This is a genomic window from Streptomyces sp. NPDC001933 (genome assembly GCF_042890955.1).
Lineage (GTDB): Bacteria > Actinomycetota > Actinomycetes > Streptomycetales > Streptomycetaceae > Streptomyces.
Window position 1 is genome coordinate 1 of sequence record NZ_JBIASS010000031.1, and the last position, 51285, is coordinate 51285.

Here is a 51285-nt window from a genome sequence, read left to right on the forward strand (position 1 = left end):
CGATCCTCGCGAAGCTGAGGGCCGGTGACAGACGCCACGCCCAAGGGACAGCTATCGCGCTCAGATGCCGTCGGGGGCGAGGTCAGGGCGCAGCCAGTGCCAGGAGGGCTGGCGCAGCAGTCCCCCGCGGGTCCGGCTCGTGTAGCGGACCTCGCCGACCAGACGTGGCAGGACCCATCGTGCTCCGGCCAAGTGCGGCACCTCGTCGAAGGGGCAGTCGTCGATCGCGGCGGCTTCGAGCAGGGCGGCGAGTGTGGTGCGTTCGGTGTCGCTCCATGCGGTGCCGACGCTGCCCACGTACCGCAGCCCGCCTTCGTGTGCCTCTCCTACGAGCAGGGCGCCGGGCAGGCCGGTGAGCCGGCCGCGGCCGGGCACCCATCCGCCCACGATCACATCGACGGTCCGGACGTGCCGGATCTTGATCCACGAGCGGGACCGGACCCCGGGCTCGTACACAGAAGCAAGCCGCTTGCAGACCAGGCCCTCCAGTCCTGCAGTCCGGGTCGCCTCCAGTGCTTGCTCGCCGTGTCCGACGACCGCCGCGGGCGTCGACCAGTGCTCCCCGTCCAGCCCCAGGCCCTGAAGGAGGGCGCGCCGCTCGGCGTACGGCAGCCCGGTCAGGCCGCGGCCGTCGAGGTGCACGGCGTCGAACAGAACCAGATGCGCCGGCACCGACTGGGCCATGCGGGCGGCCTTCGCCGCCGAGGTCAGGCCCATGCGGGACTGCAGCCGCTCGAAGTCACTGCGCCCCTCACGGTCGAGTGCGACGATCTCGCCGTCCAGAACCGCGCGCCGGCCAAGCACGGCCCCGAGCCCCGCGAGCTCCGGGTAGACGGCGCTGATGTCCGCCCCGGACCGGGACCGCAGTATCACTGTCCCGTCGCCCGGGAGGTAGACCATGGCCCGTTGCCCGTCCTGCTTCACCTCGAACGCCCACCGACCCTCCACGGCCGCGGATGGCAGGCTGCCCGGGGTGGCGAGCATCGGAGCGATCCGCAGCAGCTCCATGACCATCCCGCCCAGGCGCCCGCTCAGGACGCGCTGCGCTTCCTCGCGGCCGCGGTCTTCTTCGTGGTGGTCTTCTTCGCCGTGCGCGTCTTGACGGCCGTGGTCTTCCTGGCCGGGGCGGCCTTCTTGGCCGTGGTCTTCTTGCGCGGCTGCATCGCGTGCACGGTCGCGTCCGGGCCGCCGTGCTCGCCGCGCGATTCCCGGGCCGCCTTGACGGAGGCGTTCAAAGCGGCCATCAGGTCGACGACCTTCCCGGCCTCCTGCTCCTCGCCCCCGGCCGGCTCCGGGAGCTCGGTGCCCTCGGCCTTCGCCTCGATCAGTTCCTCCAGGGCTTCGCGGTACTCGTCCCGGAACCCGGAGATGTCGTCGAGGGCCATGGTGTCGGTGAGCTGGACGGCCCGCTCGATCTCCTTCTCGTCCAGGTCGACGTTCTTCGGCTTGAGGGACTCGGGGCTGCGGATCTCGTCGGGCCACCGCATCGCGTGCAGCACGATCGCATCCTCACGCACCCGCAGCAGCCCCAGCCGCTCACGGTTGTGCCACGCGAACTTCGCGACGGCGACCTTGTCGGAGCGTTCCAGTGCCTTGCGGAGCAACGTGTACGGCTTCGCGGCGACCTGCCCGTCGATCGCGAGGTAGTAGCTGTCGCTGATCCGGATCGGGTCGATGCTGTCGGCGTCGACGAACGCCACGATCTCGATCGCCTTCGCGGTGGGCAGCGGCATCTCGTCGAGCTCTTCATCGGTGACCGGGACCAGCTCGTCCTTCGTGAGTTCGTAGCCCTTGCCGATCTCCTCCGGCGGCACGATCTCGTCGTCGATCGAGCAGACCTTGCGGGTGCGGACCCGGCCCATGTCCTCCAGGTGGACCTGGTGGAAGCGGATGGAATGGTCCTCGGTCGCGCTGACGACCTTGATCGGGATCGTGACCAGGCCAAAGGAAATGGCTCCGGTCCACAAGGGCCGCGGCATGCGTACCTCCAGGCCCCCCTGGCGGGTAGTGGGACGGGAAGCGGACCAACGCGCCGGGAAGAAGGGCGCGCTGACCCCGCGCGGAGACAGGGGCGCGGCCGGGCCGCCTCCCGTACTCCGATCCTTGTGCGAGGCGGGCGTGATCGCATCACAGAAGACACTGACAGCGCCGCAGCCGGCCCGACCACACCGACCAGGGCGGCCTCTTCGGCCAGGTCTCCCGACTGCTCAGGGCTGCGCCCTGGGGCCTGGTGACGACGAAGTCCTCGCCGCGAGTTCCCGCCCGCGGCGATCACCAGAAGCGGCTGCCCAGGAGCGCCCGCTGATGCACGAGACAGCGTCCTGCTGCCACCGTATGGGTGGCTGTCCACGTCCGTAGGAGGCGTTCGTGTTCAGCCGCAGTCGTTGTTGTTGATCTTCAGGGAGCGGGTCTGGTCGTTGAGGTTGTAGCCGCGAAGGTCGTGGATGGAGCCGCCGCTGCGGGTCACGCAGACCCAGCGGCCGCTGTAGTTCCGCTTCTCGTAGACGCGGGCGGTGCGTTCGGAGTTGTTGCGGACCGAGCTGCCGCGGTCCCGGATCGCGGACGGAAGGTCCTTCACGCCGCCGTCGACGGCGCGTCGTACCCATGGCTGTCCGCCGAAGTTGATCTCGGGGTAGATACACACGTAGCCGGGCGGGCAGTCGATCTCTGCCCGCACCATGCCGGAGGCGGAGGCGGAGGCGGGGACGGCCAGAGAGGAGAGGGCCAGGGCGGCGACTGCCGCGGCACGCATCACATTCTTGATCACGACACCAGACATACAGGCTGCGTTGCGCAGGAAGAACGACGTGGCCCGCAGGTTCACTCCGGCAGAGGAGCCGGCCGGGCTCTGCATGCACGGACAGGGCTCAGCGGCAGCCCTGGACCAGACCAATCCCCGACCCGCCGCCACGCACCCGGTACGACTTCCCACCCACGCGGGTGACACCCGCCGGGCAGCAACGATTCTTCGCTGATCAGGGACCGGAGCATGATCGGCGTGACTCGTCATCTGCGCCGAACCGCGCTCCTCACAGCCCTCTCGGCTCTCGCAGGGCTCGCGCTGACCGCCGCCCCCGCCACCGCTACCACGGCCGCCGGCCCCCAAGCTTCCACCGGCCAGGCCCCGTCCCTTCGTGAACTCCCCAAACCGCCCGACGCGGTCAAGGCCCGCGAGCTCCTGGCGGGCCTGGTGGTGGCCGACGAGGACGACGTCCCCGGCTACTCCCGGGCGAAGTTCCCGCACTGGATCACCCAGTACGGCACCTGCGACACCCGCGAGGTCACCCTCCAGCGCGACGGCCAGGGCGTGGTCCAGGACGACCAGTGCCGCGCGGTGTCGGGCACCTGGTACTCCGAGTACGACGGGAAGGTGATCCAGTCCGCCTCGGGCATCGACATCGACCACGTCGTCCCCCTCAAGGAAGCCTGGCGGTCCGGGGCATCCGGGTGGTCGACGCCGCAGCGGAAGGCGTTCGCGAACGACTTGGTCCACTCGCAGCTGATCGCAGTCTCGGCGGGCAGTAACCGGGCGAAGGGTGACAAGGACCCCGGCAATTGGAAGCCCCCGCTGCAGTCGTACCACTGCACCTACAGTCGTGCCTGGATCAGCGTGAAGGCCGAGTACCACCTCACCGCCAACCCCACCGAGGCCACCGCCCTGGAGCAGATGCTCGACACCTGCGACGCCTGACCCCACCCGGCGGCGCCGGGCGTGAACCCTGCCCGGTAGGCCCGCCGGAGCAGCGGACGGGACACCCGTCCGTGCCTTGACTCGCCGCGGGGGAGGAGCAGGACCCCTCCGACCAGGCCTCTTCCCCCGCGGCGACCCACCCCCCAGGACCGTGCCCCGTGATCGCGGTTCGCGGGCCATGCCCGAATGACACCCGCAAGGAGACAAGACGGTGAACGTGAGGACGAGGACCGCGGCCGCGGGAGCGATCGGCATCGCCGTACTGGCACTGACAACACCCGCGGCCAGGGCCATGGGCGAGATCACGAACGAGGCAGCCGGCGTCATCTGCGGCACCGACCGGGCCTCAGGGCTCGCCGTGGCAACGGCCCGTGCCAGGGACTGCGTCACGGCACTCCAGGTCGCGAGGGCCTTCACGCGGACCTGGAACAGCGGCGGTGAAGGGGCCACGACCGTCCACGCCGCAGGATCCACCTGGAACTGTCAGGAACAGCCCGGCACGCTGAATCCGTATCAGGAATGCGTCGAGACAAGCCGCACAGGCCGGTGGATCACCCTGACATCCTGACCAGGGCACCCGCCGACGCCACGCGCCTGCCGGCTGCAGCGCCCGCCGGTACGGTGGGCGCACCGGATCAAGCGTGGCGAGCGGGGGAGCGGGCCCGTCATGGTGCGGGGCGTCGGATGTCGGCGTACACGCGCGCCCGCACCCCCGGCAGGCCGGGTTCGCTGCGTACGGGGGTGATGCCGGAGGTGGCCCACCGCTGCTCCAGCGCGGCCATCACAGTGTGGGCGGTTTCCTCGTCGGCGGCGGTGATGTCGAGGACCACGAGGCCAGGCTCGTCGATGTGCTGGGCGTCGATCTTCATACCGACTGCGACGCGGTCATCGCCCGGCCGGTTCGCCGGCGCCGCGCACACCATCCGTACGAACGACGTGAAGCCCGTCCGGCGGGGCGGCGGTTGACGGACGCCACCCGCCCACGCCCGGCGGCGGGGGAAGGACACCGCCGCGGACATCGGCCAGGACACCGCCTGAGTTCAGGGGACGTCGCCGACCCAGTCCCACCGGCCGGGCTCGCCGGGGCGGGCTTCGTACTCGGCGCGGTCGCCGGCCCCGTACGCGCCGTCGTTCGTGATCAGCATGGCCCCGATGGCCCGCTCTGCAGGTGTCCAGCGGGTGACATCGACGAGTTGGCCGTCCAGGGCGCCGCCGACAAGCTCGACATACTCACGGCCAGGCCGCTCGTAGGGGTCGGGATCGTCGTGGTCGGACCCGTACACCCGTCGCCGCGGCAGTCCAGTCATGCGATCAGGCTGGCACCGCCCGCCCCGCGACGCCCGCGGCACGAGGTTGACGGAATCACATTGCTTGCCACAGCCCAGCTCCTAAGATCACCGCGGACGGATACGTTGTGCTCATTGATCATGACTATCTGTGATGGGTGTCGTAGGTCGACGGCGTTCTACCAAGGCACGAGGAGGAACAGTCATGGCAACAGGACAGCGGGTTGATCCATTCGCCGCGTTCAACTTCACTCTGACCATCGACGGGCTGGAGGGCTCGCACGGGTTCTCGGAGTGCAGCGGGGCCAACACCGAGCAGGACGTGATCGAGTACCGCGAGGGCAACATGGACTTCTCGGTCATCAAGCTCCCGGGGCTGAAGAAGTTCGGTGACATCACGCTCAAGCGAGGCTTCACCACCAACCGAGAGCTCTGGGACTGGCGCCGGGCCGTACTGGAGGGCACTGTGGTTCGCCGCACCGGCCACATCGTGCTCAACGACGAAGCGGGCAAGCCGGCGTTGCGGTGGAAGTTCACCAATGCCTGGCCCAAGCAGTACTCGGCACCGTCGCTCAGCGGCACCGCCACGGAGGTCGCCATCGAGGAACTGGTACTGGTGGTTGAGAGTTTCGAGGTAGAACCTGTGTGACCGCTGTGGCGCCGCCGACAGCGTCGCCGTCGAGTAACACCTCACGATGCCCATGACCCGCGCACGAGGCGGCCGTCGAAGGCCACCTCGCGCGCGGGTTCATTTCTGGGACCGCTTCGGCGGACTTGGAAAGCTGACCCCCGGGGATGCGTCCCGGACATGACCGCGACGCACCCGCCCAGCTCAGACGCGATACGGACGCGCGGCTGCTCGGAAAACTGGCCACGATCCGGGACTGGATCGCCGAGACCGGCGAGAGCCCGTCCGTCCGGCAGATCGGCGAGCGGGTCGGCCTGTCCAGGTAGTAGCGCACCACCCCGTAGGAGACGTCCGCCCCGTGCTCCTCGACCAGCCGGTGAAAGATTCGGGTGACCGTGTGCCGCTGCTTGCGCGGCGCGTCCAGATCTGCCCGGAGGATCTCGTCGATCACCGCCTTGTACGGATCCAGCGTGGTGGCTCGGGGATGCAGCTTCTGGACAGCCCGAGGGCATGGCGCCCTGCAGCCCACGGCGCCCGGTGTCGGCAGGCTTTTGCCGCCTACCCTGCGATGCCGTTCGTGTCGCCAGCAACTTTGCAATAGTGCTTCTGGAGTGCGATTGCGACCTGGCTCCGCGGGTGGCTTTCGGTCGGCTCGATAAGCCTATTGTCTGGAAACTTACAATTCGCTTGATGGGTGAAGGGTCTGTCTATACGTTTGCTCGCGTTGCAGCAGCCAAGGTTGTTGCGTCGGTCGTACGTGTGCCTGGCCGCAGCACAGCGCATCGCTCGGGGGAGCCGGTTGACACCTCCAGCCCTGCCCTGCTGCGTTCCGGGCCGTCAGGAGGGGGAATCAATTGAGCATCACACGTCAACGGATCGCGGCGGTCATCGGAGCGGCAGGCATCACAGCTGCCCTCATGACCGGCACCGCACCCGCCCATGCGCAGCCCGCCGCCCAGGCACTGAATGCCGATTGCCACAAGGCCGTTCAGTCCGCTGCCGCGCGCGGTGAGCACACCGCCACCTGTACCCAGGTGACCGGGGCAACGGCCGCCAGGTCCACCGCGATGTCAGCTGCGGCCGGGCTGACATGCAGGGCCGGCTACCTCACCTATGACCGGCACAAGGCGTGCTCGATGAGCAGCCTGCGGTTCGACATCATTGAGGTGCCCAGCGGGAAGCTGTTGGGCACGATGAACATCCGGGTCACTCAGCGTACGTCGCTGGCGGCCAGGGACTCGCGTACCTGGAAGCACACCATCGGTCTCTACCCGACCAGTGCCAGCGGGGCGGCGCGGGGCGTGATCGCAAGCCTGAAGCTGAATTGCGGCAAGTCCGCGAAGACCAAGTGCACGGTGACCTCCGCTCCCGGTGCCAAGGGACTGTCGGTCAAGAAGGAAACCAGCTTCCCGTTCGCCCTGAAATCACCCGGGCCGAAGACGCTCAAGCACAAGGAAACACCCGTCGTCACCCTGAAGGCGGCCGTCGGGTCACCTGCCACCGGCAGCCTCGCGCAGGCCGCCACCGTGCGCTGCGACTCCGTCAAGGGGATCACGACCAAGGCAGGCGGGTGTGTTCACCCCGGGTACGTTCCTGTCTTCGCGATGTCCCGCACCGACAAGAACGTCAAGGAAGCGGCGCAGCATGTCTGGGACGCGCAGCGCAAGCTGAAGGGGCATCCGGGGCTGCCCGGCGTGGGCAAGCCTTTGCACCGCACCACTGACAAGGCGCTGATTAAGAAGAACCGTGGCAAGGCCTGCCCGAGCAGTCTGCCCCGCCCGACGGGCAAGAGCTGCGACGAGTACCCCTTCGCGTCGACCAAGGAAGGCGGAGCGACGGGTGTCTTCAGCCGCAGGATGATCAACGAGAAGCACAACAGCACCGCCGGTGGATCCAAGTACCTGCTCAAGGCGTACAAGGACAATAGGATCCTGAACGGCGACGCCTTCTGGGTCGCCATCTCCTGACGCCGAGGAGGCACCCGGTATGCCGGAAGAACGCGGGAGTACCCGTGTGTGGGTGTATGCCCGTCAGTTCTACATCGTCGACCCGGACCTCGGTACCGACCAGGTACCGGACATCGCGGACGCCGGCAACGGGCTGATCGCCGTCGAGGAGGACGGTGCCAGTGTCCTGACCGGATTGACCGTCGGACCGGTCGAGGTCACCGTTACCACGCACGTGTCCGAGCCACCTTTCCACGAGGGTGACTGGGACGAGGTGGTGGAGACGTCGTTCGTCTCCACCACCGGCTCGGCTCTTGTCACCTCCTGGGAGGACGGCGAAGCCGAGGACCTGCCCGACCTCGCCACCAGCGGACCGGGAAGCTACCGCGTGCGTGTCCATGCCCGAGGCCGTGACGAGGGACGTGCCAAGGACAGTCTCGGCCCGGACGACGACCCGGTCGAGGCCTACCTGCTTCAGGTGTGGCCCGCTCCCGCGGCCGGAGAACGGATCATCCGCCAGACCGACCAGGTCGGCGACGAATGGCGCCGACTCTAGGAGCTGTCCGGCCGATCATGTGACTACCGCTCGTCCGGGTCGTTGATGCGGGCATGGGGCGGGGTGATCTGAACGATGCTGAGTGGGAACGGTTGCGGCCGTTCCTGCCGGTCGGCAACGGGCGTTGTGGCAGGTGGCGGGATCACCGGCAGGTGATCGACGGGATCCTGCACCGGGTGCGGACCGGCGTCCAGTGGCGTGACCTGCCCGAACGGTTCGGCCCGTGGAGGACGGTCTATGAACGCCACCGGCTGTGGTCGGCCGACGGGACCTGGGAGCGCCTGCTCCAGCGGGTCCAGGCCGAGGCCGACGCGGCGGGTGAGATCGACTGGGACATCTCGGTCGACTCCACCGTCGTCCGTGCTCACCAGCACGCGGCCGGCGCCCGCACCGATCCACCGCCGGCACCCGCCTCAAAGGGGGCCGCGGTGGGAGAACACCAGGACGAGACGCCGTGGCAGAGCCTTCACGGCCGCCTGGTGGAGGTGGTGCTGGAGGTGAGGGCCTGGGCCGCTCGCGCGGCGGGTTCACCACCAAACTCCACCTGAGCGCGGACGGCCGCTGCCGCCCGCTGTAGTACAAGGGTCTTGGCACGTTCAGCGGAGCTGACTGGGTGACTTCACATGCGCACGGTGAAGCTGGCGGTGTTGTGGGGGTCGAGCACAGCCCGCCGCCAGGTGGCGCGAGGTAACGCTCGGGGGCAGATCCGTTGCCATGAAGTCTTCATTGCAGTTCTATGGAGGCATGCCGTTGCCCGTACGCGTGATAGCTCCCGGTCGCCTTGCGACGCTGCGGGAGCAGGCCGGGCTGTCGAAGGCAGAACTTGCGCGACGGATGGGGGTATCGACGCGCATGGTGTTTTTCTACGAGAGGGGTCGGCACACGCCGACCCCTCAGCGGTTGCAGAAGATGGCTACGGCGCTGCACTGCGATGCGGAGGAGCTCACTGGGGTTCGCCGTGGGGATGAAGGGCTCGTCGACCTGCGGTTCGGGTCTGGTCTGACGCTCGATCAGGCGGTGGAGCTGCTGCGCCGGACGGCCGTCGGACGCGATCTATGTCTGTCAGCCCCGAGGCTCTCGGCCTTGGAGCAGGGGCGTCCCGTGCTGGGCCGGAATTGGCGTGATCGCGACGTGGTGGGACGGCTTCCTGCCGCGCTGGCCAAGATCTATGGCGTGCCCGTACGCATGGTCGTGGATGCCTGGATGCGTACCCGTCCTGATGAGCCGGCGCCGGTGCGCCCGAAGGGCCGGGCTCAGGAAGGGGCGAGCGGCTCAGCCAACGCTGCCTGGGAGTCGTTGAACGAGCGGCAGCGGGTCTACCTCGGAGAGGTCTTGCGGGACGAGCGCATGACGGAGACGGAGATGTGGATGCGCCGGACGCATCATCTGCCCGTGCCCCGCCCTGCAGAGTGGCGCAAGCTTCCTCTGGCTCTTCGTGCACCAGCGGATGTCGTGGGCTACACGCGGTTGCAGGAACGGTTGCGGCGTAATGGAGTTCACGACCCTGGAGTCGGTGCGACAATGCACGCCTTGGAACGCCGCGGGCTGCTGGTGACCAGCACTGACGTGGTGCAACATCCGGCAGCTGGCGAGGTGACCAGGGTTCGGGTGGAGATGACAAGGCGGGGCAGGGCCGCCGCCCGCGCCGGACTGGGTAAGCCCGCAGAGCAGCAGTCGGACATGCCTCTGCTGTCCGAGTGGCTGTGGGGGGTCATGGCCCGGGTGGCAGGTGCAGGCCCGGACGGGCTGGACCGGGACGCACTGTCTGGCCGGGCTCCGTTCTACCTGGGCGTCGGGTACAAGAACAGGTCCGCAGGGCGGCCGAGCCGGGGATTCATCGACGAGGTGCCGGTGCTCGCGGACGGCGGGAGTCACGTCGCTGGCTACCGGTGGAAGCTGACCCCGGTGGGCTTGCGACACGCAGCTGAGTACCTGGACGAGTACCGCCGACGCTATCCGCGAGTCGATACCACAGGTATCACGACGCTCGCTGACGAATCCTCATAATCCCCCTGTTCCATACGAAGCCACGACGAATTGTCAGTGGTGACTCTTACCCTCTGGGTTCATGAAGAACGCGACAAACAACGATGCTCGGTCGGTCGACGAGCTATGGGTGAAGTCTCTGGTGGCACGCTCGGTGCTGCGTGCTGCCAACGCGATGACGGCCCCCGACAAGTCGCCCTCCAACCGTCTCGGGGTCTTGATGGAGTGTCACGGCGAGCTGCTCGCCGCGCGGGGCCCAGGCAGCTACCTGTCCTTTGCCGACTTTCGACGCCAAGTGCGTGGTGACCCTTCCCAGCTCCTGCCCGAAGGCGTCCCTGGGTGGGACGTCGACGAACTATGCGTGGTCGATACCGATGGGCACGTCACCGAGGACGCCTTCGACATCGCCGCGGAGCAGCGCCTGGTGCTCCGCATCCTGCAAAAGGGAGGCCGAGGCGCTGGCCTGCTCAGCGGGCAGGACGTGGACGACGAGGTCGCGCAAGAAACGGCCTTCGCCCAGCTGTGCAAGGCGGGCAATCAGAAAGTTTATGAGAGCGGACGTACCGATCTGATCCGTTACCCGGCGGGCCCGGTGAGCGAGCTGAGCGAGCTGCGGCTGCCTCCGCTGGTCGCGGACCTGTACAAGGACATCCCCTACGCCTCGAGGTACCGGGGCTGGTGGTTCGCGTGCCCCGTGTGCCGGTGGCCGATGCGCATCGCTCTGCGCCGCGAGGCGGGGCAGCCGGTCGGCGTGGTCGACTGCTGGCACGAGCCGCACCAGGAGATGGGCGCCACCTACCGCTTCCGGCCTGTCGAGGGGATCGTGCCGCCCGAACTACTGCCGGGACCGCCCCCGCCACCTCCAGACGACCGGGAAGCAGTGCTCTGGCCTGACCTGGAGTACGTTCCGGAGGCAAAGCCCATTGAGGGACACAAGGCTCTGGTACGGGGCGTGTGGCGGTACACCTGCATCCCCGGGCTGCCGGAGCTGGCACTGCGGGACCGGCTGGTCGAACGCGGCCTCAAGGTGGATCTCTGGCCTGCCCTGGACGCCTACGACCTGTGCGTGCACGTCGGGCGTAAGCGGACGAGGAAGAAGGAGCAACTGCGTGTCGACGTGAAGGACTACACCTCGGGCACCGCGCTTGCGCAGCTGATCCACGCGCAGGAAGGCGACAGCGGGGGAGCGGAGTGGCTGGTCGTTCCAGACCACCGCGCTACTCAGGTGCACCTGCTGTCCGGAGTGGGGAAGAGGTATGGGCTGAACGTAGCAACGGCGTCCGAGTTCGGCGCGATGGTCTGCGAGCGTTCGGGGGTGGCCTGGACGTGAGCGAGCCTGCCGTGGAACAGACGGCGCTGTGCGCCTCCCTCGCACTGGCCGCCCACTACTTCCCCGAGGCGTCTGAGGACAGCGATGCACCCGCTGCCCCCTTCCGGGAGGCGGCCTTCCTGCTGTCCGGGCAATTCCGGGCCTGGGACCGGTGGCCGGAGCTGACGAGCGAAGAACGCCGACGCATCGTCGACGTGTACCGCAACGCCCCCGGCAAGTTCGGCGACCTACGGCACTTCACCCCCGCCGCCCGGGCACTGCTCACGGATCTCGGTGACGAGGACCCTGGTGAGCCCCAGAAGCTGCTCACATTTGAACCGGCGGGCGGAGACCCGCTCACCGCCGAGGCAGCCATCCCGCGGGTCGGCGGCGACCTGCTGGCCTACGTTGACCGACAGATCGCCCGGTACCGGCGGCCCAGCGCGCGGCCGAAGCCCCCCGAGTTCGCCAGCCCCGGATTCTGGAAGACGGGGGAGATCAGCGTTCAGGGCGTCGGCCAGGTTCACGGTCAGCTGACGATCCCCACCTACCCCAGCTTCACCGAGGCATTCGGCCACGACCGCCTGCCGCACATTGCCACTGCGCCCCCGCTGGACAACCCCCGCATCCCTACCGAGGACCTGCTCGAACTGGCTGCGCAGATCGAGAGCGGTGAGCCGGAGGAGAAGCGCTACCTGCACGCGGTCCTCAAGGGTCTGTTCTCTGTCCTGCAGACGTCCGACTCCATCAGCCCACAGGAAGCGTTGCGGATGACGGCCGGCGGGCTAGAAATCTTCCACGCGCCGACGGGCACGGGCAAGAGCGTCTTGGTGCGGGTCCTGGCCGCATGGTTCGCCCAGCAGGGCCACCGGGTGGCCATCGTGCTGCCCGACATCAAGGCGTGCCTGGCCATCACCCGCAAGATCCGGTCCGACCTGCACGTCCTGCAGGGCCTCGGCGTCATCAAGCACGAGACCGGCTGCGCGCACCTGATGTCGTCATCAGGCATGCACGACCGCGCGCACAAGCTGGCCCGCCTCATTGACGAGGACCCGCAGGCACCCGGAGAGTGGGGCGAGAGCGGTGAACGGGACGTGGACCCGCTCTCCTATGGGTGCGCCCAGCGACCACTGCTGGAGTCCAACGCCGAATATCCCCCCGGCCGTGAGCCTTGCTTGTCCTTGTACCGGCAGAACTTGGGTGCGTCCGCCTGCCCCTGGATTCCCACCTGCGGCAAGTTCGCTCCCGTATACGAAGCCTGTTCGGCGCACGTGGTTGTGACAAATCACTTCGCCTTCCTCCAGGGCAACCTGCGCATCGGCGTGAACCTTGACGGGCGCCCCGTCCAGGGGGTGAGCGTTGCCGAATTCGCATTGCGCACCTGCCACGCCGTCCTCGTCGACGAGGTCGACCAGTTCCAGTCGAGGGCGGTGGACCGATGCGCCGGCGAGGTCGTCCTGCACTCGCGCAGGCACTGGACGGCAGCCCCGCAGGAGATGGACACGGACGCGAAGCGGCTGCCGATCTCGGCAGAGGCCAGCCTGCTGCCGTCGGTTGGACAGGTACGGCTGATGGCGGAGTTCCTTCTGCTCGCCGTATGCAAAAACGCGCTGCGTCTGGACGTCAGAGACGACGAGCGCGCGGGGAACCGTGTGCCGGACCGCACGGGGCTGCGCTGGCACCTTGCCCGTGGCTGTGACCGGCAGCTGATCCGTCTGCTCTGGCCGGACCTGGCCACCTCCGGGGAGGAAGACCTTCCAGCTGACCTCGCTCGGCGCCTCCAGGACCTCATGCCTGCCCGCTACCTGCAGTCACGCGCCACGGAGAGCGATCCGACGGAGGTGGGGTGGGACGAGGTGCGCCGCGCTCTGGAGGCGCTGGTGGCCCCGCGCGGCCAACAACTGCTCGACGCCGTGAAGCTCGATCTGCACCAGCTGCTGGAGTCACGGGTTAAGGACCCGTACCAGCGTGCCCAGGCGGTCAACTTGCTCGTTACTCGGGCGACCATGACTGAGCTGGATGAAGCGCTCTCCGAACTGCGTACCTGCGTGCAGCACTACCGCCCCTCCGGGCTTCGCTCCGCGCAGCGGATTGCCGAGACGCTCAGCCCGAGCGCTGTCTCGGCCGTCCTCCCACTTGGCCTCTTGGGGCGCTCGATCACGGGTTACCGGGTAACTGGTCTGGAGAAGCGGGAGAGCGATGCCGAGCTTGTTGCGCAGAGCATCGCGGGCGACCCGCACACCTTCACCGCCGAGCTAGGCGGTCTTGTCTCGCTGTGCCTGGCCGGGGTGGAGCGTCCCGTCATGGGCCTTTCCGCCACGGCGTACTTCCCCCAGGCGGTACGTGAGCACGTCCACGCGCCCGTGCGCTGGTGGATGACCGATGCTCAGGCCCGCTCGATCCGCGCTCGACGCCACCGTATCGAGTACGGCGAGGGACACCCCATGTACGGCGAGCCGATCAAGATTTCGGGCCAGCACCCCAGCCGCAAGAAGGGCGCCTTGATCGAGCTCGGCACGGAGCTGTACGACCAGTACATCCACCGGGAGCTGGAGCGACAGCGTGCCAAGGACAAGGACCGCGCACATGTATTGGTCGTGGCAAACTCGTACCAGCAGTGTGCCTGGCTGGCGCGAGGCATCGCGCAGGCTGGCACCTACCGCGAAGGACTCTGCGTGGCCGTGCGGGACGGCGACCGGCACAGCCCGGACCCCGACCTACCCCGGGAGAACATCGCCACTCGCCTCACGGCCGAGCAGTTCGAGGACTTCCCGCAATATGGCAACGTCCTGGTCGTTCCCTTGGCGCTGATCGCCCGCGGTCTAAACATTGTCGTCGGGATCCGCTCCGCCGTGCGCTCGGTCTACCTCTGTGTCCGCCCCCTGGCGCTGTTCGCCGAACCCGCGGAGATGTACGCCAGCGTCAACGCCGCCGGGCTGCACGCACTCCCAGAGGGCGGCAGCGCCAACCCAGACGACGCGTTGGAGAAGGCACGCACCGCCGCATGGCAGAAGCTCGAACTGATCTTGCGTGCGACGCCTCAGTTCACCTCCATGCCCAAGTCGCTCCAGGAGGAGGTCATTGCGGGTGTCGTCGTCGACCTGATCCAGCTGGCCGGACGGGCCCGCCGAGGCGGTACCGAGGCCGTCCTGCACCTGGTCGACTATGCCTTCCACGAGGACACCTGGAGCTCGGATCTGGAAACCGTCCTGCGCCGCATTCACGAGCAGTGGCCTCCGGTGGTGAAGCGACAGATGAACGACCTGTACGGGGAAGCCCTCAACGCCTTCCTCTCCTACGCGGGCATCGACCCGACCTTCACCCCCTGAAAAGAGGAGAGACGAGTGAACGACCAAAACCTCGAGCCGGGCAAGTACCTGCACACACTGGCCTACCGCGGCACTCCCGCTCTGGTGGGGGACGCCACGGTTCATGTGCGCTGGCTGGACGCGGAGACGGCCAAGCTGTGGGGCACCTTCACCAATCAGTGCAGGAAGCGCTTCGGCAAGGAGGAGGCCCAGGCGCCGTACACCATCGCCACGACCGTGCTCCAGGTGATCACCGGCGGGTATGTGTACTTCGAGCCCAAGGGCGCAGCGCCGTTCCTGGTGTCACGGCAGCCGATCAACAGCGATCTGCTGTGCAAAGCCTTCACCCTGACGTACGGCCTCGCCCTCGGCGAGCAGGTCGAGATGATCGACTTAAGGAAGCAGCCCGAGCTCGCAGCACGGATCGCGAGGGCTCCTGAGCGGGAATTCGCCCTGAAGGAGCACCTGGCAGGGACTAAGGAAACCCAGCCGGATTCCCCGAACTGGCTCTACAAGAGCGTGGGTTGGGGGCTGGCGGAGCGTCTCGCAGCCGTTCCCTTCCAGCTCTCCAACGGTCGAGTGATCGCACTGCGTCCCGATATCACTGGCGGCCTAGTCGCGCTGGACGACCCCTGGGAGAACGAGAGCGGCGGTCGCTACGCCGTGTGCCGCACGGCGGTGCGCCTTAAGACCCTCCCGAATATGCAACACCCTGTGCTGCTCTTGGACGCGCGCGTCTCCCGCATCTCGTCCTCGCTGATCTACAGCTCCACTGCACTTGCCGTCCAGCCCGGTGAGGGACGCCCGATCCTGGAGGTAAAGCTCAACGGGCGGGGCGGAATGAAGACGATCCCCCGGCAGACCCTGCAAGCACTCGGCCGACTGGAGATGGACTACTCGATTCTGCAGTCCATCGCCAAGCGTTCCGAGCGCGAGCAGAAACTGCGCGAGCGGGCCAGGGCCTTCAAGGAGAAGCTGCAGTTCCCCCGCGAACACCCTGGCCAGGTCTGGCCCATCCCCGCAAAGAACTACCAACATCCGATCGGAACCGGCGTCGGCATGCACCACCTACGGCTCCTGCGCGCCCACGCAGACGCCGTCTTCGGTGATGACGCAGAGCGCCTGTCCATGCGCCAGACCGCGATGACGCTGCCGCGACGCCCTACCGACCCTGAGAAAGTCTCGGCCCAGGAGTACAAGCGTCGTAAGGAGGAACGCGAGCGGACCGGCAGCAAGGAGCCACTGCGCGCGCGGGGCAGTCTCTTCCCGTCAGCGGAGTCGCTTTCTGTCTCCGTCGACGAGGCCGGCTTCAAGAAGCTCCGCATCGCATGCCTCTGGTACCGCGACGAGACTCGGCAGCGCATGCTGCAGACGTTTTGTAACGCGTTCGGACTCAGCCCCGTCGGCCTTGACACCAAGGAAGGCGTCGAGATCGACCTCTACCAGGGGCGGATCACAGCTGTCTTCCATTACGTGCCGGACTTCCTGCGGCCAGGTCGCGGGCGGGACCGGGCGGAAGCCTTGGGAGCTGTGAGCGCCTCACTCAGGTCCCGCGACGGAGTTTTGGTCGGTGCTTGGTGCGAGACTGAACTTCCGCACGCTGATGATTTCCCTGGCGTCGAGGCTCGCGACCTGGACGATCTGGACGCAAAACCGCAGACGAAGTCTGTGCTGGCTCGACTCGACGTCCCGTCGCAGTACCTGAAAGGCCGCGGGAAGGAAGGTGTCATTGAGCCCACTGGCGAGGACCACCCAGCACAGATGGCTCTGCTCGACCTGTACCGCTCGCTCGGTGTCACCGACGAACGGATCTCCAATGCCCTTCAGAGCACAAACGGATTCCCCGTCGACCGGCTGGCTCACGTCGGCGTGCACGTGCGACAGCAGAACCGCCGCTTTGGAGAGAAGGGCGAGCCCAAGACCGTCATTACGGCCACCGCGCTGGTTCCGCCACAGTCCTCGCAGGGAGCATGGTCTCTGCTCGGCTGGAGCTCTACCGCCCCGGTATGGCGGCCGTACCGTTCGGCGCAGAACGCCTTCCACACCCAGCCCTATCCCGAACCCTCCGCGGACACGACGAGCTATCGGCAGAAGTGGGACGGCGCCGCCGACATGGTGGAACGCGCCCTTGGCGACCTCGCCGACGAGCTGGACGGCACGCAGTACACAGTCACCGTGGACGCGCAGTCCGCGCGACGGATGTGGGACGGTCTGCAGAATATGCGCCTCGGCGACCAGCCGGGACAGACAGGCGGTGACGGCGTCCGGAGCCGGTACCAGCTTCCCGGGGCGCGGCTCGGCGGGGACGCACCTCTGGCCGTCATCCGTCTCAACACGGAAGATGAGGAGGTTCCCCAGCCTGTCAGCGTCACCCACCTGGGCAAGAAGGACGGCGCCGAACCCGTTGAGAAGGACACCTCGACGCTGCTCTTCGAAGTCGACACGGACTTCGGGACGCCGGCGTGGCTGCTGTGCAACGTGCCGCGTGCTTACGACGGCAGCGGTGCAGGCCGCCTGGGATCCAAGCGAACCCGATGGGAAGCGGAGAAATCCGTGCAGTCAGAGGACCGATCGAAGCGCCGCAAAGGCGAGATGCCGCAGAACTTCTACGCCATGACCGCCACCGAGATCCTCCCCATCGGGGGACCGTCCGACGAGGCACGTGAGGCACTGGCGGCCATGACCGCCCGCCTGTGCCACCAGACCCTCTTCTGGTCCGACCGCGCCCGTTACCCGGTGCCGCTGCATGCGGCACGGCAAATGGACCTCGACCACCCGCAGTACCGGCGTGAGGTGGCTAATGCGGAGCCGGGAAGCGGGGACGGAGGCGAAGAAGCAGAAACAACCGAGTAGAGGAGCCACGCAGCTGGTTTCGCAATCACGGGGCGACGGGATCAGCAGACCTGGCTCAATGGACCCATGGAGATGGGTGAGCACTGGGCCTACCGAGCGAGGCCAAAGGAGCTGGGCGGCCCGGTTCGTCGGGTCGAGGTCGTACGAGTAGGCGGTTGTGGCAGGGCTGACTGGCTCCACGTGCGGTTCCTAGACGGCGACGACGCCGGACTGCAGGAGTGGGTCGACGCGACGTCCCTCGTAGCTCGCTGGGAGGACGTCGAGGCGTTCCGTGCGGACGACGCGAGCGAGCTTGCTCTGGCCGAGGCGTCGCGTCACGCGCGGGAGAGTGCCGACTTCGAGGCTGCACGGTTGATCCTCGGGTTCGTCCGCCCGAAGAGCAAGCTGCGGCTGCGGCGCAGTGTCGCGGACGCAGGGATCCTGGAGATGGGCAGTCTCGACGGCAGCGCTCCCCTTGTCGGCATGGATCCCGCGGAGCTGCGAGGCGATCCGATGGTCTACGAGAACCGCCACGGCAGGTGTCTGGCCGGGTGGCCGATCACCGAGCGCATTGCACGCCTTGTGGCCGGCCGTCTCGCCGAGGACATCCTTCCGGAGGTGGACCGCAGGCAGCAGGCCATCGATCAGGAGCGCACGCAGTCCTCCTGGTACTCCTACAGCCGCCGGGACGACCGCAAGCTGGACGCGGAAGCGGCCGTCCTGCGGACCGTCCGGGAGTGGTGTGGTCAGGACAAGGCCGAGCGCTACGACGAGCTGGTCGCCCTGCGCGAGGAGGTCGCCCGGCTCGGGAAGCTCGTGGAGAAGTCGGTGAAGGCCCTACGTGACCGTGGGCACGGCGTCATCGCCTCCACCATTGAGCGCGACCTTGGGGTCCATATCTCCAGCCTTGGTTCAGACGTTCGTCGCTGAAGCCGCGCCACCGCTCCGGCTCCGGCTTGGGCGGTTCAGCCTCCGCCTTGGGTTCTTCCTGCTTCGGAGGCTTCTCTTTTTCCGGCCGCTGCGGGTGCCAGCCGTCGAGGAAAGGCCGTAGCTGGTCACCCGTGGGTTCCGCGTGGAGGCTGTGGCCAGTCAGGCTCCGGCCGGCCACGGTCGGGTCGAGCCGGTCAGCCTCCACCTTCCCCCACGCTGACCACTTGCGAAGCTGCTCGGCCTCGTGGGCGTCGTCCGAGGTGGAGGCGGCCTCGTCGAGCGAGGCGCAGAAGGCCCGCATCTCTCCTGCGACCCGCCACTGCGCCAGGGCGGTGCCGAACCGGTCGACCCGTACGGCGTCCATCGCCTTGATCGTCGCTACGCTGACCGCAGCTTCCCACTCTCGCCGCGTGCGCTCCTTCTTCTCCGCCTTCCGCCGGCGGTGCTCCTCTTCTTCCTGGGCCTCTCGCAGGCGGCGTTCCTCCTCCTGCCGCTCCCGCTTTTCACGCTGACGCTGTTGTTCCGCCTCCCGCGTCAGCCGGGCCTGCTCCTCTTCCTCCGCGCGGGCCTTCAGCGCTCGGAGGACGGCATCGATCTGGTTCTCCAACGGCTTCTTGGCGGTGTCGGACCATTCCTTCGTCCAGCCGTAGCTGTACCCCGATTGCGGGGCCACCCGCAGCTCCAGCTCGCCGGACGGTTCGAGCCGGTGGGCCGGGGTGACCCGCTGCCATTCGTACGTCCGCCGGCCCGGCTGCGTGGGCACGTACCGGACCTGCTTCTGCCGTTCTTTGAAGCTGATCTCGTACGTCCTGCCGTGGACCGTGAGCAGCGGCCGCACCTGCCTGCGCTTCTTCGACACCGCGATGTCGCCGTGCCGCGCCAGAACCTGCTCGGCGAGGAGCCGAAGGAGGGTAAGCACCCGTGGGAGTACCTCGTCCGAGATTTCGAAGGCGCTGTAGTCCGCGGTGACTGCCGCGATCACGTCCTCGACGTCGGTGATCACACGGCTGCGCGCCAGGCGGATCCGGTTCCACTCGGTGTCGTCCTCGCCCGTCACCCGCAGCAGACCAAGGAAGAAGTCTCCCTTTGCACGCCCGCTGTACTTCAGGTGGAAGCCGTCCGGAGCACACTGCCGAGCGGCGTCGAACGCCCGGCGATAGCGGGCCCGCGCCTCTGCATTTGGATCGGGGATCCGAAGGAATCTGCCAGCCTTCTGCACCTCCGCGATCAAGGCCGTGCCGATTTCCGCCGGTGACTGGCGTGGCGGCTTCGCAGGGCGCGCTGGCGCAGGCTTCGTCTCGGCCGGAGGTTTCGCCCCCTGGCGGGGAGGTGCCGCAGCCTCTGGCTTCGGCTCGACAACTGCTGGCCGTTGCTTGCGTGGGGTCGGTTCAGGCCGGTCCGGGTGGTGACCGTGTTCCAGATAGAAGCGGCCGTCATCGGTGATCTCCGCCTGCCACTTCCCACCGTGCTTGGGCATGGTGACCAGACCCCGGTTTTTGAGGGCATGGGTGGTGATGGCGAGTTCAGGACTGGCAGAGGTTACGGGATCCGTTCCCTCTCCGATGCGGATGAGCAAGGCCAGTTGGCGATCGTTGAGCGGCGACCATCGGTACATGGTGACCGTCGTACCGGTCCCGCCCAGCACCCACAACCAAAATGGTCATGTTCCCGCATTCTGCTGTCTGAGTGTCTCCAGGGCCGAGCTTGCCGTACGAGTCGGCTGGGCCGTGTCCCCGCCGATGCTCTCCCGGCATCCATGAGTCAGGCCCTCCAATGAGACCAGCCATTGGCTGGACTGCGCCCTACTCGGATGCTTCACGTTTCCCGAGACTGCTGCACTGGACGAGGAAGGGGCGCCATGGCAGTGGCACGGAAGCGGCGAGGAGCGGTGGCTCGAAAGCGGCGAGAGAGACGACTTCGGAGCGGAACCATCGCCGGGGTCGTGGGCGGCGTCCTTCTGGTGGCCTTCTGGAGCGTGATCTGGCCTTATCTCGTGGGTGCGCTCCTTCTGGGTGGCGTTGCCGGAGGTGGGTGGTGGCTGTGGAGGACCGATCGGTTCATCAGGGGTGGGGATCGGCTGTGGCGGCATGACGAGGCGGTAGAAGCCGGGCACCGGACGCTTGCCGAGGTCGATGTGATGACAGGGACGGAGTTCGAGGACTTCGTCGTGGAGTTGTGTCGGCGCGATGGGTGTACCGACGTTCGGAGGGTTGGTGGCTCGCACGACAACGGGGCTGACGTGTTGGGGCGTCTTCCCGATGGGCGGAGCATGGTGATCCAGTGCAAGCGGTACGCACCCAAACGCAAGATCCCCAGCCGGGAGGTCCGGGATCTGCTCGGTGCGAAGGTGCACTTCAAGGTCGATGTGGCGATCTTCGTGGCCACCACGTACTTCAGCGGGCCGGCAGAGAAGTTCGCTGCGGAGAACGGCATCCTTGCCGTTCATCGTGATCACTTCGGACTGTGGAACAACGGCGCCTCGTTGCCGTCGCGCGGTGCGGTGAACGGTCTGGGGCAGGGTGACCGTCGGCACAGAGAGCGCTGGAAGGAGACGTATGGGTAGGAGCGTCTTCCGTAGGGCGTAGCAGTCGGGGCACCAGCCGGTTACTGGCCAGGTCGTTGAAGGCCGGGTCCCATGCGTTGGTGGGCGGGCAGGAGACGGACCTCGGCGAACTGCCAGGGGGCCTTTGCCGCGGTGATGAAGGCGGCGGGGCCTTCGTGGAGGTGGGTGAGGACGCCGAGGAGAAGGGTGTGGGAGACGGCCAGGAGGGGGCCGTGACGCCCAGCGGTGTGGTGGAGGAAGGCCGCGCAGTGGCGGGCGCGGGTGTGGAGGCCGGTGAGGCTTTCGCCGCCTTCGCAGCGTAGGGAGGGTATGGCGAGGCGGCGGGCTCGCCAGGCGCGGTAGGCCGGTGGGTAGGTCTCGGCGGTGCGGCCGAGGACGATGCTGGGTGCGCGCCATTCGGCGAGGAGGCCGGAGGTGGCCACGATCGGCAGGCCCGTGAGGTGCGAGGCGAGGGTGGCGGTCTGGCGGGCACGGGGGATCGGGCTGGTGACGATTGCGGTGATGCCCTCGGGGAGGGGGAGGGAGCGGCGTACCTGGTTGCGGCCCTCCTGCGTGAGGGTGGCCTCGTGCGGGGCGTGGTAGCCGGGGCGGTGGCCTTCGTAGGCGCCGTGGCGCATGAGCCAGATGTCAGCCAAGGATCCAGCCTCCGTCGACGCGCAGGGTCTGGCCGGCGAAGAAGCCGGCATCGTCGGTGGCGAGGAAGGCGACGGCCGCGGCGACGTCGCCCGGGCGGCCCCGGCGCTGGACGCACTGGCGCGCGAGCTGTCGGGCGGTCATGGCCTCCGCGTCGTCGACGACGGTGTCCTCAACGGGGACGCGGATGGAACCGGGCGCGACGCAGTTCACGGTGATGCCGGCGGGGCCGAGTTCGCGGGCCAGGGCGCGGGTGAGTCCTTCGAGACCGGCCTTGGCGGTGATGTAGCCGGACAGGTCGTGACGGCCTGCCGTGGCGAGGACCGAGCCGATGGTGATGATCCGGCCCCAGCCGGTGGCCGTCATGGTGGGGGTGAGCTCGTGGGCGAGGAGGTAGTGGCTGGTCAGGTTGGTGGCGAGGGCGTCGTTCCAGTGGGTCGGTGTCGTCTCCGTCCACGGTCGGCGGGGGTAGGCGCCGGCGTTGCTGACCAGGATGTCGATCGGGCCGAGCTGGTCGTGGGCCTGGTGGCAGAGGGCGCGCACGGCCTCGGCGTCGCGGAGGTCGGCCGCCAGGGGGATAGCGGTGCCGCCGCTGTCGGTGATGTGGGTGACGAGCTCGGCTGCGGCCAGGTCGTCGTGGAGGTGGGCAAGGGCGACGGTGGCGCCATCGGAGGCGAGGCGGCGGGCGATGGCCGAGCCGAGGCCGCCGGTGGCTCCGGTGACCAGGGCGGTGCGGCCGTTCAGGGGGTCGGGCATGGCGACTCCAGCGGGCAGAAGTAGATGGTCGGGTCGAAGGTGGGGCTCATGGCCTCGGCGAGCCGGGCGAGGAGGACGAGCCGGTCCTCGGGGGACAGGTCGGCCAGGTTGTAGACGCCGAGAATGCGCATGGCGAGGTAGGGGCGGAGCAGGTCCGAGAGGTCCGAGCCGGGCCAAAGGCGGTCCGCGATCGGGCGTACGAGCTGGTTCCAGTACGCGGTCACTGCTGCTCGCCGGGGAGCCGAGAGGCGCGGGGTGTAGTCGATGTGGATGGTGCTGGTGGTGCGGTCGACGTCCGCTCGTCGGATCTCGGGGGTGTTGGCCGGGACCTGGGCGAAGGTGGCCGGGTGACCGGAGAAGGCCGCCGGGTTGTACGTGGGCACGAGCCAGCCGCCGAGGGCGGAGGCGTACCAGAGAAAGTTGGCGAACTCGCCGGGGATGCTGTTCATCCCGGCGGTGTCGTAGTCGAACCAGGCGAGCGGGTGGGCGAGGTTGACGTCGGTGGGGTCGCCTTGGGTGAGGGCCGCCCAGACCGGCTCGTCTGTGGCGAAGTGGGCGCGTAGCCAGCGGAGGGTGGCGGCCCAGTCCAGGTGGTGCCGACGGCCGTTGATCTTCAGGGTGTAGGTGTTGAGGCGGGAGACCGGGACGTCGATGAGACCGTCGGCGATCAGGAAGTCCTTCCCGGCGTAGTACGTGTCGAGCCGACCGCCGGACGCCGCGCGGTCCCAGTACAGCTTGCGGACGACGTGCGCCAGCTCGGCTGGCCATGCCGTCGCGAGGATGACCTCGCGGTACGCGGCCGTGAGCTCGTCCATGTAGGTGCGGAGGTCGCCGCCTGGCTCGTCCGCATTGAGGAGGTCGAGCAGGAGTCCCTGGCCGGTGCCCCCGGGGAGGCGTTCGTACGCGAGGAGGTGCCCATCCGGCACGCGCAGATGGGCGCGGAGGGCAGGGACGCGATAGTGCCGGGACAGGCGGGCGTGACCGCGGATCTCCTCGCGGGCCTCGACCGCATCGCGGGTGTACTTCAGGAGCAGCGGGCGGCCGAGGAGGTCGACGGACCAGAGCAGGTTGCGGGTGAAGCGCCGTACCGGGCCGATCCGAAGGAGGGGTCGGAAGGTCATCGCCGCACCCCGTCAAGGAGTTCCAGACCGACCTGGGCCAGCGTGGCGGGCGGGAAGGCGTCCATGTGCACGTCCGTGTCCGGGGCGATGGCGTCGCGGACGGGGCAGAGATCGCCCCGGTGCATGCGGTCGGACAGGAAGGTGGCGATGGCGTGGTGGTGCGGCAGACCGGTGCGCCACTTGCTGTGGCTGTGGCGTGCGTACAGGCCGATGACCGGTGGGCTGCCGCTGTCCCGGCCGTGGGCCATCGCGGCGAGGTGGGTGAGGCCGGTGTCGTTGCCGACGATCAGGTGGCAGTGCGGGAAGAGGTCGGCGAGGCCGTTGGCCGGCATGCCGTCGATGCGGAGGGCCTGTACGTGGCGCTGGGGTGCTTCTGCGGTGATGCGGAGGCCGTCGCCCGGGTTGCCGCCGATGAGCAGCAGCCGGGCCTGGGCCTGGTGGGCCTCGGCGATGTGCTCGGCCAGGGTGATGTAGCGCTGGGCGGTGTAGTCCTTGCGCTCCGGCCAGCTGGTGGCGGTGATGGCGGCGATGTTCAAGTCGCCCAGCCAGCCCATCGAGCGTAGTTCTTCCACGAGGTTGTTCGGCCCGGTCGCGAGGGTGGGAGCGAAGGGGGCCGTGGCGGGCAGGCGGATGCCGAGTCGGCGCTCCATCGCCAGGTAGTGGCGGGCGGGCAGGTCCGGGTGGGCGCGGCCGTCGGTCGACCAGCAGGGCGGGGCGGCCGGGTCGAGCACCAGGCTCACCGTTGCCGTCGAACCCTGTGCCTCGACCCCTGCGCGGTCTCCGATCACGGCCCGCCAGCCGCTGGGCACGGTGGTCTGGGGCTGCGTTAGCAGCCCAGTGCGGGTGATCAGCCCCGCGTACGGACCCACTGTCCGGACGGCCACGCGAACCGAGCGCAGCCGCAGCCAGTCGAGGACCGCGCGCACCCCCGACAGCGCGAGGAGGGTGTCGCCGAGCTTCCCCTCGAAAGCCACCACGACCTCACCACACCCGCTCAGGCGGTGGACGAGCTCGGCGGAGGCGGCAAGCGGGAGCGGTGCGCCGATGGGAATGTCGTCCCGGTCGTACCCGAGCGGGGTGGTGTGGACGGCCTCGGCAGGGACGGCCGGGGAACCTGGGTGGAACCGGACCCCTGCCGGGGCGACCGTGGTCACGCCGCGCCCTCGATCGTGGTGAGCGAGATCAGCGGCAGACCGAGGCTGGTGAGCAGGTCGCGGGCTCCGCGGGTGGTGTCCTCCACCAGGCAGGCCGCCGCCAGCGGGACGGCGCTGGCCTCGCGGAGGCGGCGGATGAGGTCGGCCAAGGTCCGGCCGGTGGTGATCTCGTCGTCCACGATGACGATCCGCTGGCCGGGGGCGATGCCGTACGCGAAGACGTCGGTGCGCATCGCGTGGGGCTCGCTGAAGCGGACCGCGCCGTCGAGCGGGAGGTGGAGCTTCCAGGCGATCTTGTACGGGAGGTGGGCGGCGCCGGCGAGGGAGACGGTCGGCAGGATGCCGCCGGCGTCCAGGCCGAGGAGGAAGTCCACGGAGCCGAGTCCGTCCGGCGTCTGCTCCTGGAGCAGGCGCCACAGGTCGGCTCCGGTGTGGGCGAGGGTATCGGGGTGGACCGGGTTCTCCAGGCCGTCGAGGGAGTGGATGACGCGCTCGCGGCGGCTCGTGGCTCCGACGCTGAGGCGTTCGACGATCCGGGCGGAGAAGGAGGGCACGGCGATGGTTTCGGGCATGGCGAAGCTCCAGTCGGATGAAGAAGGAGAAAGGAGAGGGAGGCCGTTCAGGCGGCGAGCTGTGCGGCGTACCAGGTGAGAAGCTGATCGACTGCCGTGGTGACGGCGGGCTTGATGACGAGCTCGGTGTCGCCGTCGCGCCAGGCACTGGCGATCTCGGCCAGGGAGGGCACCGACACGGCGGGCAGGCCCGGCATGCGGGAGGCTGCGGCGAGGATCCGGTCGGGACCGGACTCCCATTGGTTGTGCTCGCGCAGGAGGAGGCGGCAGGCGAGCACGAGGTGCTTGTAGAGCTGTCGCAGGGTGGTCGGCTCCGCGTCGGCGCACAGGCGGCGCATGGTCAGCATGACCTGCGGGAGTTCGCGGACGGCGGCGAACGCGAGCTCGTCTCGGCCGATTGTCGGCAGTTCGAGGCCGGGCGCGCTGTGCAGGACGGGGCTGCCCTGCTGGAGCTGGTGGAGGACGAACGCCAGGCGCGGGGTGAGGCGCCGTGCGGTCAGTTCGCCAGGGGTGATGAGGGTGGGGCCGAGGGAGCCCGCACTGCCCAAGGTGGTCCGGTACTGCTCCAGGGCCTCGTGGACTCGCCCGATGTCCTCGTGTTCGGCGATCACGAGGAGGTCTAGGTCGGACCAGCCGGCGATCCAGCTGCCCTCGCCGGGGCTGCCGGTCAGGGCGACGAGCCGGACGCCGGGGCCGTATGCCCGTACCGCATCCGTGAAGTCGGCCGTCGCCGAGGCGACGGCGGCCGGCAGGCCCAACCCGTACGGGGTGGCCACGCGCAGCGTCGCAGTGACGGGCGGGGCGGCGATGCGCCGGAGGCGGGCGCGAAGGGCGGCGATGCTGCCGGTGTTGTCGATGATGTGGTCGGCGAGCGCGGCGACCTGGTGGGCGCCACGACTCATCTTGATCTCGTCCTTCGCGGCGACGGCCTGGGCCGACGTCCCGGACCGCTCGACACGTACGGCGAAGGAGGCATCCAGATAGACGATCTGGAGCGTGTCGCCCATGAGCTGCTTGAGCTCGGCGATCGACGCGTCGTCGTGGACGGACTCGATAGTGAACAGCCGCATGTCGACGTGAGCGTCCGCGAAGCGGTTCAGCTCGCCGAGCAGCAGTTCGGCCTGCCGACGGGCCGACAGCGCGTACGGGTCCGCGAGGCCCTCCCGGTGGGCCGCCTGCTGCAGCAGGAAGCCGATCTTGAGACGCTGGGCGCCGCACGTGCGCTGGACGAACTCGGCACTGGTGCTTTTACCGCACTCGCTCAGCCCACCGAAGGCGAGGACCCGGCGTAGGTGCCGGGTCGGCTTGACCTCCGTCGGGGCGGCGTCGTTCCGGCCGTACAGCTTGAAGCGGGCTGGTACGGGAAGCCGACGGCGGCCGGCCACGACATCGGCGACCAGCGAGTCGAGGGCGGCGCACAGCTCCTCCCGCTGGCCGTGGAGGGCGGGGACGCGCCGGCGGGTCAGCTCGTCCCGGGCCGCCGCCCGCTCGCTGTGCCAGATCCGCAGCGTCAGGACCGACAAGCGGTCGACGACGGAGGCGAGCGTCTCGGTGTGCAGCGGCGCGTCGGCGCGGCCCGCGTCCGCCAGCGAGCCGAGGACCTCGTCGGCCCGCTCGGCGAGCGCGTTGCGTTCGGCGTTGAGCTGGTCGATCTCCCGCTTGCAGTCGGCGACCTGGGCGGCAGAGAGTAAGGCGCCACGCACCCGGTCCTCGGCGTTCCACAGGCGTCCGTTGACGGTGTGGAGCCGGGTGACGGTGTCGTCCAGGCGATGCCGGTCCTTGTCCTGGAGCGTGGCTATGGCCCGTGACAGACCAGGTGGCAGGACCAGGGGCGGGGAGTTCTGGGTCATCGGGGACTCCCGTCGGTGAGTCGTGGAAGGCCGACATGGCCGAGTACGTCGGCGTGGACGTCGTCCAGCGAGCGGCCCTCGCAGTCCACGACCGCGGTGTATGTGTCGTGGTCGACCTGGTGGAGCAGGACCGCGTGCAGCGTCTTCTGATAGGCCGGGTACACCCCGGTCCAGGGGCGACCTTCGCGGGTGCTGGTGATGGCGTAGCTGCGTTCGGCGTCGAGTGACGGCAGCAGGAGGATCGCGGTCTCCGGTGCGATGGCCCGCGAACCGGCGATGCCCGCCACGGTCTTGAACGCCTCGCCGACTGTCAGCCCGTCCTTGACCACGCACGTCGCGGTGGCCACGGCGAGAAGCATGGGTAGGCCCCGGTCCAGCAGCCCCGTGCGCTCGGCCTCGCGGGCGGCGACCCGCTTGGCATGGCCGACGAGCAGCATTTCAGTCAGCTCGACGGTCGTGGACGTCTCGAACCACCACCGGGCGTAGTCGCCGGCCGCCACCCGCGCCCACGGCTCGGGGTCGTGCTCGTGGACCGACCCCAGCGGCTGGAAGCCGTCCCAGCGCCCGGCCAGCCGCACCAGGTGGGTCGTCTTGCCCACGTTGTCAGGGCCGTTGAGGCTGACGAAGTCCGGGACCTGCGCCATTGCTCACGCCTCGCGGATCGGGGTGTCGAGGACGGAGACGATCGCGTCCGTGTTCGCTGCGATGAAGTCGGCGAGCTGCGGCGGCATCAGGTTCAGCTCGCGGACGGCCTCGGCGGTGAACGGCACGCGGACCACCTCGTACCCGCCCCGCTCCGGCTTGGAGAACTCCGTCCCCGTACGCGCGGCCAGGTCCATCGACTCCAGGCGCGCGGCGAAGATGTGCTGCACGCCGACGCCGCCCTCCAGTTCGTCGGTGATCAGGTGGACGAGCTCGGCCCGCTCCAGCTTGCCGCCCAGCTCCTCGAACACCTCCCGGTGCAGGGCCGCCTCGATGGTCGCGTCATCCTCCTCGACCCCTCCGCCGACCGACACCCAGTACGGTTCCCTCCCGGGCTTGGTGCGCTTGATCAGGATCAGCTCGTCGCCGTCGAGGAGGATGGCGCGGGCGTTGCGCTTGACGATGTCGGTCATGCCGTTTGCTCCTTCAGGTGGTGGTACCGGAGAGAACGGGCGGAGGGCCGCCTGGTCGCGGTCGGCACTTCCCCGGCTCGGTGAACTCAGCATGGTGCAGGTCGGTGACGGGGTGTGACGTAGACGTGCTGCAGCAATGCCGCAGCGCTGCTGAACACGGCTGGCTACGCTGGGCGTTTCGGCGTTCCACCGGGTGACGGACAGGGGGTACGACGGTGGTCACGGTGCAGCGATGGTCCGGCCGGGAAGCCCGGCTGTTACGCGACGCCCTGCGCATGAGCCTGCGGGACTTCGCCGCCTACCTGGGTGTGAGCGACCGGACCGTATCGAACTGGGAAGGCGGCGGGGCGAGTTACCAGCCTCGTGGTGAATCTCAAGCCGTCCTCGACACCGCACTAGCCCGCGCGTCGGACGACGTGAAGGCCCGGTTCGCAGCAGCCCTGGGAACGAACGGCGCTGCTCCACCCGTCACAGACCGGATCGGAGTCGACTCCCACAAGTTCCTGCCGGTTTTCATCGGCGTCGAGCGCGCTGGCCGGCTCCGCGCGCACATGACGCCGAGCGCGGACGACCAGTGGCTGGAGTGCTCCTCGGCCCGCGTGGACCACCCCGAAGCGCAGGACTGCGTTCTGCACGTCTTCGCGTGCGGAGCCGCCGTCTTCCACCTCGTCCAACCGCACGAGCCTCCCGCACTCACCGACCTCGCCGTCTGGCGCTACCGCTCGTACGCCTCCGACCTGCCCTGGGCACGGAACAAGCTCCGCGACCTCCTGGACGAGGACCACGACCGCATCCCCAATCCCGAGTACGTCCTCTCCCTGTACTGGCTCACCTCCGCACCCTGGACCGGAGACGCCTACGACACCGCCCTGCGCCTGCTTTCCACACCCTCGGTCCTGGTCGACCGCGGAGCCCCGGGCGGGCCCGCGCCCCTGGACGGCATGGTCGAGGCATCGCTCCTCGCCACCGGCTTCGACCACCCGGACATCGTGTCCTTCGGCGTACGGGGAGTCTCCACCGGCTACGCCGGCTGGTCCGGCGTCGCCTACGCCTCCCACTCCCGTGAGCGCGGCCTCACCACTGCCGAGCTGGTCGCCTGCGAGCTGACCGTCCAGGCCCTGTGGTGCTTCACCCGCCAGGTCCAGCAGATGATCGAGGACGGCCAGGACCCCTCCATGCCCGAGCAGTACGGCTGGCGCTTCCTGCGCGCCGCCTCCTCCCGGCTCACCACCGCCCGCGCCCAGGAGACCGCGCAGCACGTCCTCATGCGGGAGGCCATCATGAAGACCAGCGGACTGGCCGAACGGCTGCGCGCCGCACAGGACGCTCTGCGCGAGAGCGTCGGCTGAGAACCCTGGGCAGGAGAGATACCGGATGGACATCGGCAGCGCCGCGCTGGTCGTGATCGACATGCAGAACGGCTTCGTGAACCACCACAGTCGCCACGCCGTGCCCGCGGTCTCCAACCTGGTCGCCCAGTGGTCCGCCGCCGGCCGCCCCGTGATCTTCACCCGGTACTTCAACTATCCGGACAGCCCCTACGAGCGCTTCTTCCAGTGGCACCGGCTCCAGAAAGCGCCCGAGACCGACATCGTCCCCGAGCTCGCCGAGGCTGCCGCCCACGCACACGCGGTCGTCGACAAAACCGGATACACGCTCCTCACCCCGGAGGCTGCCGAACTGATCCGCCGGGCAGGCTGGACCGACCTCGTCTTCTGCGGGATCGCCACCGAGAGCTGCGTCCTGAAGTCCGCCGCCGACGCCTTCGAACACGGTTACGCGCCCTGGATCGTCACTAACGCCTGCGCCAGCGACGCCGGACTCGACGTCCACGACGCCGGCCTCCTCGTCGCCCGCCGCCTGATCGGAACCGGCCAACTCGTCACCACCAACCACGTGATCGGAAAACTCACTGCGCACGCCGGGGCCCCGGTGTTGGAATAGCCCCATGGCCGACACGCTGTACGACACCGACCTGATCATCATCGGCGGCGGTCCGGCCGGCTGCGCCGCCGCTCGTATGGCCGCCAGTGTCGGCATGCGCTCGAACCTGATCGAGCCGGACCGGCTGTGCCGCAACCTCTACAGGATCCCGGCCCTGAACAACGTTCTCGGCGGCTACACCAGCGGCCCCGAGCTCGCCGACTCCATCGTCGCGGAACTGAAGAGCACGGAGCTGTGCCGTCTCGAACTCGGCAGACACGTCACCGCACTCCACGCCGACGACGACCAGGTGACCGCCATGGTCAACACCGGCACCCGCCTCACCGCCCCGTACGTCATCGTCGCCACCGGCGTCGGCCCCCTCCAGCCCTCCGACGCCGCCTGGATCACCGCCCCCGACGGCCTGACCTTGCCCCCGCTCTGGCAGGCCGAGGCGGATGTCGCGGAAGGCCGCACCCTCCTCGTCCTCGGCGGCGACCGCCCGATCGGCACCTTCCTGCGCGCCAACCCGACCACCGACACCCGCCTGCTTGTGGCGTACCCGGCCGCCGACGCGTACAAGATCGAGGAGATCCGAGAAGACCCCCGCGTCACGCTCCTCCCCGTTGAGCACCTGACGCTGAACCGCGGAGAAGGCGCCTCGGTGTCAGCGGAAGCGGTGGGCCAGAACGGTGCACGGCAGACGACCACGGCGGATGCCGCCTACCTCAGCATCGGAAACGCGCCCACCGCCCCACCCGGAGACCTGACCCGTGGCCCGGACGGATACTGCCCGCCCACCGACCAGCATTCCCGCGTCATCGTGGCCGGCGACCTCCGCTCCGCCCGCTTCCAACGGATCATGACCGCCCTGGGCTCCGGAAGCGAGGCCGCACTACACGCTTACTACGCGGCTCGGGAGCTGCCTGCCAAGGGCTGACCACGGCAGTGCGGTACGGCGGCGAAGGAGAGCGTTCAGATCGGCATCGCTGCGCGTCATCCGCCCATGATGGCGAAGCAGCGACAAGCGGTACCGCTCGGTTTTACGGTTCAGCGCTGTCGCGGGGAACCGTTCGCGGGCCTGGTTCCGATGTGGGCGGGGTGTCCTGGCGCGGAGACGGCGAGGGCGCCGCTGGCGCGCCGGTCCTGGGAATTCTGGGGATCAGCGGGGAGGTCGGCCATCCGCCGCAGCCGCCACACGAGCACGTCGCTCACGCGTTCCGCCGTGTCCAGTTCTCGTAGGGCAGCTGCCTGGGTGAGCAGGGTGGTGGGGTTGTGGCCGGTGGTTCGGGCTTCGTGGAGGGTGGCTGCGAGGGCGGGCCAGCCGGGTTCGGCGAGGATGCGGCCGGCCAGTTCGGGCAGGGCGTGGCGTGCGGTGGTGGCGTTGCCAGGAGGGGGCCAGACGGCTGCCCTGCTGGTGGAGCAGGGCCATGGGGTGGCCGGCGGCGGCCGGGTAGGCGGCGCGAAGGTGCGCGGCGGCTCGGCGGGCGGCTTCGGCCTGCTGGGCGTGCTGTTTCCTGGCGTGCCAGTGCGCGGCGGCAGTGATCAGGAAGACCAGCATGTCGATGACCATCGCGGTGGTGGCGCCGTCTTCACCTCGGCCGAGGGCCGGGCCGCTATGGACGAGGCCGCGGGCGGCTCGGCGCAGGTCGTGGTCGTGGCCGCGTACGGCGCGGACGTGGGAACGGGAGGCGCGTTCGAACGCGGTGGCTGCTGCCTGGAGTTCGCGGCGGGTATGGGCAGCGGAGGTCTGGGCGAGGGCGTCGAGGACTTCGCCGGTGGCGGCGATCTGCGCGGCGATGACGCCGTCGTCACCGTGGTCGATGACGAGCAACGCCCGCCAGGTGGCGCTGGTGGTGCGCCGACGTGCGGACGCGGGCCCGGTCACCGACGGCAAGGCAGGCTGCTGGGTGGGGTCGTCCGGGTTCTGAGTCCAGCGTTCGCGGATGCGGGGCAGGGAGAGGTCCGGGGCGAGCTTGGAGCCGGAGTAGAAGACCGGATCGCCCCTGCCGTTGCGGTCGCCGGGGAGGGCGACGGTGTAGCCGAGAGTGTCGCCCGACGGCGCGATACGGCGCCGGACGAGCAGGCCGGCCGCGCCGAGGCGGTCGAAGAACTCCTCCTCGCCCGCCGCACCGGCCACCGAGCGACGGACCGCCTCCCGCAGCTCCTCGCGCGGGGCGCGCTGCCGACCGCGGCGTTCGGCCTTGTGGCGCTCGGCGCTGGTGGGCCGCTTGGCGGCAGTGCCATCGCCGGGTGTGATCCGGCGCAGGCCGTAGTCCGCTTCGATGAGGCGGGCCTCGTTCTGGGCGCGGCGGGCTTCGTTGTGCAGGCGGGGCCGTCGGCCGTCGTCGCGAACCAGGGTGGCGATGATGTGGATGTGGTCGTCGGCGTGCCGGACGGCCGCCCACCGGCAGGCGGCATCGTCGCCGTCGGGGGCGATGCCGGTGGCAGCGACCATGCGGCGGGCGACGGCTGCCCAGTCGTCGTCGGACAGCACCGGGTCTTCGGGGCTGGCACGTACGGACAGGTGCCACACGTGCTTCTTGGAGCGTCGGCCGGCGGGCAGGGCGTTGACGGGCTGGTCGAGCAGCCGCTGAAGCTGCCCGTAGGTGACCTGCGGGTCGCGGCCGGGGTCGGGAGTGAGTGGGTCGAAAGCCGCCACCAGGTGCGGGTCGGTGTGCTCTTCGTGGGTGCCGGGACCGTACAGGTAGCGGATCAGGCCGATCGTCTCGCTGCCGCGCTTGTGGATGCGGGGGATCACGCCGGGGCACCGCCGTCCCGGTGGGCGAGCAGGGCATCGGCGGCATCCTCCATCCGGCGGGCCGCGCTCAGGACGGCCTGGGCGGTGGCGTCCAGGTGGGGTGCGTCGGCACCGGAGTTAAGGGCTTTGGCGACCTGGTTGAACAGCCCGTGGATGCGGCCCAGGTGTCGGCGGGCGGCGAACACCTCGTTGAGGACTTCCCGTTCGGTGGCGATCTCGGCGGCGGTGCGGGTCAGGTCGCGGGCGGCCTTGTCGACGGCGTAGGCGAGGAAAGCGGCGTTGGTCATCTGGCACGTAGCTGCTGCGTCGGTGAAGCGCTTGTACTCGGCGTCGTTCATGCGGCAACTGGGCGTTGTCACGTTGGCTGACCGATCTGGGATGATCTTGGAGTTGATCGTGCCGGGGAGGAGTCCGCTCGTGTCGTCCGCGCCGCCGTCGTACAAGGGGCACCGGTACCCGGTGGGGGTCATCTCCCACTGCGTGTGGCTGTACTTCCGCTTCCCGCTCAGCTTCCGCGAGGTCGAGGAGCTGATGCTCGAGCGCGGCGTGATCGTCTCCCACGAGACCGTCCGGCGCTGGTGCGCGAAGTTCGGGCAGGCCTACGCCAATGGCCTGCGCCGGAAGCGGCCCCGGCACGGGGACAAATGGCACCTGGACGAGGTCTTCATCAAGATCAACGGCGAGCTGAAGTACCTGTGGCGGGCCGTCGACGCCGACGGCAACGTGCTCGACATCCTTCTCCAGAATCGGCGGGACAAGGCCGCGGCCTGGCGCTTCTTCCGCCGCCTGCTGAAGACGACCTGCTCGGTGCCGCGGGTGGTGGTCACCGACAAGCTCCGTTCCTACGGCGCGGCCCACCGCGAGGTCATGCCCTCCGTCGAACACCGCTCCCACAAGGGCAAAGGCTTCCGTAGCGTCGGCCGAGCCCAGCAGTTCCTGGCCGCGTTCAGCGGCATCTCACCCCACTTCCGACCACGCCGCCACCGGATGACCGCCGCCCACTACCGCACCGAGATGACCACCCGCTTCGCCATCTGGGACCAGGTCACCGGCGTCGCCGGCCCGCCTGCCGCGGCCTGAGCACCCAGCCGGAACCCGGCCCCACCACACCCGACACACCGTCAGGCATTCACACCCTCAACAACGTGACAGCGCCCGACGTGCCCATCGACCCGCAGCAGCGCGCCGTCCTCGAGACCGCGGCCGCCGCCCTCGTAAAGCCGGGCCGCCGGGCCCGGGGCAAGCCTGTCGCGCGAGGGGCTTGCCCCGGCGTCGCGCACGGCGGGTTCGGGGCAGCGCCGACGGCGCCGGTCCGGGTTGTCGACACCGGTCTCGTACCAGGACTCACCGCGCTGGGGCCGGGCAGAGTGTTCACCCACACCGCGACGGCGATGCCCTTCGCATCGGCAGCGGGCACCTGGAGGCGGTTGTCGAGCAGATGCTCCTCCTTGCGCCCGCCGGGGCGACTGTCAGTCGAGGTCGGTGGTATTGGCGCGGGGCCGGTTGCGGGCCCACTTCTTGAGGCCACCGACGCGGTAGAGGAACGCGGCACTGTGCTTGCCGACTGGGGCGGGGAACTCCAGGTCGGGATGCGCTGGGCATGAGCACAACTCCCGCACCAGAGCAGTCACACTCGCGCCGTCACCTACCCTGGGGCGGCTGCGCTCCCGGCAGAGCGCGGGCACGCAGCCTCAGCGGACTGTACCTCAATCTGAATATTCCGCCGTCGACTGTCAGTGGCTCCCTCTACGATGCGGGAAAGTACATCCATTTGCAGTAAAGGGGAAACGGAATGGCGAAGCGCGTGTTCGTCAGTTTCGACTACGACTACGACAAGATCCTCAAGGACTTCCTGATCGGGCAGGCCAAGAACCCGGACTCGCCGTTCGAGATCCACGACTGGTCGATCAAGGAGGCGTCGCCGGACTGGAAGGACAAGGCCCGTGCCAGGATCAGGCGTTCGGACCTTGTTATCGTCCTCTGCGGCGACCACACCGACAAGGCCGTCGGTGTGGGCATCGAGCTCAGGATCGCGCAGGATGAGCAGGTCGACTATTTCCTGCTCAACGGCTACAAGGGCAGGACCGGCAAGAAGCCAACCACTGCGAAGTCCACGGACAAGATCTACAAGTGGACGTGGGAGAACCTTAAGGCTCTGGTTGGCGGGGATCGGTGACGGGCGCTCCCGAGCCGGAGCGACGGGCGGAAGTACTGGACCTCTACAAGCTTGCCGTTGAGATGGCCGACCGGGTCTCCGCCCGCCGTGGAACGGCGAACGCCTTTTTCCTGTCGGTGCAGACGACCTTCATCGCTTTGGTCAGCTTCGGCTTCCCGAGGCTCTCCGAGTCCCCCTGGTGGGTGTCACTGGCCGTGTTCCTGGCCGGCTTCACCCTCTCTGCCACCTGGTGGATGCAACTGCGCAGCTACCGCGACCTCAACACAGCGAAGTTCAAGGTTATCAACAAACTGGAGGAGCGCCTCCCCGTCAAGATCTTCGCTGACGAATGGAAGGAGCTGAAGCGTGACCCCATCCCAGCCTGGCGCGAGCGGTACGCCGAACTGGGTGCCTCTGAACGGACCATCCCTGTGGTGTTCGTCGCAGCCCACCTGCTGCTGTTCGTTGGCAGACTGACTGTGTGATGTATCTTGATTCCCTCGCCGATCTGATCCGTTCCTGTCTTCCCCCGGACGCCGAGCCACCTGCGGACTCTGACGATCTGTTCCGCATCTATGCCGTGCTGCTGAAGGCAAAGGGGGAGCAGGTCACCGACGAAGATGTCCACGATGCCTGGTCAGCCTGGATGCAGTCGGTGGACAGCACCCACGACGCTCTGGTCCCGTTCCGCGATCTCGCCCCGGAGATGCGTGCGGCTGACACTCCGTACACCGTGGCCATCCGGGCGGCAGCCTGCCTTGTGGCAGATGGCCCTCGCTCGTAGACAATCCACTCACAGAAGTCGATGCGCAACCTGATACCCCCGCCCGGGGCCCTCGTTGCCTTCCCGATGAAGGCTACCTATCGAGAGGAAAATCGATCTTCACGGGCGCGGCGTCTTCTGCAGCGGTCTTCATTTCCAGCATCGTGCCGACAAGGGTTGCGAGCCCGATGACCGCAACGAGAATTTTCTGGGAAACGAGCTCTACCGCATGGAAGTATAATCCGTACGTGATCGAATTCACCAATGCTAGATCGAATTTATCGCGTGGAGCGCGGCCGATCCCTCTCACGGCTGTCCCAGGCAGCCGTTCTTCCACCTTGTCCATCAAAGGGTTGATCTGATCCCGCTCCGTCTCACGTCGCTGCCCGATTCGGGTTGCGGCGGAGGTCTTTGTAGGGTCGAACCGAGTGAAGTGCCCCGTCCAGTCCTGGCCGAATGAAACGATACCGCGCAGCGCCGGCAGTTCTCCTAGCCTGTCAGGCCAGTGCAGGGCTGGGTAGTTGGGAAGTTGCGGAATCGGCATCTTCCTGCCGCTTCGCCTATTTCGTGCATCTCCGAGATACGAGTCGGCGGCGGAGCGGAAGCGCTCGTAGTGCTCCTCATCACCGCATACCAGCAGCAGGAAGCGTTCCGGCGGAAGGCTGCGTACCGCTTGTGCGTACTCCCAGAGGGTACTTTCAGCCGAACCGCTTTGGTCTCCTAGGCCAGCCATCATCAGGACTAGCCTCGCACGCCGCATATCCCGGGCGACGATCGACTTCCAGCTATGATGCGGGAGCGGATAGCGCACAGCTCCGGAGGGAAACGGATCATCGTCCTGTAGGTTACCTACTGCGACCACGAGACCGAACCGCCTAACAAGCCGAACAATTCGATACTCACGCGAAACCTGATGCGCGATGCGGTTGGCGTAGCCGAAAAACTCACCAAGCCAGTAATTCCATCGTGGCTGCGTAGCCAGATACTCAATCTCGGCGAGTTCTGCGTCCACCCGAAAGTTCCGCAAGTACAGCACAAAGCAACGGTCTTCGAGTGAATCGCTGGTCTCCAGCGGCGGCGTGACGCGCCTGAGGGCCCCACTCGCAAGCCGACGGCGCAACGGGAGCATACGCATGGCCAAAAAAACCATCACCAGGCCGACAACACCACGACCCCAGAAGTCCTCGCCGGTCTGCAGCCACCCCACCAGGGACACAAGTCCCGCCATAGCCGACCAGTAGAACACCATGGAGGCGAGAAACCCCTTCAGGTGCTCACGTCGGGCTCTTCTCGATGTGTATAAGCCCGCAGAAGGAGCTGGCCCGGCGCTGTCACTATGTCCCATCCGCCAATCCTGGTGTCCCAACCAGAGCTTCAACAAGGGGGCGTCCACACGCACGACCTGAGCTCGGGTATAGCTACCTGATCCTGAGGAGTCTCTGGAGTGAGGGCCGGCGGCAGGCCGGCCCTCGGATGTCTGCTGCAACACCCGAGCCGTGTCACCCCCTGGACTGCGGCGAAAGAACTGGATGCCCGTCCGGCCCCGCTGCTGTGCCGCCGCGGTGACGGCGATGCCCGAGGAAGGAGACTGGCCGATTTTCCCCGGTTCACGCCCAGCGCCGCGAGCACCGGCCCGATCGACCTGACTGCCCGCCGCACCCTGGATACCGGGTACCACGTCGCCGTCCGGCAACGGCAGTTGCTTGCTGTCAGACGGCGACGTTTACGCGGGCTACTTGATGATTGCGGGCCGCTCCGAGTTCGCTAATCGGTTCTTGTCTGCCGCTGATCCTCCTTGACCTGGAGCGTGGTCAGATCGAACGCCCCGTCGATATCGACGTGCTGCCACTCTGTGCCGGGCAGGACGAGGTCGTTGGTCCGGCGAAGGAAGGTCTGCAGAGCGGCTCTGGGCACCTCCAGCACAGCCATCCCTTCGGGAGATCCGAGAGAGATGCAGATGGTCTCTGCGCTGGAACCGTTGCGCGGCCAGATTTTCACGTCCCCGGCCCCGGCATGAGTACGGAGCCCGGCAGCGACGGTCTCCCGGGCGAAAACCCAGGACACGTGCTCGTCGAGTCCCGTGTGGAAGGTCGCCTCGATCGCGTATGGATCTGTCGGCCGGTACCGGAGCTCGGCAGGCAGGGGGAGCGGTGAAGCATCGGAGACCACCAGACCAAACTGAACCGTGCAGGTCACCTCCGGGATCTTCGCCTCGCGGTCTGTCCGGACCGACCAGTCCGCATCGGTCCGCGCCCCGGCAGCCCTGGCTGACTCCTCCCCATGCTGGTGCTTGAGCCGCTTTTCCAGATACGTGCGCACCCGGGAGCGGAACCGCGGCAGGTCACCGGACGCCGCGTCCGCAGCGTGCTCGTCTCCGGGCTGGGCCTTCGTTTCCTCGGCGTCCAGTTCCTGCCGGTGCCGGGCGATGCGGCGCATCGTCTCGGCACCGGTCCGTGCGCGCAAGCCCTTTGCAGCCGGCGTGCCGAGCGAGGACCGCTCGAGCTGAGCCACGAAGTCCAGGGCGGCGAGGCCCTCTGGGTAGCGGCCCAGGTCGGGGGTCTCGCCCCGGGTAAGGCACTCCTGCAGATCTGTCAGCTCCTGCAGGCACGTGCGGAACCGGCCGGATGCAGAACCCTGCGCGGCCTGCTGAATTCTCACGATGGCCTGTGCGACGCCATCGCTGGTGAGTTCCTCTCGCTTCACGCGTCCTCCCTCCCGTTTCGCGTTGCCGCGGAACCAGACTCCTCCGGTGGGCCGCCCTGCTGCCGCGGCGGGTTCTTGCGTAGACGGGACAGCCGCATCGACACGGCCGCCGCCGACATATGGAGGTGCTCGCCGATCTCCTGCCTGGTGTAGTCCCTCATCGACAAGAACAGCGCCGTCCTGGTGGCATCGTCCTTGACCTGGGCGAGCAACCGCTGGACAACGTCATGCCCGATGGCCTGAGACTCCGGACTGACACCGGACAGCGCAGGAAGGGCCTCCAACTCCTCCTGGCCGTCCGGGACGCACGGGGGACGGCGAGCACGCTCCGACGCCCAGCGGCTGAAAACGCCGCCGAACTCCCTGACGACGGCGCCGACGAAGTAGGGCTTCAGCGCACTGCCACCATCCGGACGCCAGCCGCCCTCGACCAGCGCGTGCTTCCGGAACATCCGCAATCCCCGGGCGATCGCCTCACAGACCAACTCCTCCCGCTCATCGCGGTCGGTACGCAGCACCTCCACATCCTGCTCGGTGCGCCGTCGTACGGGGCGCCCGTGCTCCGCGCACGCAGTGAAGATCTGTCCCGTGTAGAGCCAGCTCATCAAGATCGGGTAGGCGTACTCGGTGAGGGCGGTCGCGAAGAGATCCCAGGCCATGCCACTGAACTCGGCAGCCGCCAGGCTCTCGTAGACAGCCGCGTCCTCGTCGGCCACCGCCATGTCGTTCGCGACGGCCTGCCGCGCCGCCTCACGAAGAGCAGCCTCGTCCTCGTCGACCTGCACCTGGAAGAGCGGTAGCCGGCCGGAGTCATCAGTCGCGGCAGGGGCCATCGGCAGCCCTCCAGATGTTCTCGACGGAGACTCGTCGAGCGGATCGTCCTGCATACCTCTCCTCGTACGCCAGCCGGGGCGATGTCGGAAAGGTCCTAGGGGGAGAGATGCCACCCAGCTAACGCCGAAACGAATAAAACATCCGTACGGGCGTATCACCGATGCTTGCGTGAGACGACACCCCACCCACCCCCTACGACAACACCATGACCCAAACACTCGTCACAGCCGTTGCCACGTTGCTGGCCGTTATCGCCGCGCTTGAACATCTGCCAAAGGCACTCACCCGTCTCATCCAGGCATGCATGCCACTGGCGAGGGCATGGCAGGAACTGAAACGGGCCGTGGCTCATGACCTGGACTCACGGACAGCCGAAGACGAGCCAGCCCACAGCCTCCTGGACATCGACGCCACGCATAAGGGACAAGGCCAAGAAACCGAACCCTCTCCCGCCTCCGATCCCATCACGCTCGCCGGCCCCCGTTCGCAGATGGATCTGCCGACAGCTCAAGACCCCGAGCAACACCCCAGCCAGACAGCCAGGAAGAACAGATGACCGGCCTCAAGTACCCGGGCCCGCAGACCTCAGGCCCTCAGCAGGCTCGGGGTCTCGTACGTCACCGCGCGGGAGCCGGTCAGAGGTTGTCCCAGTAGCTCTCCCGCTCGGAGGGCGGCCCGAACCGCTTGATGGACCAGCAGGTGCAGTTCCCGCCCTCGTACAGAACCTTGTCGCACTCCTCGTGGTGCTCCCGCACCGCCCACGATTTCGGATCCGCCGACGGCGCGGGCTGGGGGCGGGCGGTTCCGGGGCAGCTTCGACGGCCAGCACCGTGCCCTCCCAGTCCATGCCCAGCGCGGCGAGGGCGGCGCGCTGCTCCGCGGTGAGCTTGTCGCGCCGGGTCTTGGTGTTCGACAGCCACACGCCCAGCTTCACCGGCACCGGCTCCACCTCGCCGTCGACCACGATCTCCACGACCGTGCTGCGCGGCACCGGCCGGTCCGCGCCTTTCCGTTCAACCCACTGCGCCAGGGCTGCCAGGCCCCACAGGAACGCCGCCTGCGCCTCACTCCCGGGCTTCTTCGCACGGAGAACGAGTGTCATGGCCTGGCACCCGCAGCCGCCGCCGGTCCTATCACCGGACCGCCGCCGCCCGAAACCGAGCCGGTGAAACGGCGATTCGAGCACACGAGGGCCGCCGCCCTGACGGCATGGGCGAACAAAGGCCGGACACACACCCGCTCCCACCGCGCCGCGTACCGCATTACCCGCACCTGCGCCCCCGTACGCCGGGCCGTACACAGACGGCACCCGAACGCGACCGGCCCCACCACCGCACCCCCGGCACGCCACACCGCCAACGGCTCCCCGCCCTCCCCGGCGGGGAACTTGGCATCCTCCCCTCCCCAGGACGGCAACGCCTGCCCCAGAACCTCCTGCCCGACCCCGCACAACCGGGCCAGAACCTCCCGCCCTGACAGCGGTCGTGGCAAAGTCCAGATGTGCGGCCAGCCGAGTCCAGGCTGATGGCCACCGGAATTCCAGGTGGATGGCCGTCTGACCAGTGGTGTTCCTGATCACTTCCTTAACTGGAGGAGACCCCTCCGCCCGTTTGCTGGTGTTTGCACGCATCAGCTACCGGCCGGAGAGGTCCTGTGACGAAGTCTGACACGGAGATTATGGAAATCCTTGAGGCGTACGACCTGACCGGGACGGTCTGGTCGGCGGCGACCTTGACGGGGCACAACCCGAAGACGGTCAAGCGGTATGTCGAGGCCCGCAACGGCGGGCGCAATCCTTACGAGCGAGAGCCACGGCCGAAGATGATCGATGCGTTCCTGGAGAAGGTCGAGGAGTGGGTCGAGCAATCGAAGGCGACGATCCGCGCCGATGTGGTCCACGACAAGCTCGTGAAGATGGGCTACCGGGGCAGCGCGCGCTCGACGAGACGGGCGGTGAACGCGGCGAAGGGCGCGTGGAAGGCGGGCAAGCGCCGGACGTACCGGCCGTGGATTCCCGAGCCGGGCCGGTGGCTGCAGTTCGACTGGGGCGAGGGGCCGCGGATCGGCGGCCGGCGGACCTGGCTGTTCTGCGCTTGGCTGTCCTGGTCGCGGTTTCGGGTGGTGATCCCGGTCTGGGACTGCACGTCGAGCACTTTGGTGGCCTGCCTGGACACCACGCTCCGGCGGATCGGCGGGGCGCCAACGTATGTGCTGACCGACAATGCGAAGACGGTCACCGTCGAGCACATCGCCGGGATCCCGGTACGTCATCCGCAGATGGTCGCCGCGGGCCGGCATTACGGCTGCCAGGTGGTCAGTTGCGTGCCCTACGACCCCGAATCGAAGGGCGGTGCGGAGGCCACGGTCCGTATCGCGAAGGCCGACCTGGTGCCCACCAGCGCGAACCTGCTGGCCGCCTACGACACCTTCGCCGAGCTCGCCGATGCCTGCCTGACCTGGTGCGATGCGGTGAACTCGCGCCGTCACCGGGCGACCGGGCAGATACCCGCCGACCGTCTGGACGTCGAACGCACCACGCTGCATGTCCTGCCCATCGAACCGCTCGCGCTCGCGCTGGGCGAGGAGAGACTGGTCGGCTCAGACCGCACCATCAGCTTCAACTCGGTGCGCTACTCGACCCCGCCGGGCTATACCGGCGCGAGGGTGTGGTGCCGGGTGGTCGGCGACGAACTGTCCATCACCGCCCGCACCGACTCCGGCGATCTCTCGGAGATTTGGCGCCACAAGCTGTCCACCCCGGGTGTTCCGCAGATCATCGACGCCCACTACCCCGACCATCCCGAAGGCCGCAGCGTCCTCCAGCCGAGGCTGCAGCCGCGCTCGGAGGCGGAGATCGCGTTCGTGGGCATCGGCCCCGGGGCGGGGCGCTGGCTCAAGGAGGCCGGACCCGCCGGCGCGGTCCGTATCCGCGCCAAGATGGCCCGCGCGGTCGAGCTGGCCACCGTCTTGGGCAACGACAAAGTCGATCAGGCCCTCGGTCTGGCAGCCACGGCCGGGCGCTTCGCTGACGAGGACCTGCTCTCGATCCTGGGACACATCGCGGACAGCAAGCCCGTCGGCGAGGTCGTCCGCGCGGACGAGGCCCACTCCGTCCAGAACGGAACCATCGGCTGGCAAGCCCTGGGCCAGTAGGTGACGACTTCAAGGAAGTTGACGCACACCTCTGCGGTCAGTCGCCGACAAACCAGAGATATCGGTGTGACCCCTGCTCGACGACCTGGCACAACTTGCGGGCCTGCCCGACCCAGTCACCGCCGCAAGCGGCCGGGAGCTGGTCGAGTTCCGTTAGCAGCAGCGACACCTGCCGATGGTTGAAGACCGCGTCCCCATAGGGAATCAGGCCCCAGAGCATCGGGAACAGGCTCGGATTCAGATCACCGAAAACGGAAGTCCACTGCAACCCGCCCTCGGCCCGGGCTATGACGTCGCCGCTGTCACCACGCACCTGCATATCGATCACCCGTCGAGCCTATCGGCGCCGAACCAGAACGACGAAGGAATTTGCAACCATGACGTTTCCCCAGGCCCCGGCTCTGCCGGAGGAGCTCGACAAGCTCATGCGCCGCATGCGCCTGCCCTATATGCGCAAAGCAGCCCCGGACGTCCTGGCCACCGCCCGTGCCCAACGCTGGGACCCCGCCGAGGTGTTGCGGCTGCTGATAGCCGAGGAGGTCACCGGCCGCGACGCGGCCACCCGGCGTCTTCGCCGGCACTCGGCGAACTTCCCCACTGGCAAGACTCTGGGCTCCTGGCGGGCCGAGGACTCCACCATCCCCGAACCCACCCAGAACTCCCTGATCACCCTGGAGTGGATCGGCCGCGCCGAGAATTTGGTGATCGCCGGCCCGTCGGGGACGGGCAAGAGCCACTTCACCGAGGGCCTGGCCCAAGCCGCGATCGAGAAGGACCTGCGGGTGTCCTGGTTCACCCTGGAGACGCTGAGCGCCGCGATCGGCAAATCGAAGGTCGACGGGTCCACCGCACGGACCGTTGCCCGGATCTGCCGCGCGGACCTCATCGTCATCGACGACATCGGCCTGCTGCCCGTCGGGGAAGACGCTGCTGAGGCGTTCTACCGGATCATCGACGCAGCCTACGAACGCAGGTCCATCGCGGTGACCAGCAACATTCACCCTTCGGGCTTCGACACGATCATGCCGAAGACTCTCGCGGGCGCGAGCACCGACCGCCTCATGCATCACGCTCACCTCGTGACCACCACCGGTGACTCGCATCGCCTCGCCGAGGCCCTCGCCGGGAAGGGAGTAGTCCCCTTGAACTGACCCTCACCCCGGGAACACCCGCGGCCACACGCCTGGCTTTCTGATGGCCACCAGCCTGGGCCTCGAACGGCCACCCACCTGGGCATCTCAATGACCGTTGACACCCCGCAGGTAGACCTGCCCCCACCGACGTAATCCTTCCGAGCTACCGTCGGCCAGATCTGCCGCTACTGCTCACGCATCTCCGAACCAGATTGCTGGGTGAGTATGGTCATCCCCCGCAAGAGTGAGCGCGCTGACGGCATGTTCTCGGGCACAATGTGGTGCATGCCCGAATACCTCGAACTCGACTTCGCTGGCGCCGCGTTACGTGTTGAACTCGCCGACGTCGGAGAAACGGCACCCACACTTGCGCCCGCCCCTGCGGACTCCGCGGAAGCGGCAGATCTTCCGGAGGGCTTCGGTACGGCTACGCCGGTCGCCCGCGGAGGACGTGCCGCAGCGCTCGCCCAGGACCTCCTGCGCACCACACTCCGCCCCCTTGGACCGCTTCTCGAAGAGGTCCATTCCGCAGTCACCAGCACTGAGCACCCGCCACAGGAGCTGAAGGTCGAGTTCGGCATCCAGATCGGCCAAGACCTCAAGATCGGGATCGTCGGAGCGAACGGCAAGGCGACCATGACCGTCAGCGCCACCTGGCAGAACCAAGGCACCGACGACGCCTCCCAGGCGTAGTAATGGGTTGGTTCCGCCAGCCGGCAGCCCCGGTCATCCATGCCGCGCTGCTGCGTGAGAGCGACTTTAAGGCGGCGGGCGCCGCCGTACTCCTTTCGCCGAACCGGCTTCTGACATGCGCCCACGTTGTCAATGACGCGCTAGGACGAACGCTGATGAGCTCTCAGCGCCCGGCGCCCGAGCAGCCCCTGAGTATTGCCTTCCGCAGCTCGGGGGCGATTACTCGGCGCGGCACGGCCCGTCTGTCCGTGTGGCTGCCGCCTCAGCTGCGGCCAAGCAGCATCGTGTGGGACGGCGACCTTGCAGTCCTCGACCTGGAGGAGACCGCCCCCGAGTGGGCCACGCCCGTGGTGTGGCGAGAGATGTCCGAGGGATTGGAGCTCCGGGCCTGGCACGGCGGCGGCGTCGCCATTACCTACGCCGACGCCGTGGCCGGCTACCAGGACGACGGCTGCTGCTACCTCGACGGTAGTCTCACCGGTGCCGCCATCGGACCTGGATACAGCGGTGGTCCTCTGTGGGTGAGGTCCGACCGCACCGTTGCCGGACTGGTCATCGCTCAGGTGATGCCGGATACGGGACCGTTGCGGTCGCAGGACACCGTCCGACGCGGCTGGGCCGTGCCCTGGCAGACAGTACGGGAACAGCTGACCCGTGCGGGCGCAGACGACGTCCTTGCCGAGTGCGAGGTCGCCGATCCAGGCGGATCCACCCGAACCGGGTCTGGCGAGACATTCGTACAAGCCATCGTGCCGCTGCTGCGGGCTCTTCTGGACGATCCTGTGAGGCGCACTGACCACTGCCGGTACCTCGCGGTCGGCATTGGATGGGAACCGCCGCCCGACTGCGAGGGGCCGGCGCCCACCCTGGAGGAGCTCGCTGCGCTGCTGTTGACCGAGGAGCGAGCGCTGGCCACGCTGACGGAGTCACTGGCACCCGCAGTTGAGAACCACACTGGCGATCGCCGGACGCTGAGCGGCCTGCTGGCAATGGGGCGTCTTGAGGGCGCAATCCGGCTCCTGTCCGTCAGCGAGCACCAGCAGCTGACCCGGGCACTGCTCACGGTAGTCGCGGCGGAACCGGACCTGATCTCACGTGCCGCGCGGGAAGCACTGCGGTTCATGGAGCTCCCAGAGACGTTGATGCAGGCTTCACGGCTGACGAAGACAGACGTTGAAGACATCGTGCTGAGGCTTGAGGACTTCCCGGACGGGCGCGGCGGCGCGGGGGACTTCCTGCCCGTCCCGGCACTGCTCAGGCTGGCGGAGTTTGTGGCGGCAGCGGTGACCGACCTGGAGTGCCGCGCAGTCCTGCACACCTGGTGCGATCGCGTCGCCGGGCGCCTGGGGATCAGCCCCTCGGCATTGAGGGAGCGGCGTGCGGATGCGAAGGCATGGGCGTCCCACCGGCCGCCACCCATCACTCGGATCGTCGTCCGCCTGACCCGGGCGGGAACCGGCAGCCCGGAGCATTTCCTCTGCGAGATCTGGCTGAGTCACCGGGATGGTACGCGGACGGCCGTGACCACCCCGCCAAGCCCCCTGCTGCCGGATGAGATAGGACGGCTGGTACGTCGGGCTGCGGACGACAGCCATGTGGGATGCGGCCTTCCGCCGACCCAGGTGGATGTGGTCGTCGGCGGCGACGGGCTGGAAATCCCCGTCGACAGCTGGCAGGCGGGAAGCGAACTCGGAGATGTCTTTCCCGACCTCGGCAAGCTCAGCCTGCCTCTCGGCAGCCAGTACCGCGTGGCCCTTCGCTGCCCCGAGCTAACCAGCCGCATCTCCACGGCCGCCAGCGAGATGCGGCGACGATGGGCGGCTGGGGACGCCAGAACTCTCGTGGTCGACGAGCCGTCCGTTAACCCGCAGCGTCTGTACGAACTCCTGCAGAAGCCGCACTACGACACGGTTCGGGTCGTGCTGCACGGCCCGCCAGAACAGAGGCATCGGCTCCTCCCCGTGTGCCTGGCCATGGGCGTACCTGTTGTGCTGTGGGACCGGGCTGCCGCATCACACGAGGACGCCACTCGCCTGAGCGACCTCGATCCCACCGGACCCCTGCACAAACTCCCGGAACGACTTCAGGACTTCAGAACAATCCTGTATGCCTCCGAGGCACCCTCCTCAGCCGTGAGACCGACCCTTGTGTGGGACGAAGGCGACCTGTCGCTGCCCGGCCCACTGCAATTGGCGGATCCCTCGTGAAACAGCGGCCACGACGCCGTACGACCGCCCACAGAATCACGGAAACAGAGTGGAGAACCGATGACGGCCCAGGAACCTCAGGGACAGCACGACACGGCCGAGGAAGGACGAGATGCCGACTGGCGGCTCTTCAAGGGCGACCGCCAGGTCAGGAGCATCGCCTTCCCTAAAGCCCCACCCTGGCGACGGTTCGGCGGCACTGATACGGACGGCTCCCAGCGCGACCGACCGTACCTCATCGGCCCTCAAGAGGCTGACGTCGTCAACGCCGCGCTGCTGCTGCGTCGGCCGCTGCTGGTGACGGGTCACCCGGGGACTGGCAAGTCGTCCCTCGCGTACGCCGTGGCCCATGAACTATCTCTGGGCCGCGTCCTGCACTGGCCCGTCAACAGCCGCACTACCCTCCAGGATGCGCTGTACCGCTACGACGCGATCGGCAGGCTCCGCGAGACGAACATGAGACGCGAACCACACGGGGACGACGACGCCACACCGGAGCCCGGCATCGGCTCGTACGTGCGACTCGGCCCACTCGGCACGGCACTGGTGGCGTCGGAATTGCCGCGCGTTCTCCTCGTGGACGAACTGGACAAGGGTGACGTCGACCTGCCAAACGACCTGCTCAACGTATTCGAGGAAGGCGAGTTCGAGATCCCGGAGCTAGCCCGACTTCCGGAGGAGCACTCAACAGTGCGCGTGATGACTGCCGACTCCGACAAGTGGACGGACGTTGTCCGCGGCCACGTGCGCTGCTCCGAGTTCCCCGTCGTCGTCATCACCAGCAACGGCGAGCGCGACTTCCCGCCAGCCTTCCTGCGCCGGTGCGTACGGCTCGACCTTCCAGAACCCGACGAGAACCGCCTGCGCGCCATCATCTCAGCCCACCTGAATCCCGGGGGCGACACCGACACAGACGATATCGACGACCTGATGCACGCCTTCCTCTCCCGCAGAGCCCGCGGTGAATTGGCGACGGACCAGCTGCTCAACGCGGTGTTCCTGCGTCGCGGAGGCGTCGAACTCGACGCAGACGGCCTACTGGACGCCGTACTGCACCGCCTCGCCAGATCGCTGTGACCCGAACCGTGTTGCACAAGGTTCGCAGCGTCCTGTCCAGTGACGGAGAGCTTCTCGAGGCCGAAGAGCTCCTCGACGTGCTGTGGCTGGCAGCCCAGCTTCCTCCGGCAGCGGCCACCGCGTTGGTGAGGGCCGCTGCCACCGTTGAGCCACCTTCCTCGGCGGCCGATCGTACGGCTGGCGCCGCTGCTGGGCACGCTGTCGAGCCGTCCCCCGAGGATGGGGACGAGGATGGACAGAGGAAAGCTTCTCCTACGGATTCGGGGACCGGATCCGATTCCGAGCACGGGGATGGCCTCCATGCAGCCCCCGCCGCCCCGGAACAGTGGCCTGGACACTCCGACCAGGCCGCGATGGCCGTACGCACGCCCGGGATGAAGGCGTTGGAAGGGGCGGAGCTCCGGCTCGGGCGGGCCCTTCGCCCGCTGAAGCAGCTACGTCCCGACCCCCTGCGCACTGAACTCGACGTCAACGCAACGGTCTCGGCCATGGCCGAGACCGGCCTCCCGGAAGCAGTGCTCCGTCCCGCGCAGACCAGATGGCTCGATCTGACGGTCCTCGTCGACGACGGCGTCTCGATGCTCCTCTGGCAGCGGCTCGCTGGAGAGCTCCGTGGGCTGCTGGAGCGCTGCGGGGCATTCCGACATGTACGCGTCCACGGCCTGGATAGTCGAAGTCCCACCGGTCCCCGGCTGAGCGGCCGCCCGTACGGCAAGCCGGACGGGACGCTGCCGATGTCCACGGTGCTCGATCCCTCGGGTAACACACTGCTCCTCGTCGTGAGCGACGGCGTCGGCCGGGCGTGGAGAGACGGGGCGATGCACAAGGCCCTCCTTCGCGCCGCGTCGGCAGGGCCCACGGCGGTGGTGCACACACTCCCACGGCGCCTTTGGGCGGGCTCGGGCATCGACGCAGTGAAGTGGAGGGTGACGACCCGGCGAAGAGGAGCGGCGAACCGGTCCTGGCATATCGAGGACCTTGTGCTGCCGCCCGACCTGGCACCGTACGACGGGGTGCCGGTTCCGGTGCTGGCCACGGACGGGAGCACCCTCGGCACGTGGGCCCAACTGATCGGTTCCCCCGGAGACACCGCGGTGCTTCCCCTGCTGACCCAGCCCGACTCCCCAACCACGACCGCCGGCGAGCAGGCCTTCAGTCGGCAGAACACGGTCGGGGACGCAGAAGAGGCCGTGCTGCGGTTCCGGGGCGTCGCGTCCCCGGACGCCTACCGCCTGGCGGCTCACTTGGCGGCCGTGGCGCCGCTGCCCGTACCCGTGATGCGGCTCGTCCAGCACGCAGTAGATCCGGCCGTCGACACGTCTCACCTGGCGGAGGTCTTCCTCGGCGGACTGATGCACGGCGTCGACGTGTCCGAGGACCTCCCGCACCAGAAGATCTTCGACTTCACGGAGGAGACCCGGAGCGTCCTGCTGGGCACGGTGCCACCCGCCGATCTGGTCCGCACCACGCGCGAGGTCGCGGCACACCTCGCCGAACTCACGGCTTCCTCAGTCGGCTTCCCGGCCTGGCTTCCCCACCCCGAAGGCCGCGAGCGGGTGAGCTCCGGAACACGCGGGCCGTTCGGCTGGCTGGATGACACCCTCAAGCGCAGGCTCGGGGCCTCGCTGTCTGAGACCCCGGATCCGGAACCGAATCCGCCACGTCTGCAAGACGAACTGCGGGAGCTTCCGGAGGGCTTCGTCGAACTGTCGGTCGTGCAGCTGGCCGCCTCGCGGGAACGAGTGTCCTTGCCGCACCAGGTAGGTGTGATCCCGCCTCGGGCGAAGTCCTTCCAGCACCGCGCCGAGGCCGAGCAATTGCGGGCGGCGGTCGATGGTGGGGGCACGGCGGTGCTGTGCCAAGTCCTGACGGGAACCGGTGGGGGCGGCAAGACCCAGCTCGCCGCCGATTTCGCCCGCGCCGTCTGGGACTCTCGCGGGGTCGACGTGCTGGTGTGGATCAGTGCCAGTACCCGCCCGGTGATCGTGGCCGGGTACGCACAGGCCGGAACTGAGCTCCTCGGCGCCGACCCGCAGGACCCGGAGCAGGCCGCGAAGACATTCCTGGCCTGGCTCGAACCCAAACCCGGTGTGAATCGGTGCCGGTGGCTGGTCGTCCTGGACGACCTCGCCGACCCGGCCGACCTACGGGGCCTGTGGCCCCCCACCAGCCCCTCGGGCCGAACCCTTGTCACCACCCGCCGACGCGACGCCAACCTCTCCGGTCCCGGCCGGCGATCGGTCACCGTTGGCCTGTTCACCCCCGACGAAGCCACCACCTACCTGACCACCACCCTGACACCCCACCGCCGCCACGAATCGGCCAATGAGCTCACCGCCCTGGCCGCCGACCTCGGGCACCTGCCCCTGGCCCTGGCCCTGGCCGCCGCCTACCTCATCGACACCGGCATCGACTGCGCCACCTACCGGCAACTGCTGACCGACCGCGCCCGGACGTTGACGGACGTCCTGCCTGAGCCCGACGCGCTTCCCGACGCCCACGCCACCACAACCGCCGCAGCCTGGTCCCTGTCCATCGAACGCGCCAACCGCCTACGCCCGGCGGGCTTGGCCAGCCCCATGCTGCAACTGACCTCCATACTCGACCCCAACGGCATCCCGGCATCCGTCCTGACCGCACCTGCGGCCCTGGACTACCTCACCAAACACCGCACCCCCGGCCAGAAACCCAGCAGAAGCGAGCGACCACGGCGCGCGCAGGACGCGTCCGACGCGCTGCGGTGCCTGCACCAGCTCAGTCTGATCGACACCCCTCCCACCCCACACCAGACAGTCCGCGTCCACAACCTCATCCAACGCACTGTCCGCGACACCCTGTCGACAGACCAGCACAAGCAGCTCACCCGCGCCGCCGCCGACGCCCTGACCGATATCTGGCCCAAGGTCGAGCGCGACACCGCTCTTGCCGGGTCCCTGCGCGCCAACGCCGAAGCCCTCATCAGCCAGGCTAAGGACGCCTTGTGGGATCCCGATGCCCATCCCGTCCTCTACCGCACCGGCACAAGCCTCGGCGAAAGCGGGCAGGTCACTGCTGCCGCCATCCACTTCCAACACCTGGCGGCCACTGCCCACCACCGGTTGGGGCCTGATCATCCCGACACTCTCAGCGCCCGGGGGAGTCTCGCTTTTTGGCGGGGTGAGGCGGGGGATGCGGCCGGGGCGGTGGAGGCCTTTGCCGGTCTGCTGACCGACCAGGAGCGGGTGCTGGGGCACGAGCATCCCCATACTCTGAGCGTCCGGAACGATCTCGCCTCCTGTCGGGGAAGGGCGGGGGATGTGGCCGGGGCGGTGGAGGCCTTTGCCGGTCTGCTGACCGACCAGGAGCGGGTGCTGGGGCACGAGCATCCCAGCACCCTGGTGACCCGGGGCAATCTTGCCTTCTGGCGGGGAAGGGCAGGGGATGCGGCTGGGGCGGTGGAGGCCTTTGCCGGTTTGTTGGCCGATCTGGGGCGGGTGCTGGGGCACGAGCATCCCAGCACCCTGGTGACCCGGGGCAATCTTGCCTTCTGGCGGGGCGAGGCGGGGGATGTGGCTGGGGCGGTGGAGGCCTTTGCCGGTTTGTTGGCCGATCTGGGGCGGGTGCTGGGGCACGAGCATCCCAGCACCCTGGTGACCCGGGGCAATCTA

General features: G+C 68.3%; 46 protein-coding genes and 3 pseudogenes. 27 read left to right on the top strand and 22 right to left on the bottom strand.

What is annotated here, in order from left to right; genetic code table 11:
• Positions 1–60 precede the first annotated feature (60 nt).
• From ACFYY7_RS39875 to ACFYY7_RS39885, 3 genes are all read right to left on the bottom strand, one after another.
• On the bottom strand, positions 61–1008 hold the full coding sequence (locus tag ACFYY7_RS39875; RefSeq protein WP_388669592.1) for an ATP-dependent DNA ligase: 948 nt from the start codon (positions 1006–1008) through the stop codon (positions 61–63).
• A gap of 23 nt (positions 1009–1031) precedes the next feature.
• Positions 1032–1979 carry a Ku protein gene (locus ACFYY7_RS39880; RefSeq protein WP_388669595.1) on the bottom strand — a complete coding sequence of 316 codons (948 nt, stop codon included), beginning with the start codon at positions 1977–1979 and terminating at the stop codon, positions 1032–1034.
• A gap of 392 nt (positions 1980–2371) precedes the next feature.
• Positions 2372–2767 carry a peptidase inhibitor family I36 protein gene (locus ACFYY7_RS39885; protein ID WP_388669598.1) on the bottom strand — a complete coding sequence of 132 codons (396 nt, stop codon included), beginning with the start codon at positions 2765–2767 and terminating at the stop codon, positions 2372–2374.
• Positions 2768–2989: 222 nt separating this feature from the next.
• Between ACFYY7_RS39885 and ACFYY7_RS39890 the strand changes: the two genes are divergently transcribed.
• Both ACFYY7_RS39890 and ACFYY7_RS39895 read left to right on the top strand, forming a co-directional pair.
• Positions 2990–3691, top strand: coding sequence for an HNH endonuclease family protein (locus ACFYY7_RS39890; RefSeq protein WP_388669601.1), 702 nt, complete (start codon positions 2990–2992; stop codon positions 3689–3691).
• Positions 3692–3902: 211 nt separating this feature from the next.
• A complete protein-coding gene (locus tag ACFYY7_RS39895) occupies positions 3903–4259 on the top strand; it encodes a hypothetical protein (protein ID WP_388669603.1) in 357 nt (118 codons plus the stop codon).
• A 97-nt stretch (positions 4260–4356) separates the two neighbouring features.
• Here the strand turns inward: ACFYY7_RS39895 and ACFYY7_RS39900 are convergent, their stop codons facing one another.
• Both ACFYY7_RS39900 and ACFYY7_RS39905 read right to left on the bottom strand, forming a co-directional pair.
• Positions 4357–4560, bottom strand: a complete 204-nt coding sequence (locus tag ACFYY7_RS39900; RefSeq protein WP_376633236.1) for a DUF6207 family protein — start codon at positions 4558–4560, stop codon at positions 4357–4359.
• A 171-nt stretch (positions 4561–4731) separates the two neighbouring features.
• On the bottom strand, positions 4732–4998 hold the full coding sequence (locus ACFYY7_RS39905; RefSeq protein ID WP_388669607.1) for a hypothetical protein: 267 nt from the start codon (positions 4996–4998) through the stop codon (positions 4732–4734).
• A 184-nt stretch (positions 4999–5182) separates the two neighbouring features.
• Between ACFYY7_RS39905 and ACFYY7_RS39910 the strand changes: the two genes are divergently transcribed.
• From ACFYY7_RS39910 to ACFYY7_RS39955, 10 genes and pseudogenes are all read left to right on the top strand, one after another.
• On the top strand, positions 5183–5626 hold the full coding sequence (locus tag ACFYY7_RS39910) for a phage tail protein (RefSeq protein ID WP_360937274.1): 444 nt from the start codon (positions 5183–5185) through the stop codon (positions 5624–5626).
• A 146-nt stretch (positions 5627–5772) separates the two neighbouring features.
• Entirely contained in the window at positions 5773–5931 is a 159-nt protein-coding gene (locus ACFYY7_RS39915; RefSeq protein ID WP_360937294.1) for a hypothetical protein, read from the top strand.
• A 591-nt stretch (positions 5932–6522) separates the two neighbouring features.
• A complete protein-coding gene (locus tag ACFYY7_RS39920) occupies positions 6523–7572 on the top strand; it encodes a NucA/NucB deoxyribonuclease domain-containing protein (RefSeq protein WP_388669611.1) in 1050 nt (349 codons plus the stop codon).
• 52 nt (positions 7573–7624) lie between these two features.
• Positions 7625–8107 carry a hypothetical protein gene (locus ACFYY7_RS39925; protein WP_388669614.1) on the top strand — a complete coding sequence of 161 codons (483 nt, stop codon included), beginning with the start codon at positions 7625–7627 and terminating at the stop codon, positions 8105–8107.
• 53 nt (positions 8108–8160) lie between these two features.
• Positions 8161–8681: pseudogene (locus ACFYY7_RS39930) on the top strand (IS5 family transposase); the annotation flags it as partial.
• Between the two features lie 140 nt (positions 8682–8821).
• Complete coding sequence (locus tag ACFYY7_RS39935) at positions 8822–10114, top strand: helix-turn-helix domain-containing protein (protein ID WP_388669617.1); 1293 nt, start codon at positions 8822–8824, stop codon at positions 10112–10114.
• A 61-nt stretch (positions 10115–10175) separates the two neighbouring features.
• Entirely contained in the window at positions 10176–11423 is a 1248-nt protein-coding gene (locus ACFYY7_RS39940) for a hypothetical protein (RefSeq protein WP_388669620.1), read from the top strand.
• Positions 11420–14731 (top strand): hypothetical protein, encoded by a 3312-nt coding sequence (locus ACFYY7_RS39945; RefSeq protein WP_388669623.1) that lies wholly within the window; start codon positions 11420–11422, stop codon positions 14729–14731. Before ACFYY7_RS39940 ends, ACFYY7_RS39945 begins: the two co-directional genes overlap by 4 nt.
• A gap of 15 nt (positions 14732–14746) precedes the next feature.
• Positions 14747–17563: an RNaseH domain-containing protein gene (locus ACFYY7_RS39950; RefSeq protein ID WP_388669626.1), complete on the top strand. Its 2817-nt coding sequence runs from the start codon at positions 14747–14749 to the stop codon at positions 17561–17563.
• Between the two features lie 66 nt (positions 17564–17629).
• Positions 17630–18472 carry a PE-PGRS family protein gene (locus tag ACFYY7_RS39955; RefSeq protein WP_388669629.1) on the top strand — a complete coding sequence of 281 codons (843 nt, stop codon included), beginning with the start codon at positions 17630–17632 and terminating at the stop codon, positions 18470–18472.
• Here the strand turns inward: ACFYY7_RS39955 and ACFYY7_RS39960 are convergent.
• Positions 18402–20117, bottom strand: coding sequence for a PE-PGRS family protein (locus ACFYY7_RS39960; protein WP_388669632.1), 1716 nt, complete (start codon positions 20115–20117; stop codon positions 18402–18404). The genes ACFYY7_RS39955 and ACFYY7_RS39960 overlap by 71 nt on opposite strands.
• A gap of 213 nt (positions 20118–20330) precedes the next feature.
• Between ACFYY7_RS39960 and ACFYY7_RS39965 the strand changes: the two genes are divergently transcribed.
• Positions 20331–21035, top strand: coding sequence for a restriction endonuclease (locus ACFYY7_RS39965; RefSeq protein ID WP_388669635.1), 705 nt, complete (start codon positions 20331–20333; stop codon positions 21033–21035).
• A 41-nt stretch (positions 21036–21076) separates the two neighbouring features.
• Here ACFYY7_RS39965 and ACFYY7_RS39970 read toward each other — a convergent pair whose 3' ends face one another.
• The 8 genes from ACFYY7_RS39970 to ACFYY7_RS40005 are packed head-to-tail and all read right to left on the bottom strand — an operon-like array spanning position 21077 to position 28236.
• Positions 21077–21670 (bottom strand): histidine phosphatase family protein, encoded by a 594-nt coding sequence (locus tag ACFYY7_RS39970; protein WP_388669638.1) that lies wholly within the window; start codon positions 21668–21670, stop codon positions 21077–21079.
• Positions 21663–22424, bottom strand: a complete 762-nt coding sequence (locus tag ACFYY7_RS39975; protein WP_388669641.1) for an SDR family NAD(P)-dependent oxidoreductase — start codon at positions 22422–22424, stop codon at positions 21663–21665. Before ACFYY7_RS39975 ends, ACFYY7_RS39970 begins: the two co-directional genes overlap by 8 nt.
• Positions 22409–23545 (bottom strand): hypothetical protein, encoded by a 1137-nt coding sequence (locus ACFYY7_RS39980; protein WP_388669644.1) that lies wholly within the window; start codon positions 23543–23545, stop codon positions 22409–22411. Before ACFYY7_RS39980 ends, ACFYY7_RS39975 begins: the two co-directional genes overlap by 16 nt.
• Positions 23542–24699 (bottom strand): glycosyltransferase family 9 protein, encoded by a 1158-nt coding sequence (locus ACFYY7_RS39985; protein WP_388669647.1) that lies wholly within the window; start codon positions 24697–24699, stop codon positions 23542–23544. The genes ACFYY7_RS39980 and ACFYY7_RS39985 overlap by 4 nt, the downstream gene beginning before the upstream one ends.
• A complete protein-coding gene (locus tag ACFYY7_RS39990) occupies positions 24696–25271 on the bottom strand; it encodes a phosphoribosyltransferase domain-containing protein (RefSeq protein WP_388669650.1) in 576 nt (191 codons plus the stop codon). Before ACFYY7_RS39990 ends, ACFYY7_RS39985 begins: the two co-directional genes overlap by 4 nt.
• A gap of 47 nt (positions 25272–25318) precedes the next feature.
• Positions 25319–27121, bottom strand: coding sequence for a DUF4254 domain-containing protein (locus tag ACFYY7_RS39995; protein ID WP_388669653.1), 1803 nt, complete (start codon positions 27119–27121; stop codon positions 25319–25321).
• A complete protein-coding gene (locus ACFYY7_RS40000; RefSeq protein ID WP_388669657.1) occupies positions 27118–27765 on the bottom strand; it encodes a hypothetical protein in 648 nt (215 codons plus the stop codon). Before ACFYY7_RS40000 ends, ACFYY7_RS39995 begins: the two co-directional genes overlap by 4 nt.
• 3 nt (positions 27766–27768) lie before the next feature.
• Positions 27769–28236, bottom strand: a complete 468-nt coding sequence (locus ACFYY7_RS40005) for an NUDIX domain-containing protein (RefSeq protein ID WP_148839922.1) — start codon at positions 28234–28236, stop codon at positions 27769–27771.
• Between the two features lie 275 nt (positions 28237–28511).
• Here ACFYY7_RS40005 and ACFYY7_RS40010 point away from each other — a divergent pair, with 275 nt between their 5' ends.
• The 3 genes from ACFYY7_RS40010 to ACFYY7_RS40020 are packed head-to-tail and all read left to right on the top strand — an operon-like array spanning position 28512 to position 31099.
• Positions 28512–29585 carry a helix-turn-helix domain-containing protein gene (locus ACFYY7_RS40010; RefSeq protein ID WP_388669710.1) on the top strand — a complete coding sequence of 358 codons (1074 nt, stop codon included), beginning with the start codon at positions 28512–28514 and terminating at the stop codon, positions 29583–29585.
• A gap of 25 nt (positions 29586–29610) precedes the next feature.
• Entirely contained in the window at positions 29611–30180 is a 570-nt protein-coding gene (locus ACFYY7_RS40015) for an isochorismatase family cysteine hydrolase (protein ID WP_388669660.1), read from the top strand.
• A gap of 4 nt (positions 30181–30184) precedes the next feature.
• Positions 30185–31099, top strand: a complete 915-nt coding sequence (locus ACFYY7_RS40020) for an FAD-dependent oxidoreductase (RefSeq protein ID WP_388669663.1) — start codon at positions 30185–30187, stop codon at positions 31097–31099.
• A gap of 110 nt (positions 31100–31209) precedes the next feature.
• On the opposite strand, the pseudogene ACFYY7_RS40025 reads toward ACFYY7_RS40020, so the two are convergent.
• Positions 31210–32920 (bottom strand): annotated as a pseudogene (locus ACFYY7_RS40025) (relaxase/mobilization nuclease domain-containing protein).
• Entirely contained in the window at positions 32917–33258 is a 342-nt protein-coding gene (locus ACFYY7_RS40030) for a plasmid mobilization relaxosome protein MobC (protein ID WP_388669666.1), read from the bottom strand. Before ACFYY7_RS40030 ends, ACFYY7_RS40025 begins: the two are co-directional and overlap by 4 nt.
• 40 nt (positions 33259–33298) lie before the next feature.
• Between ACFYY7_RS40030 and ACFYY7_RS40035 the strand changes: the two genes are divergently transcribed.
• Entirely contained in the window at positions 33299–34000 is a 702-nt protein-coding gene (locus ACFYY7_RS40035) for an IS6 family transposase (protein ID WP_388669669.1), read from the top strand.
• 389 nt (positions 34001–34389) lie between these two features.
• Here the strand turns inward: ACFYY7_RS40035 and ACFYY7_RS40040 are convergent, their stop codons facing one another.
• A complete protein-coding gene (locus ACFYY7_RS40040) occupies positions 34390–34551 on the bottom strand; it encodes a hypothetical protein (protein WP_388669672.1) in 162 nt (53 codons plus the stop codon).
• A gap of 161 nt (positions 34552–34712) precedes the next feature.
• Here ACFYY7_RS40040 and ACFYY7_RS40045 point away from each other — a divergent pair, with 161 nt between their 5' ends.
• The 3 genes from ACFYY7_RS40045 to ACFYY7_RS40055 are packed head-to-tail and all read left to right on the top strand — an operon-like array spanning position 34713 to position 35859.
• Entirely contained in the window at positions 34713–35096 is a 384-nt protein-coding gene (locus ACFYY7_RS40045) for a TIR domain-containing protein (RefSeq protein ID WP_388669675.1), read from the top strand.
• Positions 35093–35560, top strand: coding sequence for a hypothetical protein (locus ACFYY7_RS40050; RefSeq protein ID WP_388669678.1), 468 nt, complete (start codon positions 35093–35095; stop codon positions 35558–35560). The genes ACFYY7_RS40045 and ACFYY7_RS40050 overlap by 4 nt, the downstream gene beginning before the upstream one ends.
• Positions 35560–35859, top strand: coding sequence for a hypothetical protein (locus ACFYY7_RS40055; protein ID WP_388669714.1), 300 nt, complete (start codon positions 35560–35562; stop codon positions 35857–35859). The genes ACFYY7_RS40050 and ACFYY7_RS40055 overlap by 1 nt, the downstream gene beginning before the upstream one ends.
• Positions 35860–35932: 73 nt before the next feature.
• Here the strand turns inward: ACFYY7_RS40055 and ACFYY7_RS40060 are convergent, their stop codons facing one another.
• The 3 genes from ACFYY7_RS40060 to ACFYY7_RS40070 form a co-directional block, all read right to left on the bottom strand.
• Positions 35933–37087 (bottom strand): hypothetical protein, encoded by a 1155-nt coding sequence (locus tag ACFYY7_RS40060; RefSeq protein ID WP_388669681.1) that lies wholly within the window; start codon positions 37085–37087, stop codon positions 35933–35935.
• 515 nt (positions 37088–37602) lie between these two features.
• Positions 37603–38043, bottom strand: a complete 441-nt coding sequence (locus ACFYY7_RS40065) for an SsgA family sporulation/cell division regulator (RefSeq protein ID WP_388669717.1) — start codon at positions 38041–38043, stop codon at positions 37603–37605.
• A gap of 494 nt (positions 38044–38537) precedes the next feature.
• Positions 38538–39428: an RNA polymerase sigma factor gene (locus tag ACFYY7_RS40070; RefSeq protein ID WP_388669684.1), complete on the bottom strand. Its 891-nt coding sequence runs from the start codon at positions 39426–39428 to the stop codon at positions 38538–38540.
• A 152-nt stretch (positions 39429–39580) separates the two neighbouring features.
• Between ACFYY7_RS40070 and ACFYY7_RS40075 the strand changes: the two genes are divergently transcribed.
• Positions 39581–39931 (top strand): hypothetical protein, encoded by a 351-nt coding sequence (locus ACFYY7_RS40075; RefSeq protein ID WP_388669687.1) that lies wholly within the window; start codon positions 39581–39583, stop codon positions 39929–39931.
• A gap of 300 nt (positions 39932–40231) precedes the next feature.
• Here ACFYY7_RS40075 and ACFYY7_RS40080 read toward each other — a convergent pair.
• Positions 40232–41005: pseudogene (locus ACFYY7_RS40080) on the bottom strand (helicase associated domain-containing protein); the annotation flags it as partial.
• Between the two features lie 47 nt (positions 41006–41052).
• Between ACFYY7_RS40080 and istA the strand changes: the two are divergent.
• On the top strand, positions 41053–42528 hold the full coding sequence (gene istA / locus ACFYY7_RS40085) for an IS21 family transposase (RefSeq protein WP_388669690.1): 1476 nt from the start codon (positions 41053–41055) through the stop codon (positions 42526–42528).
• A 37-nt stretch (positions 42529–42565) separates the two neighbouring features.
• Here the strand turns inward: istA and ACFYY7_RS40090 are convergent, their stop codons facing one another.
• Positions 42566–42847, bottom strand: a complete 282-nt coding sequence (locus ACFYY7_RS40090; protein WP_376313956.1) for a hypothetical protein — start codon at positions 42845–42847, stop codon at positions 42566–42568.
• 58 nt (positions 42848–42905) lie between these two features.
• Between ACFYY7_RS40090 and istB the strand changes: the two genes are divergently transcribed.
• The 5 genes from istB to ACFYY7_RS40115 form a co-directional block, all read left to right on the top strand.
• Positions 42906–43679, top strand: a complete 774-nt coding sequence (gene istB / locus ACFYY7_RS40095; RefSeq protein WP_376313896.1) for an IS21-like element helper ATPase IstB — start codon at positions 42906–42908, stop codon at positions 43677–43679.
• A gap of 267 nt (positions 43680–43946) precedes the next feature.
• The gene (locus ACFYY7_RS40100) at positions 43947–44354 is read left to right on the top strand and encodes a CU044_2847 family protein (protein ID WP_388669694.1); all 408 of its coding nucleotides are present in this window, start codon (positions 43947–43949) and stop codon (positions 44352–44354) included.
• Between the two features lie 155 nt (positions 44355–44509).
• On the top strand, positions 44510–46561 hold the full coding sequence (locus ACFYY7_RS40105) for a hypothetical protein (RefSeq protein WP_388669697.1): 2052 nt from the start codon (positions 44510–44512) through the stop codon (positions 46559–46561).
• Positions 46562–46621: 60 nt separating this feature from the next.
• Positions 46622–47638, top strand: coding sequence for an AAA family ATPase (locus ACFYY7_RS40110; RefSeq protein ID WP_356091177.1), 1017 nt, complete (start codon positions 46622–46624; stop codon positions 47636–47638).
• Positions 47639–47646: 8 nt separating this feature from the next.
• Positions 47647–51285, top strand: a 3639-nt coding sequence (locus tag ACFYY7_RS40115; protein ID WP_388669701.1) for an SAV_2336 N-terminal domain-related protein, incomplete at its 3' end; no start/stop codon positions are given.

Excerpts from the sequence above, each read along its gene's own strand:
- ACFYY7_RS40010 (WP_388669710.1), top strand. The coding sequence starts at position 28,512 with ATGAGCCTGCGGGACTTCGCCGCCTACCTGGGTGTGAGCGACCGGACC.
- ACFYY7_RS40105 (WP_388669697.1), top strand. The coding sequence starts at position 44,510 with ATGAGCTCTCAGCGCCCGGCGCCCGAGCAGCCCCTGAGTATTGCCTTC.
- ACFYY7_RS39875 (WP_388669592.1), bottom strand. The coding sequence starts at position 1,008 with ATGGAGCTGCTGCGGATCGCTCCGATGCTCGCCACCCCGGGCAGCCTG.
- ACFYY7_RS40060 (WP_388669681.1), bottom strand. The coding sequence starts at position 37,087 with ATGGTGTTCTACTGGTCGGCTATGGCGGGACTTGTGTCCCTGGTGGGG.
- ACFYY7_RS40035 (WP_388669669.1), top strand. The coding sequence starts at position 33,299 with ATGATCTTGGAGTTGATCGTGCCGGGGAGGAGTCCGCTCGTGTCGTCC.
- ACFYY7_RS40055 (WP_388669714.1), top strand. The coding sequence starts at position 35,560 with ATGTATCTTGATTCCCTCGCCGATCTGATCCGTTCCTGTCTTCCCCCG.
- istB (WP_376313896.1), top strand. The coding sequence starts at position 42,906 with ATGACGTTTCCCCAGGCCCCGGCTCTGCCGGAGGAGCTCGACAAGCTC.
- ACFYY7_RS39915 (WP_360937294.1), top strand. The coding sequence starts at position 5,773 with ATGCGTCCCGGACATGACCGCGACGCACCCGCCCAGCTCAGACGCGAT.
- ACFYY7_RS40005 (WP_148839922.1), bottom strand. The coding sequence starts at position 28,236 with ATGACCGACATCGTCAAGCGCAACGCCCGCGCCATCCTCCTCGACGGC.
- ACFYY7_RS39890 (WP_388669601.1), top strand. The coding sequence starts at position 2,990 with ATGATCGGCGTGACTCGTCATCTGCGCCGAACCGCGCTCCTCACAGCC.
- ACFYY7_RS40070 (WP_388669684.1), bottom strand. The coding sequence starts at position 39,428 with ATGCAGGACGATCCGCTCGACGAGTCTCCGTCGAGAACATCTGGAGGG.
- ACFYY7_RS39965 (WP_388669635.1), top strand. The coding sequence starts at position 20,331 with ATGGCAGTGGCACGGAAGCGGCGAGGAGCGGTGGCTCGAAAGCGGCGA.
- ACFYY7_RS39935 (WP_388669617.1), top strand. The coding sequence starts at position 8,822 with ATGAAGTCTTCATTGCAGTTCTATGGAGGCATGCCGTTGCCCGTACGC.
- ACFYY7_RS39940 (WP_388669620.1), top strand. The coding sequence starts at position 10,176 with ATGAAGAACGCGACAAACAACGATGCTCGGTCGGTCGACGAGCTATGG.
- ACFYY7_RS39975 (WP_388669641.1), bottom strand. The coding sequence starts at position 22,424 with ATGCCCGACCCCCTGAACGGCCGCACCGCCCTGGTCACCGGAGCCACC.
- ACFYY7_RS39920 (WP_388669611.1), top strand. The coding sequence starts at position 6,523 with ATGACCGGCACCGCACCCGCCCATGCGCAGCCCGCCGCCCAGGCACTG.
- ACFYY7_RS40000 (WP_388669657.1), bottom strand. The coding sequence starts at position 27,765 with ATGGCGCAGGTCCCGGACTTCGTCAGCCTCAACGGCCCTGACAACGTG.
- istA (WP_388669690.1), top strand. The coding sequence starts at position 41,053 with ATGGAAATCCTTGAGGCGTACGACCTGACCGGGACGGTCTGGTCGGCG.
- ACFYY7_RS40110 (WP_356091177.1), top strand. The coding sequence starts at position 46,622 with ATGACGGCCCAGGAACCTCAGGGACAGCACGACACGGCCGAGGAAGGA.
- ACFYY7_RS40030 (WP_388669666.1), bottom strand. The coding sequence starts at position 33,258 with ATGAACGACGCCGAGTACAAGCGCTTCACCGACGCAGCAGCTACGTGC.
- ACFYY7_RS40075 (WP_388669687.1), top strand. The coding sequence starts at position 39,581 with ATGACCCAAACACTCGTCACAGCCGTTGCCACGTTGCTGGCCGTTATC.
- ACFYY7_RS39995 (WP_388669653.1), bottom strand. The coding sequence starts at position 27,121 with ATGACCCAGAACTCCCCGCCCCTGGTCCTGCCACCTGGTCTGTCACGG.
- ACFYY7_RS39900 (WP_376633236.1), bottom strand. The coding sequence starts at position 4,560 with ATGAAGATCGACGCCCAGCACATCGACGAGCCTGGCCTCGTGGTCCTC.
- ACFYY7_RS40015 (WP_388669660.1), top strand. The coding sequence starts at position 29,611 with ATGGACATCGGCAGCGCCGCGCTGGTCGTGATCGACATGCAGAACGGC.
- ACFYY7_RS39880 (WP_388669595.1), bottom strand. The coding sequence starts at position 1,979 with ATGCCGCGGCCCTTGTGGACCGGAGCCATTTCCTTTGGCCTGGTCACG.
- ACFYY7_RS39905 (WP_388669607.1), bottom strand. The coding sequence starts at position 4,998 with ATGACTGGACTGCCGCGGCGACGGGTGTACGGGTCCGACCACGACGAT.
- ACFYY7_RS40090 (WP_376313956.1), bottom strand. The coding sequence starts at position 42,847 with ATGCAGGTGCGTGGTGACAGCGGCGACGTCATAGCCCGGGCCGAGGGC.
- ACFYY7_RS40045 (WP_388669675.1), top strand. The coding sequence starts at position 34,713 with ATGGCGAAGCGCGTGTTCGTCAGTTTCGACTACGACTACGACAAGATC.
- ACFYY7_RS40100 (WP_388669694.1), top strand. The coding sequence starts at position 43,947 with ATGCCCGAATACCTCGAACTCGACTTCGCTGGCGCCGCGTTACGTGTT.
- ACFYY7_RS39980 (WP_388669644.1), bottom strand. The coding sequence starts at position 23,545 with ATGACCTTCCGACCCCTCCTTCGGATCGGCCCGGTACGGCGCTTCACC.
- ACFYY7_RS39990 (WP_388669650.1), bottom strand. The coding sequence starts at position 25,271 with ATGCCCGAAACCATCGCCGTGCCCTCCTTCTCCGCCCGGATCGTCGAA.
- ACFYY7_RS39955 (WP_388669629.1), top strand. The coding sequence starts at position 17,630 with ATGGAGATGGGTGAGCACTGGGCCTACCGAGCGAGGCCAAAGGAGCTG.
- ACFYY7_RS40020 (WP_388669663.1), top strand. The coding sequence starts at position 30,185 with ATGGCCGACACGCTGTACGACACCGACCTGATCATCATCGGCGGCGGT.
- ACFYY7_RS39910 (WP_360937274.1), top strand. The coding sequence starts at position 5,183 with ATGGCAACAGGACAGCGGGTTGATCCATTCGCCGCGTTCAACTTCACT.